This window comes from Gemmobacter serpentinus (assembly GCF_008973825.1).
GTDB classification, from domain to species: Bacteria; Pseudomonadota; Alphaproteobacteria; order Rhodobacterales; family Rhodobacteraceae; genus Gemmobacter; species Gemmobacter serpentinus.
The window spans coordinates 55,624-106,005 of sequence record NZ_WCHR01000002.1 but is presented as its reverse complement, the minus strand read 5'-3'; the positions used below and the strand labels follow the sequence as shown (position 1 = coordinate 106,005).

The following is a 50,382-nucleotide window of genomic DNA, read 5'->3' as shown; positions in this document are numbered from 1 at the left end:
AACGCTTCGGATCAACGCTTCGGATCAACGCTTCGGATCAACGCTTCGGATCAACGCTTCGGATCAACGCTTCGGATCAACGCTTCGGATCAACGCAAAACGGGCGGAACCTGCGGCCCGCCCGTTTTGCTGTTTCAGATGCGACGCGCTCAGTCGCGGCGACGCAGGCGCAGATAGGTCATCATGCCCATCGGCGGCAGGCCATCTTCCTCGACCAGTTCCAGCCGTGCATCGCCCAGAATGCGGGCGCGCGAGAAATCGCTGTGCCAGCCCAGCAAATCGGACAGGGGGGCCGCCGCGCGTTCCAGCCGCGCCATGAAACCCTTCCCTTCGGCGGCGAAGTGATTGACCACCAGCACATGACCGCCGGGTTTGCAGACCCGCGCCATTTCGGTCATCACCCGTTCGGGCTCGGGCACCACCGACAGGATATGCATCGCGCAGACGCTGTCGAAACTGGCGTCCGGGAAATCCAGTTCGCGCGCATCCATCTGGCGCAATTCCTTGACATGGCCCAGCTTCTGCGCGGCCACCTTTTCCTGCGCCTTGGCCAGCATGTCTTCAGAAAAATCGATCCCCGTCACCTTCATATGGGCCGCATAGAAGGGCAGCGCGAGGCCGGTGCCCACACCCACCTCCAGCACCGTTCCCCCCACCGCATTGGCAAAGCCCGTGGCACGCCGCCGTCCGGCATGGGTCACCGCACCGAAGGTCCGGTCATACACCGGGGCCCAGCGGGCATAAGATTTGGCGACGGCTTCAAGCTCCATCCTTGGGGTCCTTTTGCGACTTGGGGGCGCGCCGGACGAGGCTCACCGCGATAATGCAGAGATAAATCAGATCCATCGCCACCAAGGTGGCCCATGGATAGGCCAGAAGCGCCGCCAGAAGGGCTGCGAAGGCCACGACGACATAGCGCACATATTGCGCCTCGAAGGTCAGCTTCTTGAAAGAAGGGGTCTGGAAGCGCCCGATCATCATCGCCCCGACCAGCGCCATCCAGATCGCGACCAGCCCGCCATGCAATGGCTCGGCCCCGGTGGCGAAGGCCGCAAACATCGGCAGAAAGCACAAAAGCGCCCCAGCGGGCGAGGGCACGCCCTGAAAGCCCGTCTTTTCTGCGGTGGAATCAATCGCACGATGACCGATGTTGAAGCGTGCCAGACGCAAGAGACAGGAGACGACATAGATCAGCACCGCGATCCAGCCCGCCGCCCGCATGTCCTGCAAGGCCCAAAGCCAGACGATCAGCCCGGGTGCCACGCCGAAATTCACGAAATCGCACAGGCTGTCGAGTTCGGCCCCGATCTGGCTTTCGCTGCGCAACAGCCGCGCCAGCCGCCCGTCCAGCCCATCCATGATGGCTGCCAGAAAGATCAGGATCAGCGCGGCAGCAAAGCGCCCCTCGATGGCAAAGCGGATCGCAGTGACCCCGGCGCAAAGCGCGCCGACCGTCAGCATATTGGGCAAAAGCCCCAGAATGGACATCCGGCGCGGGCGCGGCGCTTGCATCTGGTCAGACCATCTTTGCAAAGCGTTGCGGCAGATCGCGGCCCAGTTCGGCAATCACGGTCTCGCCTGCGACGCAGTTCTGGCCCAGCGCCACCAGCGGCACCACCCCTTCGGGCAGATAGACATCGACCCGGCTGCCAAAGCGGATCAGGCCGAAGCGCTGCCCGGTTTTCAGGCTCTCCCCTTCGGACACGAAGGGCAGGATGCGGCGGGCCACCAGCCCCGCGATCTGCACCACGGCAATCTGGCGACCATCGGCCAATTCCAGGCACAGGCTGTTGCGCTCATTGTCGCTGGAGGCCTTGTCGAGCGAAGCATTGAAGAACTTGCCGGGACGGTAGGCCATTTTCACCAGCCGCCCCGCGATGGGCGCGCGATTCACATGGCAATTGAACACCGACATGAAGACCGACACCCGCAGAAGCGGCGCGTGGCCCATGCCCAGTTCCGGCGGCGGGGCCGCGCGTTCGATCAGCGACACGATGCCATCTGCGGGCGAGACCATCAGCCCTTCGCCCTGCGGCACGGCGCGCTTGGGATCGCGGAAGAAATAATAGCACCAGACCGTCAGCCCGGTGCCGATCCAGCCCAGCGGCGTCCAGATCCAGAACAGGACCAGCGTGATGACGGCAAAGATGCCGACAAACTTGAAGCCCTCGGGGTGCATCGGCTTGATGAAGGTGTCGAGCATCGACAGATGGGCGTCGGTCGGCTTTGTCATGTCACTGTCCTTGATCCGTTTGCGCCCTTGGTAATGACAGCAGCCCCAAGGATCAACGCCCGCAAGCCATGCTTTGCCACCGCACCGCCGCCCCATTGCTGCACCGCCGCATCGCGGCAGGAATACGACGCTTTGGACAGGAAAAGCGACGCAAAGTAAAGCCCCTCCAAAGTCACATTTGCAATGCAGGGCTGCAACGCGGCGAAACCCGCCCATGGCGCGACCAGGACGACAACCAGACCGCCAAAGGAAAAAGGGGCGGCATGGGGCCGCCCCTTTCTGAACTTCGGTGTGCATCTTCGCGGATGAGCCGTCAGACAATCGCCCGCCCTGCGAAGAAGGGCGGCTGAGGGATAGGGGCGGGGCGATAACCGCTCCGCGCGCCTGGCATGTGGGCAACCCGGTCGGGGTCACGCGGTCGGTGCGGAATTGCTCCGCGCATCTGGCGTGATACCCGTGACGTCAGGGGGGCCTGCGCCGGACAGCGCCCGCGCCCCATGCGCTTGGCGCAAGGCTTGGATGCGGGTCCGTAGCACAAATCCCCGGTGCAGCAACCCGACTGCAAAGCCGTGGCGCGGCAGGTTCAGGCGCTGGCCAACATCCCCTTGCCGCGCGCCAGTTCCTGCATCCGATTCTGCAGCTTTTCAAACGCACGCACTTCGATCTGGCGAATCCGCTCACGCGAGACGCCATAGCTTTCGGACAGATCCTCCAGCGTGACGGGCTCATCCGACAGGCGGCGCTGAACCAGAATATCGCGCTCGCGTTCATTCAGCACGGCCATCGCCTGCGCCAGCAACGCCCGGCGCGCATCCATCTCGTCGCGCTCGGCATATTCGCCAGCCTGATCGCTGTCTTCATCCTCCAGCCAGTCCTGCCATTGACTGCTGCCTTCACCATCGCCGCCGATCGTGGCATTGAGCGAGGCATCCGACCCCGCCAGACGGCGGTTCATGTCAATGACTTCGGTCTCGGTCACCGAAAGGGCCTGAGCGATGGCGGCAACGTTTTCGGGGCGCAGATCGCCCTCTTCCAATGCGCCGACCTTGGCCTTGGCCTTGCGCAGATTGAAGAACAGTTTCTTCTGCGCCGAGGTGGTGCCCAGCTTCACCAGGCTCCAGGACCGCAGGATATATTCCTGGATCGAGGCGCGGATCCACCACATCGCATAGGTCGCCAGACGGAAGCCCTTTTCAGGATCGAAACGCTTCACCGCCTGCATCAGTCCGACATTGGCCTCCGAGATGACCTCGGCTTGCGGCAGACCATAGCCACGATAGCCCATGGCGATCTTGGCGGCCAGACGCAGGTGGCTGGTCACCAGACGATGGGCCGCGTTGGAATCCTGACGATCCACCCAGGCCTTGGCCAGCATGTATTCCTCTTCCGGTTCCAGAAGCGGAAATTTACGGATTTCCTGCAAATAGCGGTTCAGCCCCTGTTCGGGACTGGGGGCGGGCAGATTGGCATAGCTTGACATGTGCGACTCTCCCTCATGACCCGGCGGATGTGCCCCCGCCAGCGGCCAGAAACAAATTTGACCGTTCAAGACCTTGCCCTGACAACGCAGGTCAGGTCCATTCGGTTTCACGTCAGATTTGGGATGATCCGTCGCAATTACGAGGAATGTGTCACCATCTCACGCAACCGTGTGTTTGCGTTAACGGGCGGCCGTTTCACCCCGCCGTCACCTTCTCAATCGACCGTCACCACGACCTTGCCGCTGGACCGGCGGCTGCGCAGCAGTTCCAGCGCCTCGGCCGCCTGATCCAAAGGCAGGCGTGCCCCGATATGGGGATGCAGATCCCCCGCCGCAATCCAGCCCGCAAGCGCGGCAAGGCTGGCGGTCAAGACCTCGGGCCGGAAGGCCAGATAGCCGCCCCAGTAAAGGCCCATCACCGAAAGATTTTTCACCAGCAGCAGGTTTGCAGGCACCTGCGGCACCTCGCCCCCGGCAAAGCCGATGGCCAAGAGCCGCCCCTCGGGTCTTGTCGCCCGCAAGGCCTCGTGAAAACCCGGGCCACCGATGGTGTCGTAGACCACATCCACCCCGCCAAGCGCCTTCAGTTGGCCGCGCAGATCCTCGCTATCGCTGTCGATCAGATGATCGGCCCCGGCGAGGCGCGCGATCTCCAGCTTCTCCGCCCCCCGCGCCGATGCGATCACGCGCGCGCCCATGCGCTTGCCGATCTCCACCGCGGTCAGCCCCACCCCGCCTGTTGCACCAGTGACGAACAAGGTTTCGCCCGGCAGCAAACGCGCCTTGTGATCCAGCGCCAGATGCGAGGTGCCATAGGCGATCTGAAACGCGGCACCCGTCGCAAAATCCATCGCATCTGGCAGGCGCAGGCAGCGTGCGGCAGCGACATTGGCCTCGGTCGCAAGACCCCCCTGCCCGGCAAACCCCGCGACCCGATCGCCCAAGGCAAAACCTGCAACGCCCGGCCCGATCGCGGTCACCACCCCCGCAAGTTCCATGCCCAGGGTGAAGGGCGGCTGAAGACGTTCCTGATAACGGCCCTCGATCATCAACAGATCGGCGAAATTCAACCCGCAGGCTTTGACAGCGACTCGCAGCTCGCCCGCGGCGGGTTCCGGCAGGGTCACCTGCTGAAATTGTGGGGCCCGACCGAGGGTGGTGACCTGAAACGCACGCATCGAATGTCCTCCGATCACATAGGCAAGTGATTCTATGTCAAAATGCCGATGACCTAAGGCATTTTGACCATGCGCCTTGATCTAACCCACCATTGCCAAAAAAAGAACGTGCAATTTCCACAAAAGGGAATAAGGAAAATATGGTGTATTTCCCGCCTGTTATCCATTTGTATAGAAACTTGCCCCACAATTTTCACAATTGGCGTATCAGGAAGTGGAAAACAGGGGAAAGTCGGATTAGCCTTACACCCTGAGGCTGCGTTGGCCTGACCGGCTTTGACCGGGATAGTATGAGAGGGAACCTTAGTTATGAAGCACCCGGTAGATGCCCATGTTGGGAAGCGAATCCGCCATCGTCGTTGGATGGTTGGTATGACGCAGCAACAGCTGGCGGATAGTGTGGGCATCAAGTTCCAGCAGATTCAGAAATATGAGACCGGGATGAACCGCGTCTCCGCCTCCCGCCTTTGGGACATTGCTGAAACGCTGGGCGTCAATATCGGGTTCTTCTTCGAAGGCATCGACGAGGCGCGCGAGACACCGACCTCGGTCGAGGGCGACATCCTCGCCGACAAAGAGGCGCTGGAACTGGTGCGCTCCTACTACGCGATCCCGGAGGCACAGCGCCGCCGTCTGTTCGATCTGGCCCGCGTTCTCAGCGACGCGGCCTGATCGGCGGAAACGTCCACGCCCTGTCCATCGGGCAGCGGCCGCATGAGACCCGTCACAACCGCCCGGAGCCTTTGCCCCGGGCGGTTTATTTATGGCCTCGTCCCTTTCCGATCCGCTGTCGCGCAATTGACCCGGCGCACCAGCACGGCTAGCCCTTGGTCAGACAGCAGCAGCGGGAGGTTGGGCAATGGCAAGCGAAGCAAATGACGGGGTGCGCCTTGATGCAGGCCTGCAGGCCGAACTGATCGCCGTGGCCCATGCGCTGGCGGATGCGGCGCGGGCGGCAACCCTGTCGCATTTCCGCAGCGCAGACCTGACCGCCGACAACAAGGAAGCAGACCGCTTCGATCCCGTCACCGTGGCCGACCGCCTGTCGGAACAGAAGATGCGCGAGATTTTGGCCGCTCGCCGCCCGCAGGACGGCATTCTGGGCGAGGAAATGGGCACCACGACCGGCACATCCGGTCTGACCTGGGTGCTGGATCCGATCGACGGCACACGCTCTTACCTCAGCGGCACGCCGACCTGGGGGGTGCTGATCTCGGTCGCGGATGAAGGCGGCCCGATCTACGGGCTGATCGACCAGCCCTATATCGGCGAGCGGTTCGAGGGGGGCTTTGGCCGCGCCGAAATGACCGGCCCGCATTGGACGCGGGGCCTGCGCACCCGCGCGCCGCGCGCCTTGAAGGATTGCCTCATCATGTCGACCTTCCCCGAGGTGGGCACGCCCGAGGAAGGGGCGGCCTTCCATCGGCTGGCCAGCCAATGCCGGCTGACCCGCTATGGCACCGATTGCTACGCCTATGCATTGCTGGCTGCAGGCCATATAGATCTTGTGGTCGAGGCCGGGCTGCAACCCTATGATGTGCAAGCACCCATCGCGGTGATCGAGGCGGCGGGCGGCAGGATGACCGGCTGGGATGGACGCCCCGCGCATCAGGGTGGACGCGTCCTTGCGGCCTCTTCCCCCGAGGTTCACGCCGCCGCCATGGCCGTGCTGAACGGCTGACAGCAAGGCGGCCTTGCGCCGCGCCCCGGCCTCGGGCATCAGGGGCGAAAATGGAGGCCAGGATGAGCCACGATTACAAAGCGCAGAAAGCCGAAACCTTCGACAGTTTCGAGGCCTTCGCCAAGGACGCTCCCAAACTCGCGACCATCACCTATCAATTCTACCCCGAGGATGTGGATGCGAAATGGGATGCGGTGCAGAAGGCGCTGGAGGCGCGCGGCTTCCGCACCCATCGCGATGACGAGGATGAATTGCTCGATGCCGAGATCGGCCCGCTGAAGATCAGCGCCGAAACCATCTGGCAACATGAGCAGATCGCGACCGAAATTGCGCTGAAATACGATTTCACCCCCGATGGCTGGGGTCTGCTGGAGGAATAGCCCCCCTCAGGTCCCGCGCAGGAAGGCGGTCAGGTTCGCGCCCAGGCTGGGTTGCAGATAGCCGCCCTCCTGCACCACGACCAGCGGCAGGCCAAGGCCCGCAATCGCGGCCGCGATCCGGGTGAAGCCTTCGGTGGTCACGCGCAAGCCCTTGAACGGGTCATCCTCATGCGCATCCAGCCCCAAAGCCACCACGATGACATCGGCCCCAAAGGCCCGGATCCGCGTCAGGGCAACCGCCAGTGCCTCCTGATAGCCCGCATCATCGGTGCCGCGCGCCAGCGGCAGGTTCAGGTTGAAGCCCATCCCCTCCCCCTCGCCGCGCTCTTGCGCGGCCCCCCAGAAAAACGGGTAAAAGCGGTCCGGGTCGGCATGAAGGCTGACGGTCAGCACATCGCGGCGATGGTAGAACATCCCCTGCGTGCCATTGCCGTGATGCACATCGACATCAAGGATCGCGGGCCGCAGCCCCTGTGACAGCAGCCATTCGGCGGCAATGCCGGAATTGTTCAGAAAGCAAAAGCCGCCCGCCAGATCGGCAAAGGCGTGATGTCCCGGCGGGCGCGACAGAGCATAGGCCGCCTGTTCGCCCCCCGCCACCGCCGCCGCGGCCGTTAGCGCGGTCTGGGCCGACCAATAGGCCGCCTCCCAGGTGCCCGCCGCAATCGGGCAGGCCGTATCGGCCTGATGATAGCCCGCCTGCCCCAGCACCGATTTTGGATAATTCGCCCCGCGCCGGTCGGGATGGATATTGGGAATCACCTCATCTGCGGCCCCTTCGATGCGCGACCAGCGGGCATGGACGGTCTGCAGGAAGGCCAGATATTCGGCGCTATGCACGGCCGCCAGCGGCCCCATGCCGAAATCGCGCGGGGTATCAAACACCGCCCCCGCAGCCTCGGCCCCGGCATGGAGGACCTTGATCCGCTCCGGCTTTTCCGGGTTGGGCTGGCGCATTCCATTGGCCATGAACATCTGCGGATCGTGCAGAGCCTGCCTTGCGTCGAGATAGGCTTTCATAACGCCTCCAATGCCGCGCCTTCCAGCGTCAGCCAATGATCTTGCGGATTCTCTGAAAAGCCCAGCCTTGCATAAAAGGCGTGGGCGCGCGGATTGTTGGCATAGACGCCAAGGCGCAGGAAAACCGGGCCGAACTCTGCCGCTGCCTGATCGCGCACCGATGCCAGCAAGCCCCGCCCGATACCACCCGACCGCGCGCCCTGATCAACCCATAGATCGGTGACAAAAGCCCCTGTCGCGCCACGCAAGGTCGACAGGAATGGCGACCAAAGCGCCATGCCCTGCACATGCTGCCCAGAACAGGCCAGCATCGCCCGGGCTGCGCCCTTCGCCAAGGCGAGGTCCAGCTGGCCCGGGTCCAGATGGAAGGGATCACCCATCGCATCCGCAAGACCGCGCAGCCCGGCCATCACCACCGCGGCATCCGCAGACTGCGCCGCCCGATAGATCACCGCCGTCATGCGAAGACCTGCCTGCCCTTCAGGCCCAGCATGGCGCGCGCCTCATCGGGCGTTGCGACCTCACGACCCAAGGCCTCGACAATACCCCGAACCTTTTCCACCTGCTCGGCGTTGGAACGCGCCAGCACCCCGCGCCCGAGGTAAAGATTATCCTCCAGCCCGACGCGGACATGGCCGCCCATCGCTGCGGCAATGGCCGCGAACTCCATCTGACGCCGCCCTGCCGCCAGAACCGACCAGTGATGATCTGGAAACAATTTCTGCGCGGTCTGGTGCAGATGGACCAGATGCTCCGGCTCGGCCGCGATGCCGCCCAGCACGCCCATCACGAATTGCAGGAAGGGTGCCCCTTCGATCAAACCGCGATCCATGAAATGGCGCAGCATATAAAGATGGCTGATATCATAGCATTCAAATTCAAACCGCGCGCCCTTGGCCCCCATCCGCGTCAGCACCGCCTCGATGTCACGCGGGGTATTCTTGAACACAAGATCATCGCTGCCGCGCAGGAAGGGTTCTTCCCAGTCAAAGCGCCAGTCGCGCGGCCTCATCGCCATAGGATACAGCGCGAAGTTCATCGTGCCCATATTCAGGCTGCACATCTCGGGGGCGAACACCTCTGGCGCGGCCAGCCGCTGTTCGAGCGTCATCACCGCCGACCCGCCGGTGGTCATATTGATAACGGCATCGCTTTGCCTTGAAATATCAGGCAAAAATCCCCGCCAATGCGCGGGATCGGCTGAGGGGCGACCGTTTTCCGGGTCGCGGGCATGAAGATGCAGGATCGCAGCCCCCGCCTGGGCTGCCCCCACCGCCTGCGCTGCAATATCCGCGCCTGTAAAGGGCAGATGCGGCGACATGCTGGGCGTATGGATCGAGCCGGTGATCGCGCAGGAAATGATGATCTTCATGGCAATTGCCCTGCATGGGCACTGGCAAATCCGTCAAGGGCGCGGGTCAGTTTCTCCATGATCTCGTCGACCTGTGGCGCGGTGGTGATCATCGGCGGGCAGACCAGGAAATGATCGCCCTCATAGCCGCCGCGCGTGCGGCGTGAATAGATGATCAGCCCCTCGGCATAGGCACGTTCCACCAGATCGTCATAGGCATTCATCGTGCGCGGCAGCGGCGCTTTTGTTTCCCGATCAGCAACAAACTCAAAGGCCAACAGCAGCCCTTCGCCGCGCACATCGCCAATGAATCCATAGCGCTGCATCAGGTTCTTCAGACGGGTTTTCAACAGCGCGCCAATGTCGCGGGCATTGCGCAGCAGGTCCTGTCGCTCGATCTCCTCCAGCACGGCAAGGCCCGCCGCACAGGCCAGCGGGTTACCGGCATAGGTATGGCCATGCAGGAACCCCCCCCTTTCCTGCACCGCATCCACGATTCGGGCCCGCGCCACCATCGCGCCCAGCGGCACATAGCCCGCGCCAAAGCCTTTGGAGATCGCGACGATATCGGGCGTAATCCCCCAAAGATCACCGCCCAGAAACTGCCCCACCCGGCCACCGCCGCTCATCACCTCGTCATGGATCAGCAGGATGCCGTATTTGTCGCAGATCGCGCGCACCGCCTGCATGTAGCCCGCAGGCGGCACCAGCGCCCCGGTCGAGGCACCGCCGACCGGCTCTTGGATGAAGGCCAGCACGGTCTCGGGGCCTTCAGCCAGGATCTTTGCCTCCAGCATTGCCGCGTAATGCGCGCCGGTCGCCGGGTCATCTGGGTCCAGCCCGTCAAGCCAGGCGCGTGGCGCCGGGATCTTGGGCATCTCCACCATCATCGGGCGGAACGGATCGGTCAGCGGGTCATAGCCGGTGACCGACAGCGCCCCCAGCGTCGAACCATGGTAGCAGGGAAAGCGCGAGATCACCTTCCACCGGCTGGCTTGGCCCGTTGCCACCGCCCATTGCCGGGCCAGTTTCATCGCCGATTCCACCGCCTCCGACCCGCCGGAGACGAAGAAGACCTTCTCCATCCCCGCGGGGCTGAGGGCGGCCAGTTTCGCGGCCAGCCTCTCGCTCGGTTCGGTCTCGAAATGCAGGCGATAGCCGAAGGTCGACCGATCCATCTGCGCCCGCATCGCGGCCAGAACATTGGGGTTGGAATGGCCGATATTGCTGACCATCGCGCCGGATGACCCATCGATAAAGCGCCGCCCCGACCTATCCCACATATAGATCCCCTCGGCGCGGTCGAGCACCGGCCGCGCGGCAGAAGACAGGTAAAACAGATGGCTCATCGCGATCTCCAGACGGCGGGATTTGCCCCATATTGGCGCGGGAAAGGACATAGGCAAAATAGATAGTTGAAATCGCACTTATTGGATTTATCAATAAGGCCATGCGCCTGACACCCGCCGAAAAACTCGCTCGTGATCTGGACTGGAGCCTGCTGCGCGTCTTTCTGGCGCTGGCCGAGGCCGGATCGGTCACCGCCGCTGCCGACCGTCTGGGGCTGAAGCAACCTTCGGTCAGTCAGGCCCTGAAACGGCTTGAGGATCGCTGTGGTCATCGGCTGATCGAGCGTGGTCCGGGGCTGTTTTCCCTGACCCCGCAAGGGCTTGCCCTGCTGCCAGAGGCCGAGACCGTGCGCGCCGCCATCCTGCGTGCCGCACAGGCCATGGCCGAGGCTGCGGGCGAGGTCGCGGGCGAGGTGACGCTGGCACTGGCCTCACATGTGGTCTCGCCGCTGCTGGATGAAGGCCTGCGCCGCTTCCACAGCCGCTATCCCAGGGCCACGCTCTCCATCGATGTGCTGCCCTCGCGCGAGGCATTGGCGCGCACCGCGCAGGGCCGGGCCAGCCTTGCGATCTGCCTGCTGTCGGACCCGGCGCCCCCCTTGCAAACCGTGCTGTTCTACCGCGAATTTTTCGGGTTGTTCTGCGGCCCCGGCCATCGGCTCTTCGGACACACAGACCTGCGGCTTGCCGATCTGGCGGGTCATGCTGCCGTCAGCTTCCAGACAGACCGCATGGGGGATGCGCTCTCAGCGGTAACCGAGTTGCGCCAGCAAGCGGGCCTGACCGGCCCGGTTGGCCAATCCACCCATCTGGAAGAGGTGCGGCGTATGATCGTGGCAGGCCTTGGCATCGGCCCCCTTCCGCTGCATGTGGTTGAGGACGATCTGCAACACCGCAGGCTCTGGCGCCTGCCGCCCTTCAAATCCCCGCCCGCCATTGACGTGCATCTGGCCTTTGACCCAAAGGCGCGTGCCAACCGCGCCGAAGCCGCCTTTCTGGCCATCCTGCAAGACATCCTGACCGAAGTGCCGCCCCAGGCCCGGATCTACGGCCCCTGAGGTCCATTTTCTGTCTAAAATATCCTAGGGGGTGAGGCGCGGGACGCGCCGAGGGGGGGCTGGCCCCCTACCTTGCGGCCCGCAGCCGTGCGCGTTCCCGTTGCAACCACAGAACCGAGATCAGCAGCGGCGCATTGTTGACTTCGCCGCGCGCGACCAGATCCATAAGATCCGCGAATTCCACCAGATGGCCGCGAATATCCTCAGCCTCGCCCTCGACGCCGAAGACACCCGTGATCCCGTCGGGCAGATCGCACAGCGCGACATAGGAATAGAGATATTCGCTTTTCGCGCCCGGCGTCGGATAATAGCCCGCGACTGGTTCCAGCGCGCCAAGGGTCAGGCCTGCCTCCTCCACCGCCTCCCGGCGGGCAGCCTGTTCGGGGGTTTCATCGGCATCGACCCGTCCGGCAATCGCCTCCAGCAACCAGGGTTGCGGATCGCTGCGCCCCATCGGCCCGGCGCGAAATTGCTCGATCAGCAGCACGCGGTCACGCATTGGATCGTAAGGCAGCACCGTCACCGCATCCCCCGACACAAAGACCGCGCGATTGATCCGTGCGCTCATTGTGCCATCAAAACGGCGATAGCGCAGATCAAACTCCTCAACCGCAAAGAAATTGGCATAGGGTTGGCTGTAGCGATCGATCACCAGATCATCAGGGGTCGCATGATGGCGCAGCGTTGTGGATGCCGCACCCTGCGCCCGCAGCCGGCTTGCGCCCTGCACCAGCATCTGGGAATAACGCCGCACCACCTCGGCGGCGGGGCGCTGTCCCATCAGCGCCATCACATCGCCTGCGGTCGCAACCGCCACCGGCCCCCAGTCGCGCACCCAATCGGCCAGAACCCACGGACCTGCCACCGCTGCCCCGTCGGGGGGCAGATAGACCAGCGCAGGATCGCCTTGCGCCAAAGGCAGCGCATGGGTTTCATAGCCAAAGCCGCCCTCGTAATAATCCAGCCGCGCCAGATCCTCGGCACTGGCATCGCGCAGCAGCACCCCTTGTGCGATCGCGCCCGCAGTCGGGCGGAGCACCGGCCACGCGCCATCCGCCGACCAGAGAACCTGATATCCCGGCAGCTCTGCCGCCGTCACCTCCGCCTCACGGCCCAGAACGGCAGCACGCAGGGCGGCGTGACACAATGTGCCATAAAAGAACAGATCGCTCACGGCCAGCGCCGCCCGATCATACCCGCCAACACCCCGCAGGCGATGCCGCCCACCACCATCGTGGCGCCAAAGGCCGGAGTCGCCAGCATCATGGCGTAGTCGCCCGCGATATCGAAGGCCCCAATCAGCCCTTCGATCGGGCCGCGATAGATATGGTTCATCGACCGGATCAGCATCTCGCGCATGGCAAAGAACAACAGCGCCAGCACGACGATGAAGACCACAGTCAGCACACCCGAACTTGGCGCATCGCGCGCGGGGGCCTCGGCCCGGCTGCCCATGACACGCCAGCCGCAGCCCGCGCCGATCAAGCTACAGATCACAAAGAACATATCCGGCACTTGCGACAGCCCGGATTGGCGGAACGCCATCAGCGACAGCAGATAGGCGAGGGCTGTAAAGAAGATCGCCCCTGCGAGTTTTCCGGCTGTCGGCATTCTGTCCAATCCTTGCGCGCGGGCCTTAGGCGGGCCGCGTCACGGTCACCTGCGTTACGTCGCAGTTTCCGCCCTGAAAGGCACCCGCGCAAGAGGTCAGGTAGAAATTCCACATCCGGCGAAAGCGATCATCAAATCCCAAGGCCCGCACCTCCGGCCAATGGGCATTGAAACCGGCATACCAGCGCCGCAGGGTCTGGCTGTAGCTTTCACCAAATTCCAGCGACCCGGCAAGGCGCAAGCCCGCCTGCGCCACCTCGTGCTGCAAGGCGCGCGGCGAGGGCAGCATCCCGCCCGGAAAGATGTATTTCTGAATGAAATCAACGCCACGTCGATAGGTCTCGAACCGATGATCGGGCACGGTGATGATTTGCAGCACCGCATTGCGGCCGGGCTTCAGGCAGTCGCGCAGCGTGGCGAAATAGGCCGGCCAATATTGTTCACCCACCGCCTCGAACATCTCGATCGAGGCGATACCGTCATATTGCCCCTGCTCGTCGCGATAATCCTGCATCCGGATCTGCACCCGGTCCGACAGGCCCGCCCGCTGCATTCGCGCTTGCGCGTAATCATGTTGTTCCTGCGAGATGGTCAGGCAGGTCAGCCGCAGCCCGCGCTGTCCCGCCGCATATTCGGCAAATCCGCCCCATCCACAGCCGATCTCCAGCAGGTGATCGCCGGGCTGCGCCCCGATCCGGTCCACCATCGAGGCATATTTGGCGATCTGCGCAGCTTCCAGACTTTCGCGCGGATCGCGAAACAGCGCCGAGGAATAGGTCATCGTCCGGTCCAGCCAGAGCGCGTAAAAGTCATTGCCCAGATCGTAATGGAACGAGATATTCTTGCGCGCCTGACGGCGGGAATTGCCGCGCATCCAATGCCGCATCCGCTCATAAGCCCGGATCAGACCCATGCCGGGAAAGCCGTCATTCACCGCATTATTCGCCGGCTGCTGCACCAGATCCATGAAGGCCTGCAGATCGGGTGTATCCCATTCGCCCTCAACATAGGCGTCGCTGAAGCCCAGATCGCCCTCGCGGATCAGCCGCGCGAAGACATCGGGATTGCGCACGATGATTTCGGCCTGCGGGCCGGGCGCAGAGCCTTCTGCGCGAAAACGACGCCCGTCGGGCAGCACGAAATCAAGCCGCCCTGCCTGCAGTCGTTCCAGCACCCGCAGAACCTGCGCAAAATAGCGGGGCAGATCCGCCTGCCCCTGCGCCGTCGTCAGCACCGTCATGCACACCTCCGCCCGCGCACTTGTCTGCCCACGCAATTTGTCTGGCGTCTCGAAGGCAGATGATTCCGCAAGCCCGGCGCTTTCTCAAGCCTTTCCTTGCGGAAAGCAGGATCAGGCGCGAAAGCCGGCGACCATGCGCCCGCCCGTGCGCCCCTCAAGAAGCGTAAAGTCAGGCGCGGTCGCGATAGAACCGCAGCACCGCCAGCCGGATCGCGGTGGCAAGACCGCTGTCACCGCCGCGCATCTCGTCGATTTCCACCGCCAACTCGTTCAACCCCATGCCACGCGCGGCGGCAAGCGCACGGAAACCGTCCCAAAACTCCGCCTCCAGCGAGACGCTGGTGCGGTGGCCGCGCAGGGTCAGCGAGTGTTTCTGGGGACGCGTGGGCATCAAGATATGCTCCGGCGGTAAAGCCTTGATCGGCTTTGGCATTGGCGGGGGCGGCCGAATTTGCCCGGACGAGAACCGCGACGAAAATGGTGGCGGGCACCGGCAAAGAAACAGCGATGAAGATCCGCACAGTCGAAGGCCCGCTTCAACCGATCACTCGGCCTCGCTGTCGCGCTTCTTGCCGTCCAATTCGGATTTCGCGCGGGCGGCATCCGCCGCCTCGCGCGCTTTTTGTGCCTTGGTGCGTCCGAACTTCACCGCATTCGCATCCGCCTCGGCGCGGGCTTCTTGCCGCGCCTTGGCCTTACGGATCTGGTTCAGATTGACGACCTCGGCCATGGGAGATCAGCCTTTCGGGCCGATCATGTCTTCGGGACGCACCACGCGGTCAAAGGTTTCGGCATCCACCAGACCAAGCGCAATCGCCTCTTCCTTCAGCGTCGTGCCGTTCTTGTGGGCAGTCTTGGCCACTTTGGTCGCGTTATCATAGCCGATGGTCGGTGCCAGCGCCGTCACCAGCATCAGCGATTCCTTCATCAGCTTGTCGATACGGGCCACATTGGCCTGGGTGCCAACCACCATATTGTCGGTGAACGACCCCGCCGCATCGCCCAGAAGCTGCATGGATTGCAGCACGTTATAGGACATCATCGGGTTGTAGACGTTCAGTTCGAAATGGCCCTGGCTGCCGGCGAATCCCACCGCCGCGTCATTGCCCATGACATGGGCGCAGACCATGGTCAGCGCCTCGGCCTGGGTCGGGTTGACCTTGCCCGGCATGATCGACGAGCCCGGCTCATTCTCCGGCAGGATCAGCTCGCCCAGACCCGAACGCGGGCCCGAACCCAGCAGACGCAGGTCATTGGCGATCTTGAACAGCGATGCCGCCACGGTTTTCAGCGCGCCCGAGAACATCACCATCGCATCATGCGCGGCCAGGGCCTCGAACTTGTTCGGGGCGGTGACGAAAGGCAGGCCGGTGATCTCGGCGATCTGCGCGGCGACGCGGGTATCCCAACCCACGCGGGTATTCAGCCCGGTGCCGACAGCGGTGCCGCCCTGCGCCAGTTCATAGATATCGGGCAGGCAGGCCTTCACGCGAGCAATGCCCTTCTCGACCTGCTTGGCATAGCCGCCAAATTCCTGACCCAAGGTCAGCGGCGTCGCATCCTGGGTATGGGTGCGGCCGATCTTGATGATATCCTTGAATTCTTCGGATTTCGCGACCAGCGCCTTATGCAGCTTTTCCAGGCCCGGGATCAGCACATCGCGCGCCATCATGCCGATGGCCACATGCATCGCGGTCGGGAAAGTGTCATTCGACGACTGGCCCATATTCACATGATCATTCGGATGGACCGGCTTTTTGGAGCCCATCACCCCGCCCAGCATCTCGATCGCGCGGTTCGAGATGACCTCGTTCGCGTTCATGTTGGACTGGGTGCCCGAGCCGGTCTGCCAGACCACCAGCGGGAAGTTGTCGTCAAACTTGCCCTCGATCACCTCGGTCGCGGCGGCGGCAATCGCCTCGCCCAATTCCTTGGAGATATCGCCTTGCCCGATATTGACCAGCGCACAGGCTTTCTTGATGACGCCCAGCGCGCGGATGATCGCGACGGGCTGACGCTCCCAACCGATGGGGAAGTTCATGATGGAACGCTGCGTCTGCGCGCCCCAATACTTGTCGGCGGGAACCTCAAGCGGGCCAAAGCTGTCGGTTTCGGTGCGGGTGGCGGTCATGCGCAAGCCTCCGGGAAAAATTCATGCCCCTTCTAGGCGCGGCCCCGTCAGAAATCAATCAGCATACGAATGTATACCGCTAACATGCTAGATGAGATCCCGGATAGGATGATGGGCCCTGCCCCGATTTTTCGCCGAAAAATCGCCATCCTCCCCTGGACCGCGCCCCAGCGACGGCCGACCCGTGATTTTTCGATGCAAGATCGTTTATTTGCGGAACTTGTCCAGGCTGACTACCTCGGCCTCATGAGGGCGGGCCGGGCTGTCGTCGGCCTCGGCCGCGTCGGCTTCGTCATCCTCTTCCTCGTCGTCATCTTCATCCGCATGGGTCTCGAACCGCAGGCCGAATTCGACGGAAGGATCGACAAAGGTGCGCACCGCATCGAAGGGAATCACCAGCGGCTCCGGGCTGTTGCCGAAGTTCAGCGTGACCGAGAACCCGTCGTCGGTAACCTCCAGATTGTCGAACCAATGCTGGATCACCACCGTCATTTCCTCGGGGTAGCGCGCGCGCAGCCAGTCGGCGATGGCAACATCGGGATGCTGGGTGTCGAAGGTGATGAAGAAGTGATGCGCGCCCGGCAAACCGTTCTGCGCCACATCCTCCAGCACGGATTGGATAAGCCCGCGCATCGCGCGATGCATCAGGTTGCCATAGTCGATCGTGCGGGCCATGAAGCACCTCTTGCAATTCCCCCTCACCATAAGGGGCGGGCGGGGTGATGGAAAGAGTGTTTCCCCACAGCCGGACGCAGCACGAAGGTCACAGCACGGAAAACCGGCAAGCCCCGGTCAGGTGGACCTGAAGGCCCCTTGTCTATCGACGCAAGTCCGCGCGCGCCCGACGGCAAGGGCGCGCACGGCAATCCTCATGGCGTTCAGGCCTGCAGCACCTTGTCCAGCGCGGTCATCAACTGATGGACCTCGGCCTGCGAGGTGTAATGCACGAAGCTCAGCCGCAGCACGCCCTTCTCGCGATCGACGCCCAAGCCCTCCAGCGGGCGCACGGCATAGAAATCACCGCCCCCCGCCATGATGCCATGATCGGCCAGCGCAGTTGCCACCGGCAGCGCCGCACGATCCAGCGCAACCGCCACCGTCGGTGCCCGCCCCTCGGCCCGGCGCGGCCCGATCAGTCGCAGGTCGTTGCGCGCAGCCAGCATGTCAAGCAGCGGCTGCAACAGCGCCACTTCATGCGCCCGCATCAGATCATGTACCGCATTGTTGCGCGCAGCAGGCGTGGCATTTGCACCGCCGAAATGATGGGCGTAAAGCGCATCGACATAATCGGCCATACCCGCGCTTGCCGCGACCTGCGCATGATCCGGGCCCGCCGGGGTGAAGCGCTTGTAAAGCACCCCGCCATTGAAGAAATGCGCCTGATTGGGCAGCACATCGCCAAAGCCCTGACGGATCACCATGATCCCTTGATGCGGGCCATAGGTTTTATAGGCCGAGAACAGATAGACATCGGCCCCCAGCGCCTGCATGTCGGGGAAGCCATGCGGGGCGTAGCTCACGCCATCGACGCAGGTAAAGGCACCCGCCGCCTTGGCCATGGCGCAGATCTCGGCCACCGGATTGATCTCGGCCACCACATTTGAACAATGCGGGAAGCAGACGAGCTTGACCGCGCTATCTTCCAGTAATTTCGCCAGATCGGCCGGATCCAGATGGCCGGTCTCGGGGTCAATGCGCCATTCGCGGATCTCGATCCCCTCATCGGCCAGACGACGCCAGACGCCGGAATTGGCCTCGTGATCCTGGTTGGTCACCACGATGGCGGCCTTTTGCCCCTTCAGCCATTGCCGCACCGCATTGGCCAGAACAAAGGTATTGGCGCTGCTGGAGGGCCCGAAAGACACTTCCTCGGTTGCAACCCCCATCAACGCGGCCAAACGCGCCCGCGCCTCGTCCATTTCTTCGCCACCCAGCGTGCTGGCCTGATAGGGCGCATAGGGCTGCACCTTTCGCTCATGATAAAAACGAAACAGGCGGTCGATCACCGGCTTGCAGGTATAGGACCCGCCTGCATTTTCAAAGAAGGCCTGGCCTTGCAGGGCTGCGGTCTCAAAGGCCGGGAACTGGCTGCGGACGAAATCAAGATCGAGGCCGATCCCGGCGGTGGCATTGGTCATCATGTGAACTCCCTGTTGCGGGCGATCCTGCAATGCCCCCGCCGCAGCTTCAACCCGGCTGCGTCACCCACCATGTCGCCTTTGTGCATATTTTGATCAAACGCGGCGATTTTGCGCCATCGCCATGCAGCGGGCAGAATTTTGCCTTGAGCCGTCACCGGCCCTCGCTTAGCGTTTCACCATTCGCGGGGCGATCGCCCTGATGCAACCTTTTTCACCCTTCAGGCAAGGAGCCTCCATGACCATTCGCACGACCCTGTTGACCGGAGCCGCGCTGGCCGTCGCCCTGCCCGCTTTCGCGGCCGATTCCGAAATGACGGTGCTGGACTGGGCCGGATGGGAGATTGACGGCGTCCTGACCGGCTATGTCGAAAAGAACGGCCAGAAGCCGACCTATTCCTTCTTTGCCGATGATGACGAGGCCTTCCAGAAAGTGTCCTCGGGCTTCAAGACCGATGTCGCCCACCCCTGTGCCGCCCATGTCGGGCGCTATCGTGAGGCCGGCCTGATCGAGCCCTGGGATATCAGCAAGATCCCGGAATTCGGCAATATCCCGAAGCGGATGCTCGAATCCAAGATTTTCACCGATGACGAGGGCACCTGGTTCATCCCGACCGATTACGCCTATACCGCCATTGCCTATAACACCAAGGACGTGCCGGAGGCCGATGTGGCCTCGTTGCAGGTCTTTGCCGATCCGAAATATGCAGGCCGCATCTCGCTGCCCGATTCGACCGATGATGTCTGGTCGCTGGCCTTCCTTGCCACCGGGCTGACCTCCTGGGACAATGTGACGGATGAGCAGTTCCAGGCCGCCGCCGACTGGCTGCGCGCAGTTCACCCCAATGTCCGGGCCTATTGGTCCGACCCGGCCGAAATGGCTCAGCTGATGGCCACCGGCGAGGTTCTGATCGCCTGGTCCTGGAATGACGGTGTCGCCACGCTGAAGGGCGAGAATTTCCCCGTCGGCTTCAACCGCAGCCCGACCGAAGGGGCCACGACCTGGTTCTGCGGCTATGTGAACCTGAAGGATGGCCCCGGCAAGGAAGACAAGGCCTATGACTTCATCAACAGCCTGCTCGCGCCCACATCGGCCGCGCCGCTGCTTGAGGTGCTGGGCTATGCGCTGGCCAATGACGCCGCGATGAAAACGGTGCCGGAAGAAGAGCTGAAGGCCGCCTATGTCGACCCGGTCACCACCACGCTGCTGCCGCAGACCCCGGTGCCGACCGAATTCCGCACCAAGATGATCGAGGAGTTCGAGGCGATCAAAGCCGGGTTCTGATCCCTGCCTCATGACGATCCCGAAAGGCCCGCGCCTGGATGCGCGGGCCTTTGCATTTTTCTCGCACCGTCACGATGCCGACGCCCGCACGATGCGCAGATCTTCTTGGTGTCGACATCTTCTGGGTTCCGGCGCCTGCTCTGAGCCTGAACCTAACTTCGCTTTGTCCACAGCCCCGCATTACCCGTGCCTTGGGCTTTCCCCCCATCTTCGCCCTGCCAACACATCTGCGCACCTAGCCGACCAAACGCCGCCCCACAGCCCCCAATGACCGCCAGAAGGCTTGCGAAGCATCCCGGAGCCGCCTATATCCAAGCTGTTCGGGTTCGCCCGGACTATGGCGATAAACGCACCTGTAATACGCGGATCGGACCCGGGGGCGGTACCCGGCGGCTCCACCAATACTCGCTCGTTGGGCGCGGAGGGGGCCGAAACAGGATCGACGAACGTCTAAAGAGGCCAGCTTTCGCTCGGTGAGGTACCACCGTTATCGGTCCAAAAGTACAGTTGCCAACGACAACCGTGCTCCGGTGGCTCTGGCTGCGTAAGCAGCTCGGGTAACCGAAACTTAAGCCCTTGCGCTTAGCCGCGTAAGGCGGGGCCCCCAGGAGCCTGGCAACAGAATCCTGGACCTTCCCCCCTTGCCATCCGCTCTCTCGCCTGTGTCTTTGCTGGTCCGTTCTTTTCGCGGCCCTGCTCTGCAGTGACACACGCGAGCCGTGTCGGCACGCTCTGGCGGGTCAGTCGCACCGTGGCGTCAGGCGCAGCCAGATACCGTCCTTGGCACGCACCGTCAGATGCGCCACGGGTTCGGGGATGCGGCCCTCGACCGGCTCCACCCGATAGGCCCGCAGCAGTTGCGCCAGCAGCAGCGGCCCTTCCACCATGGCAAAGCCCGCACCGGGGCAGACGCGCGGCCCTGCGGAGAACGGGATAAACGCCTGACGCAGCCCCTGTTTGCCATTCTCGGTCTCGAACCGCGCGGGGTCAAACTCATCGGGCGCATCCCAGATCCGTTCATGGCGATGCAGATGCCAGGGACTGAGCACGATCTGTGCGCCTTTGGGGGCCTTGCGGTCACGCAGATGCACCGGGCAGCGGGTCTCACGCACCATCATCGGCACGGGCGGGTAAAGCCGCAGCGCCTCGCGGAACACCGCGCGGGCGATTTTCAACCGGCCAAGCTGGCCGAAATCATCGGGGCCGGTCAGGTTCGCCACCGCCTCTTCCGCCACGCGATCCTGCCATTCGGGATGGGTCGCCAGCAGATACAGCGCCCATGCCAGGGCCGAGGCCGAGGTCTCATGCCCGGCCAGAAAGAAGATCGCCACCTGATCGACCATCTCGGCAGTGTCGAACCGCTGGCCGGTCTTGGGATCGGGCAGCGACATGATCTTGGTCGCCAGATCATCAGGCGCGGTGCCCGCCGCCAGTTCTGCGGCGCGGTCCGTGGTCAATTGCGTGATCAGCGCCCGGATCTTCGCCGCCGTGCGCCTGGTCTCGCGCTTGTGAAAGCGCGGGAACCAGCCGGGCAGCGGCAGGAAGGCCCCCAGATTGACCACCGGCTGGGTCTTCTGATGGGCGCGGAATTCGTGGAACACCGCCGCCGCGATCTCGTTCTCGATCGGGATGGAGAACAGCGTGCGAAAGATCACATCCGCCGCCGCATGGCTGGTTTCCAGCTCCATCTCATGCGCGCCACCATCGGCCTTGAGCGCAAGACGCGACACCATCGCAGCCCCGGCAGCCCAGATCGCCGGAAATGTGTCGCGCAAGCGCCCGCCCTCGAAGGCCGGGTCAATGATGCGGCGCTGATGTTCCCATGTCTCGCCATTGGTGACGAAGACCGAATTGCCCAGCAGCGGCGTCAACCCCTCACGGATGCGGTCGGATTTCGGGAAATCAGCCGGACAATCCTTTAGCACCAGATCGACCAGCGCCGGGTCATTGCACATATAGCTGCGGAAGAACGGCGTGCGAAATTCGGCCATCCAGGCCCGATACAGCCGCGCGGGTTGCGCCGACAGGATATCCTGCCGGAACAGTTGCAGATACCGCCAGAGCGAGACCTTGTCGGGGCGAGAGGCGGGTTTGGGCGGGGTCATGCCACTGTGGTATAGCGGTTCACCGCCCGGTCAATGCGGCTTTTCGACTGCGGCCGGTCGCCAAAGCGCTGATGCAGCGTCAAAGGCCCCGCCGTCACGCGGAAATAATCATAATCCGCGATGCCGCCGGGCAGGTTGTCAAAGGCGCAAAGATACTGGAAATGCAGCCGGAAATAGCGCCGGCGCAGGGTGTTCCATGTCTCGGGGCGCAGGGTCTGGCTGAAGGCCGCCGAAAAGATCAGCGGCCAGATCTGACCTTGCGGGGCAACGCCCGACACAGCAACAGGATCACACAGCGCGAAGGCGCAGCCATCGCCGGGGGCGGTGACATCGACCCATGTCAGTTCATCCCGGGTGGACAGATAGGCCAGATCACCGCGCAGACGCCGCGCCTCGGGCAGAAAGCTGACCATGGGCACCACCTGCCCCAGCGACAAGAAGGACAGCGCAGGCCTGCCCTCCGGCATCCCTTCGCGGATCAGATCGGCAAGGATCGACACCGCCAGATGCGCGCCCGAGGAATGGCCGACCACCAGCACCTCGTCATAGGGGCCTTGCAGCGCCGCCGCGATCTCCATCCGGAAGGCCGCCATCCGCGCCTCCAGGGGCACCGGATTGGCCCCCTTGGCCTGCGCCGAATAGGCGTAATCATGCATCAGGTAATAGGCAAAGATCCGGTTATCGTGCCGCTTGAACCAGCGCAGGATCAGATAGCCGACGGTCAGCCCGGTGCCGGTGCCGATCATATGGCCCGGCGGCCCCGGCAGCAGCCAGACCCCGCCGCGCCACAGCCCGATGCCCACCAGAACCGCAAGCAGAAGCTGCAACAGCAACGCAAAGATCGGGTAAAGGGCGGCAATGATCGGCCCCTGCCGCAGCCGCATCAGCCGGAACAGCGCGCCCGAGCCGATATAGGCCCAGGCCGTGCGGATCAGTTGCAGATATGTGGCAGGGATCGACGCCCCCATGGAATCGCGCACGATATCCGACCAGACCAGCACCTCGATATCGGTCTCGACCGCGCGGCCCTCCATCTCGGTGCGGATCTGCCAGCCATAGGGGCCGGGCACCCGCTTGGGGCGTAGCTCCAGCGCAAAGCCCGAAAGCGCGGCCTGCGCCGCGCCTTCCTTGCGATACAGCTCACGGTAGCGCCGGGGATGAATCGGATCATAGCCGGGAATGTAGAAGACCCGACGCCGGAACGCGCTTTCCCTTTCGCCTGCCTGCGGCATCACCACTCCCTGCCCACTCAAACCCGGATTACTGTCACAATCGGGCTAAAATAGGGTGAATGCCGCCCCGGTTTCAACCAATGGCCCCCAGCGAGGGGAAGGTATCCAGCAGGAAGAACGAAAAGGCCGATAGCGCCCCGGTGAACAGCGCAAGGCCGACAAGGATCAGCAGGGCACCCATCACCCGCTCGATGAGCCGCATATGCGGCTTCAGCCGGTTCATCAGTCCTATCGCGCGTTCGATGAACAGGGCCGCCAGCAGGAAGGGCACACCCAGACCCACCGCATAGACCGCAAGCAGCGTGGTCCCGCGCGAGATGCTGCCTTCACTGGCCGCAAGCGACAGGATCGCGCTCAGCTGCGGTCCAATGCAAGGCGTCCAGCCAAAGGCGAAGGCAAGGCCCAGAAGATAGGCCCCAAAGGCGCTGCCTCCCCTGTCGCCCGCATCCAGCCGCGCCTCACGATCCAGCAGCGGAATGCGGAAAACGCCCAGAAAATGCAGGCCCAGAACGATGACGAAAACGCCAGAGGCTTTGGCCAGAATCTCCTGATATTGCAGGAAAAACACGCCGAAGGCCGAGGCCGCGAAGCCAAGGATCAGAAAGACCGTCGAAAGGCCGAGCACGAAGAACAAGGCGGGCAGCAGCAGTTGCAGCCGCCCCTTCTGCCCGCCGCCCTCGCGTAGTTCGGTCATCGACAATCCGCTCATATAGGCCAGATAGGGTGGCACGATGGGCAGCACGCAGGGGCTTGCGAAGGAGACGATCCCCGCAAGCAGCGCCATCAGCATCGAAGGCGCAAGCCCCGCCGCAAAGAAATCAAATTCGATCATGCCCAGTGCTTAGGTCTCTTGACGGTTGTTTTCCCCTCATAGCGCAAGCACCCTGCCCCGTCACCGGGACGTTCTGTCACTTCCCCGTGGGCGGGAATGGGCGTATCAGGGCGCATGGATTATGATGTGGATCTGGATTGCGAGGGGCTTTTGTGCCCGCTGCCGGTCTTGCGCGCGCGCAAACGGTTGATCGCCATGGCCCCCGGTCAGGTGCTGCGGCTGCGGGCAACCGATGCCATGGCCGCGATCGATCTGCCGCATTTCTGCGCCCAGACCGGGCATGACTATCTGGGGGCAAAGGCCTTTGACGGCACCACCGCGCATTTCCTGCGCCGCGGCGCAAGGCTGGATGTGGAAGATCAAGCGGCAAGTTGAGGCCTGGCCCGACGGTTCGCCAGATCAGATGAGGCAGAACAAAAACGCCGGGCAAATCGCCCGGCGTTTTTCATGTCTCTGGCAGGTGTCAGCGTCTTAGCGCGACCACCACCCCTTGCGGCGCTCTTTCGGGGCGGCGTCCTCGGCAGGATCCGGGCGGACCGTCTCGGCCACCGGCGTCAGGCCCGGATCGGCTTGCAGCACCGGCTGTTCGGCCACAGGTGCAGCTTCCGTCACAACGGCATCAACCGGCGCTTCAGGCACATCGGCGACAGGTTCGGCGGTCGCGGGTCCCGTCGCGGCAGGCGCGGCCGCCGCAGGCTTGGCCTTGGCGCGGGACGAAGATTTGGCCGGGGCCTTGATCTTGGCCCCCTCGGGCTTATCCCCTTCGGCCTTGGCTTTGCCCGCTGCGGTCTTGGCGCTGCTGCTGCGCGCGCGACTGGATTTCGGCTTTTCTGCCGTCCCCTCTTCGCCATCCGCAGCCCCACCTGTTGTGGCATCGGCCTCAGCCGTCCCGGCCTCGGCAGCTTTCGCCTTGCTGGCCGCAGATTTCGACGCAGCGCCGGACTTGCTGCGGCTGGAGCCGGACTTGGCCTTGGCAGGCTTGGCCTCCGCTGCGGCCTCGGGGCCAGCATCTGCCGCCGCCTCGACCGCGACCTCGGTGACTTGGGCCACAATGGCAACCTCGGTCACAGCGGTTTCGGCCAGCGGCGCAGCCGCGTCAGCGGCCCCTTCGGCATCGTCAGGGACACCTTCGCCCTCATCGTCCGAGCTGCCATTCTCGCCGAATTCCTTCGACTTGCCACCCCGACGGCGCGGACGGCGACGGCGCTTTTTCTTGCTGCCATTGCCATTGCCCGAACCGGCCTCGCCGCCCTCAGACTCCTCGCCCTCATCCTCGGCATCTTCTTCGGTGTCGAGTTCGGCCTCGATCAGATCGTCTTCGTCTTCCTCGATCTCGGCGCCCATGAACGCGGCCGAGCCGGAAATCGCAGCCGTCGGTTCCGGCACCACGCGGATCGCGGTCTTGAACTTCTCGATGCTGTAATCGGGCGAGACCAGATGCGCATCGGCCTCCATCCGCACGGCCATGCCGTAACGTGCCTCGATCAGCGCGATATGCTCGCGCTTGTGGTTGATCAGATAGTTGATCACCGCGACCGGCGCCTTCAGCAGCACTTCCTTGCTGCGCTTGCGGGTGCCCTCTTCTTCCAGCGCGCGCAGGATGGTCAGCGCAAGACTGTCATCCGAACGGATCAAGCCGGTGCCATGGCAATGGGCGCAGGGCTGCGTGGTGGATTCGAGCATCCCCGGGCGCAGACGCTGGCGCGACATCTCCATCAGGCCAAAGCCCGAGATACGGCCGACCTGAATGCGCGCGCGGTCGGTTTTCAGCTTATCTTTCAGACGCTTCTCGACAGCGGCGTTGTTGCGACGCTCTTCCATGTCGATGAAGTCGATGACGATCAGACCGGCGAGGTCGCGCAGACGCAGCTGGCGAGCCACTTCCTCGGCGGCCTCCAGGTTGGTTTTGAGCGCGGTATCCTCGATCGAGCCTTCCTTGGTGGCCCGGCCAGAGTTCACGTCGATCGCCACCAGCGCCTCGGTGACACCGATCACGATATAGCCGCCCGATTTCAGCTGCACGGTCGGGTTGAACATGCCCGAGAGGTAGCTTTCCACCTGATGGCGGGCAAAGAGCGGCGTATCGCCATTGTAGCGCTGCACGACACGCGATTGCGTCGGCATGATCATGCGCATGAAATCCTTGGCGGTGCGGTAGCCCGCCTCGCCTTCCACAAGGATCTCGTCGATCTCGCGGTTGTGCAGGTCGCGGATCGCGCGCTTGATCAGGTTGCCCTCTTCATAGATCGGCGCAGGCGCGATGGATTTCAGCGTGAGTTCGCGGATCTCTTCCCAGAGCCGCATGAGGTATTCGTAATCGCGCTGGATCTCTTGCTTGGTGCGTTTGGCACCTGCCGTGCGGATGATGAGGCCCGCGCCTTCCGGCACCTCCATTTCGCCCGCGATCTCTTTCAGCTTCTTGCGATCCGCAGCCTGGGTGATCTTGCGCGAAATGCCGCCACCGCGCGCGGTGTTGGGCATCAGCACGCAGTAGCGGCCCGCCAGCGACAGATAGGTGGTCAGCGCCGCCCCCTTGTTGCCGCGCTCTTCCTTCACCACCTGCACCAGCATGATCTGGCGCACCTTCACCACTTCCTGGATCTTGTAGCGGCGGGCACGCGGCTTGCGCGGGGCGCGGATCTCTTCGGCGACGTCCTCTTCCGCAATCGATTCGATTTCCTCATCGATATCGGCGGCATGATCGAGCGCCTTGTAAGGCCGGGCCTCCGCACGGTCTTCGGTGCTGCGGTCATCATGGGCGGCTGCAACGGCGGGCGCTGCTGCGATATCCGCCACCGCCTCAACCTCGGCATCGTCGCTCAGGTCGATGACATCCATGCCACCAATGCGCGACACCGGATCAACCGGCATGGCCTCGACCGACGCTGCCGTCTCGACAGCCGATATCTCGACAGCCGATGAGGCCGCATCTTCGGCCACCACATCAGATGCGGGCGCGTCACCGACGATCACCGCATCCTCGATCTTCGCGGGCTGTGCCGGGCGCGGGCCACGGTCATTGCGCGGCCCATTGCGACGGGGGCGGTTCTCTTCCTCTTCCTCGGCGCGCGCCAAGGCACGCTCTTCTTCCAGCAGCGCCTTACGGTCCGCGACCGGGATCTGGTAATAATCGGGATGGATTTCCGCGAAGGCGAGGAAGCCGTGGCGATTGCCGCCGTAATCCACAAAGGCCGCCTGCAGCGACGGCTCTACCCGCGTGACTTTCGCGAGGTAGATATTTCCCTGCAATTGCCGCTTGTTTACTGTCTCAAAGTCGAATTCCTCGACCTTGTTGCCGTCCACCACAACGACCCGTGTCTCTTCCGGGTGGGTGGCGTCGATGAGCATTTTCTTTGCCATGATGTTCCATTGCGCCATGGCCCGCCCCTCCTCCCGGTGAGGCTGTCGGGACAAGTCCCGGCGGAGCCTCCGCAGAGGATGGATCGGACGGATGGCGGCTTGTTTGGGCGTGATGGCGCGATGCACAAGGGGCGAGGCGGCCCATGGGCACCCCGTTCTTCCTCAGGTCATCTCTCGCACGCATCATCGCGTTTCTTGTTCCCGGGCGCTTGCGCACCACTATTCACGGGTGCTTGCGCACCGCTTTCGATATGGCACCCCGGCACAGACCAAACTGGCACAGGCCGGGGCGGCAAAATTCTGGCCTTTCGGCCTGTCGATCTGCGCGGAAAGCCGCTTTCGGACCTGTGGCCCGAACCGCGAAACCCGCAGCGAAATTGAGGACGTGGCCCGATTTATGTCAGGAAAACCCACGTTCCATGACAATAAGGGCAGCCCGCGCCAAAACACAATGGCAAATTTTCGCGGACCCCATGCAACCCTTGCGGGCATGTCGGGGGCTTAGCGCAGCGCCTCGGAGCAGTTGTAGTCCAGCGCCCCATCCAGTGATGCCGGGCAGATTGCGCGCGCCGCGCGATCCCACATTTCCTCGGGCATGGTGTTATCGGCTGATTGCCAGTTCCCTGCGGCCAGCGGCAATCCAAGCGCCTGCCCCGCGGCCCAAAGATCCAGGATGTCAAAACGCAGATCGCGCAGCGAAAGCTGCCCCGGCGTGGCGAGTGGGGCAAGGCCCAGCTTGACCACGGTGCCGCCTCCAATCCCCGACAGCGACGGATTGTCCCGCAAGGCGGCCTCTACCACGCCGGGTTCGGACAGGTAATAGGGGGCGGCCGCAATCACCAGATAATCCACAGTGGTAACCTCTGCGCGCTCCGCCTGCGTCAGCAACTTTTGCACCATTTCGCTGGAGGGGTTGGCTTGCGGATGCCACCAACGTTCCAACGGCAATTGGCGCAGATCCAGCGATTCTGTCAGATCCAAGCCCGAAAGCGCGTCTGCGGGCAGCACCAGCGCACCCGCCTCCCAGGCCCCGCGCAGCACCGCCTCGCAGGCGTGATAGCTGCAATTGCGCGGCGCGATCATCAGCACCTTGCGGCTGTCCAGCGCGGGCGGCGTGCCCGTCACCTCATGCCGCTCCATCCGCCACAGCTGCACCGCCTGCCAGCCCTGCGACAGCAAGGGCACACCGACCGCCAGAACCAGCACAACCAGCAGCATCCGGCCAAGAACCCGCCATTTGCGCAGGATCGCCAGCACGATCACCACAAGCAACAAGGCACCGTAAGCCGCAAGCGACAGCAGCGCCCAGATCAGCCCGTCATAACAGCCCTGCCCCAGACATTCCGCCCGCGCCGCCTGCGGCAGCAGGCCGATGCCAAGCGCGATCAGGCCAAGGGCGGCAAGGCTGCGCATCCGGCCGCGCTCAGGTATAATCGCCGCGCGACAAGCCGTATTTCGCCATTTTCTCGTTCAGGGTGCGCCGCGGCAGGCACAATTCTTCCATCACCGCGACGATACTGCCCTTGTGGCGGCGCATCGTATTGTCGATCAGCATCCGCTCGAACGCGTCGACATAATCCTTCAGCGGCTTGCCCTCGGTGGTCAGTGCCGGCCCCGAGGCCTCGTTATCCGCCATCAGCAGCGACGCGATGGAGCCCGACCCCCGGCGGTTTTGCAACACAGCGCGTTCGGCAATATTCACCAGCTGGCGCACATTGCCCGGCCACGGCGCTTGCAACAGCTGCGCCGCCTCCTGCGCGGTCAGCGCCGGCGCATCGCAGCCATATTCCTCGGCGAACTGTTCCGACAGCCGGGTGAACAGCGTCAGGATATCCTCGCCGCGCAGCCGCAAGGGCGGCAGCACGATGGTCATGGCACCAAGGCGATAATAGAGATCCGAGCGCAGGATATCTTCCAGCGTCTTGTCGGGCGCATGTTCGTTGCAGATCGCGATGATCCGCGTCTCGGGCGGGGTGCCCTGCTCGTTGATCACGGTCAGCAGCCGCGATTGCAGCGGATGGCTCAGCGCCTCGATATCCTCAAGGCACAGCGTGCCACCACGCGCTTCCTCGATCAGCGGCACACCATCTTCCGACGGGCCGAACAGCTTGGCCGCCAACTGATCCTCGGACCAGGCCGCGCAGGATACCGTCACGAACTTCTTCGATGCCCGCGGCCCCACGGCGTGCAAGGCATGGGCCACCAGCGTCTTGCCGGTGCCGGTCTCACCATCGATCAGCACATGGCTGTCGGCCTGCCCCAGATCAAGGATATCCTCACGCAGCCGCTCCATCGCGGGGCTCGCGCCGATCAGCTTTTTCATGATGGTGGAGCCATCCGACAGCTCCTTGCGTAGCGCCCGGTTGTCGAGCGTCATGCGGCGGTTCTGCGTCGCGCGCTTGGCCAGTTCGGTCATGCGATCGGGGTTGAACGGCTTTTCCAGAAAATCAAAGGCCCCCAGCCGCATCGCCTCTACCGCCATCGGCACATCGCCGTGGCCGGTGATCATGATGACGGGCAGCGAGCTGTCCATGCCCATCAGCCGCTTCAGGAAGGCCATGCCATCCATGCCCGGCATCCGGATATCGCTGACAATGGCACCCGGGAAATCCGGGCCAATGGCCCCAAGCGCCTCTTCGGCGCTGCCATAGGTTTCGGTGTCAAATCCCGAAAGGGCCAGCCACTGGCTGATCGATTGCCGCATATCGGCCTCGTCATCGACGATGGCGACTTTCATAGCTCGGGCCATATGGTCCTCATTCTGCTGCCTTGGCTTGCCCGTCCAATATGGGGAGCTGGACCTCGAATACAGCCCCCCCGCCTTCCGCGTTGCGCGCGGTCAGCCGGCCGCCAAGATCGGTGACGATCCCCGATGAAATGGCAAGGCCAAGGCCCACCCCCTCACCGGGTTTCTTTGTGGTGTAGAACGGCTCGAACACGTTTTCGAGCTCGCGGATGCCGTGGCCATTGTCGCGCACGGTCAGCGTCGCGGTTTCGCCCGCCGACAGCATCAGGTCGATCTGCGGCGCACGGCTGTCCTTGGTGGCATCCAGCGCATTGCGCAGCAGGTTGATGATCACCTGCTCCAGCCGGATGCGATCGGCCATGACCATGACCGGCTGGCGCGGCACGCTGCGGATGATGCGCACGACGCGCGCCTTCAGCTGCGGCTCCATCATCGCCAGCGCATTGGAGACCGAGGCGCGCATATCCACCTGCTCGAAGGCCTCGCCGCCCTTGCGGGCATAGGATTTCAACTGCCTTGTGATCGCGCCCATCCGGTCGATCAGATCGTCGATGCGCTGGAAGGACGACAGGGCCTCATCCGGGCGCTTGCGCTGCAACAAGAGGCGCGCCCCCGCCAGATAGGTCTTCATCGCGGCGAGGGGCTGGTTCAGCTCATGGCTGACCGCCGCCGACATCTCGCCCAAAGCGGCCAGTTTCGACGATTGCGCCAGTGTCAGCTCGGCCACTTCAAGGTTCTTCTGCACCTTTTCGCGCTCGGCAATCTCGCGTTGCAGCCGCGCGTTCAGCATCCGCAGCTCGGCGCTTTCGCGCTGGAATGTCACGCTTTGCGACCAGGCCCTGCGCGACAGCATGTAGAAGGTCACCGCCAGCAAGATGGCAAAGCCCATGATCTCCAGCGCCAGAACGCCATTCACCTTCTCGCGCACCGAATCATAGGCGGTGAAGGTCATCATGCGCCAACCGCGAAAGGCCACGCGGGTATCGGTTTTCATCACCGCTTCGCCCGCGACATAGGCATCCGGCGGCTCCTGCGCCCAGTCGGCCGCCCCCTGCAAGGCGCGCCGGATGGCCGATGGCACGTCGCGGGCCTGAAGCGCCTGATCCAGCGGCAGGCCGCGCCAGCGCGGCTCGGTCGCAAGCAGCACCACCCCCTCGCTGTCAGTGACCAGAACCGCATCCTGCAATCCGGCCCAGGCGCGCTCATATTTCACCAGATCGACCGCGACGACGATGACACCGACCACCTGATTGTCAGAGCGGATCGCGCGGGAATAGGTGAAATCGAACCCGAAAGCCTCACGCGGGGCCACGGTAAAGATGGTGTCATTCACCCGCTGCGCATCGATGAATTGCGGGGCCCCGCGCAGCGATTCGCCAAGCTGGTGACGATTGGTCGCCCCCACCACCCGGCCCTCGCGGTCCAGCAGCACGATCGAGGCCGCACCGATCTCGGCCTGGAACGAGATCAGCCGCGCCGAGGTGGTGGAATATTCCTTGCGCTCCAACGCGCCGATCAGTTCAGGGTCGCGCGCCAACAACAAGGGCACGACCGAGGTCCGCTGCAATTCCGAGATCATATTGCCGGAATAAAGCGCCAGCCGCAGCTCGGCCCGGTTGCGCGTCACCTCGGTAAAGCGCTCCGACAGCCAGCGATTGGTGCCCAGCACCACCGCAACGGCCAGAACGATCAGCAGCACCACGACCAGCTTGACGCGCCAGGTGATGCCCGGCGCGCGACTGTCCTTGTCCTGCGTGTTCATGCTGTCCAACATTGCGCCCACATTAGGCGCGCAGCCATAGGGGCCTCAAGGCCCGGCAAGATCAGGCCAGCGCCATCTTGCCGATCAGCGCCTTGAACAAGGTCGCACCATCGGCACCGCCTTGCAGATCCTCGACCACACGCTCCGGGTGCGGCATCATCCCCAGCACGCGGCGGTTCTCGGACAGGAGGCCCGCAATATCGGCCATGGAGCCGTTGGGATTTGCGGCATAACGGAAGGCCACGCGATCCTCACCCTCGATCCGCGCCAGGGTCTCGGCATCGACGGTATAGTTGCCGTCATGATGCGCAACCGGCACACGGATGCGATGGCCCTGGGTGAAGCCCGCGGTGAAATCGGATGCGGTGGTTGCCACGTCCAGCTCCACCACCTTGCAGATGAACTTGAGGCCGGCATTGCGCATCAGCGCACCCGGCAGCAGCCGCATCTCGGTCAGAACCTGAAAGCCGTTGCAGATGCCGATGACATAGCCGCCACGATCGGCATGGGCCTTGACCGCAGCCGCAATCGGCGACTGCGCCGCAATCGCCCCACAGCGCAGATAGTCGCCAAAGGAAAAGCCGCCCGGCACGCCCACGATATCGACGCCCGCAGGCAATGCGCTGTCCTTGTGCCAGACCCGCACGACCTCGGCCCCGGCCTTCTCGAAGGCCACAGCCAGATCACGGTCGCAGTTGGAGCCGGGGAAGGTGACGACGGCGGCTTTCATGCAGGCATCCTTTCAGGCTGTCCGGGCGGGCACACACAAGCAGGGCCTGCGGCCGGTTTGCGCCAGCCCATACCGCAAAGGGCCCCGCGCATCCAGACCCTTCCGCGCAGGCGCCCCGCCTTTTCCCAGCTCCCGCCTTTTCCCAGCTCCCGCCTTTTCATTGCAGCTACCGCTTCATGCCCGCAGCCGCCGCCGGTGCCGCCCGCCCCGCCTTTCCCAAACTCCCCGCGCCCATCAAAACCACCGACATTCTCCACCCGCTCGCCCACGCCTCACCTCCCGCAAGCCCCGCCGCCATCTCCCGCTCAAAGCGCAACGCCCTCCCCTTTGCTGCTTGCCCAAATACTCAATCCTTCGCCCGAGGGCTTCCGGCAAAGCCGGAAGCCCGAGACAAGACCTTGCGCGCGCAAGCGCGCTCCGCCCAAGAAGCCCACGCAGCGCCAGAAGCCCCGCAAACGCAAAAGGGCCGCCGGATCGCCCCGGCGGCCCTTCATCACAGTCGATCCGACAATCTTACAGGATCTCGACCGAATATTTCTCGATCACGGTATTGGCCAACAGCTTTTCGCACATGGCTTTCACCTCGGCCTCGGCCGCCGCCTTGTCGGTCGCCGCCAGATCCAGCTCGATCACCTTGCCTTGCCGCACGGCCTCGACCCCTTCAAAGCCCAGCGTGCCAAGCGCGCGGCGCACGGCCTCGCCCTGCACGTCCAGAACTCCGGTTTTCAGCATCACGGTGACACGCGCTTTCATGGGTCGGCCTCTCAGTTGATCAGGGTCGGCTTCGGGGTATGGGTGACATTGGACGGCAGCACACCAAGGCGCCGCGCCAGTTCGGAATAAACATCGGCCAAGGGCCCCGCCTCGCGCGGCTGGCCCTCGCGGTCGGGCGTATCCAGCCCGCGCAGATCCCACAGCCGGCAGGTATCGGGGCTGATCTCGTCGGCCACGATCAGGCGCATGTAATCGCCTTCCCAGATCCGGCCCAGTTCCAGCCGGAAATCCATCAAGCGCACGCCCACACCCAGCGTGACGCCCGACAGGAAATCGTTCACCCGCAGCGCCAGCGCGATCATGTCGTCCAGATCCTGCTGGTTGGCCCAACCAAATGCGATGATATGCTCTTCCGAGACCAGCGGATTACCCAGCTTTTCGTCCTTGTAGTAATATTCGACGATCGGGCGCGGCAGGCCCATGCCCTCGGGGATGCCAAGGCGCTGCGACAGGCCACCCGCCGCGAAATTGCGCACCACCACCTCAAGCGGCAGGATCTCGGCCATGCGCACCAATTGCTCGCGCATGTTCAGGCGGCGGATGAAATGTGTCGGCACGCCGATGCCATTCAGGCCCGACATGAAAAACTCGCTGAGGCGGTTGTTCAGCACGCCCTTGCCGTCCACGGCAGGCTGGGCCTGCTCGTTCGAGGGGGCGGCATCGTCCTTGAAGTACTGGATCAGGGTGCCCGGTTCCGGCCCTTCGTAAAGGATCTTCGCCTTGCCCTCGTAAACCTTCTTGCGACGTGCCATGAATTTTCCCGAATCGCGTCAGGGACGCAACCCCTCGGGGCCCGTCCTTTCCGCTGCCTATAGTCGAGGCCCCGGCTGCCCGCAAGGTTTGCGGCCCCCCCGGCATGGCCTCTGCCATCGCCCCACCATTCTGCCGCGCCATTTGGCCTGCCATATCCGCGCCTCCGGTGTGACGCAGCCCCTGACCGCTTGACCCTTGCGATAGCGGCGCGGCGCGGGCATATGAAAGGGGAACCCATGACTTTGTTCCGACCTTTTTCAGAGGGCCCGACCATGACCACTTTCAACGACCGCGAAGCCGCGTTCGAGAACAAGTTCGCCCATGACGCCGAGATGCAGTTCAAGGCCGAAGCGCGCCGCAACAAGCTGGTCGGCCTCTGGGCCGCTGAATTGCTTGGCAAATCGGGCGAAGCGGCCAATGACTATGCGCTTTCCGTCGTGATGGCCGATCTCGAAGAGGCCGGCACCGAAGATGTGGTGCGCAAGGTCGCAGCCGATCTGGATGGCAAGGCGAGTGCCGATGACGTGCGCGCCAAACTGACAGAGCTGCTGCCGGTCGCCAAGGCACAGCTGATGTCGGAAATCTGATTTCGAAGCGCGGATTTGGGTGCCCGCCTGCGGCACCGATCCAAAGACAAAAGGGCCGCCCCTCGGGACGGCCCTTTTGCATGAGATGAATATTGGGGGGCGTCCTCAGCCCTTCAGCGCCTTCAGGCACTCCCCCGCCGCGCCATTGGCGGCCGTGATCAGCGCGGTCATGGCGGCATCATCGCCGGCATTGGCCTTTGCCTGATCCTCGGCGGTCACGCCCTGCGCCACAGCAGCGGTGACGCAAGCCGAGAATTGCTGCTTTTGATCTGCGGTCGCATTCGGCACCTGCGCCAAGGCGGCGGCAATATTGGCCTCACGCACCGTATCGACGGTCGACATCGGCGGCAGATCCCGCATCGCGGCGAAATCATCCGAACAGCCATAGGGCTTGCGCAGCGAATTGTTGCCGCCCATCGCCTCGGTTTCACGCTTCAGCAAGGTGTCACAGGCCCAGACCCGGGCGAAATCCGGCATCCGGGTGTTCAGATCGATCCAGATTTCCAGCCCTTCCATGCCATAGACGCCACGCTTGGGATCCACCGGCTCAATTGCCGTGGTGTGATACCACTTGCCGCCCACAACACCCGCCACCGCAACGACCGCCACCACAGCAAAGCCAGCGATCTTGCCAAACACGCCCATGATCTCACCTTTTGTTTACGCAATGCCCGTTTCTTAGGCCAAGCCCTCGGTGAAGTCGACCCACCGCCTTGTGCAAACAAGGCGCGAGCCGCAAGCGCCAGGTTCGCGGACCAGGATCTATCACCGGGATCGGCGATTGCGCCGCCGCGCCCCGCATGGCAAGGGGATAGGCAGGCATTGTTTCCAGGTTCGACAGAATGAGCGATATTCTTTCCAGACTGCTCGAGCAGAACGGCTGGCTGATGGCCGATGGTGCGACCGGAACCACCTTGTTCAACATGGGGCTTCGCGCAGGCACCGCGCCGGAGACATGGAACCTCGACCGCCCCGAGGCGGTGCGCCAGTTGCATAGCGATGCGGTGGCGGCAGGTGCCGATATCTTCCTGACCAACAGTTATGGTGGCAATGCCGCAAGGCTGCGCCAGAGCGGGGCCGAGGCGCCCCTGCGCGATCTGAACCGCGCCGCTGCGGCACTTGGTCGCGACGTGGCCGACGCCGCCGGCCGTCCGGTCGTGGTGGCGGGGTCGATGGGCCCAACCGGCGAGATCATGGCACCGATGGGCCAGATGACCATGGCCCGCGCGACCGAGATCTTTCATGAACAGGCTGCGGCGCTGAAGGAAGGTGGCGTCGATCTGCTCTGGATCGAGACCATCGCCTCATTGGAAGAGTTCCGCGCCGCCGCCGCCGCCGCCGCCCTGGTCGACATGCCCTGGTGCGGGATGATGAGCTTTGACACCGCCGGACGCACCATGATGGGGGTGACGCCCTCTGACCTTGCCGCAGCGGTCGAACGCCTGCCCAATCCGCCACTGGCTTACGGCGCGAATTGCGGCCTTGGCATGTCGGATCTGCTGCGTAGCGTGCTGGGGTTCTTTGCCCAAGGATCTGAACGGCCGGTGATTGCCAAGGGCAATGCCGGGATCCCCCGCTATCAGCATGGCGCGATCCATTACGATGGCACGCCTGAACAGATGGCCGATTATGCCGTGCTGGCCCGCGATGCGGGGGTGCGCATCATCGGCGGCTGCTGCGGGACCGAACCCGCCCATCTGCGGGCAATGCGGGCGGCACTGGAGACCCGCCCCAAGGGGCCGCGCCCGACGCTGGAGGGCATCGTGGCCCGGCTTGGCCCGTTTTCGCCTGCGGCCTGACCGCTGGCTCAGAACAGTGCCAGTTGATCCCCCGGGCGGGCGGGGCGCGCGAACAGATCGCAGCGCAAGCGGGGTTGCGGCACGGTCAAGCCTTCACGCGTGCAGGCCATGGCAAAGCGGCGCGCGATCAGCTCCGACCAGATCCCCTCGCCCCGCATCCTTCGGCCCCATTGCGCATCATATTCCTTGCCGCCATGCACATCACGCAGCCGCGCCAGCACCTTTTCGGCCCGCCCCGGCACGCGGGCCTGCAACCATTCCCGCATCAAGGGTGCCACCTCCATCGGCAGGCGCAGCATGATCCAGCTGGCCGCAACCGCCCCCGCCGCACGGGCCGCGGCCAAGATTGTCTCCATCTCGTGATCGGTCAGGCCCGGGATCACGGGTGACACCATCACCCGCACCGGCACCCCCGCCTCGGACAGTCGCCGGATCGCCTGCAGGCGACGCGCGGGCGACGGACAGCGCGGTTCCAGACTGCGGGCCAGATCCGCATCCAGCGTGGTGATGGAAATGCCGACGCGGGCAAGCCCCTGCGCCGCCATCGGCATCAGCAGATCCAGATCGCGCTCCACCATTGCGCCCTTGGTGGTGATCGCCAGCGGATGGTTCCAGCGCGCCAACACCTCCAGCACCTCGCGCATCACGCGATGCTCGGCCTCGCAGGGTTGATAAGGGTCGGTATTGGTGCCAAGCGCCACCGGGGCGACCTGATAGGATTTCCGCCCGATCTCGGTTTCCAGCACCGCGCCGATGCCGGGGCGAGCGATCAACCGCGTCTCGAAATCCAGACCCGGCGACAGGTTGAGATAGGCATGCGTCGGGCGGGCAAAACAATAGACGCAGCCATGTTCACAGCCGCGATAGGGGTTCACGCTGCGGTCAAAGGGCAGATCTGGCGATTTGTTATAGCTCAAGGCCGAACGCGGGCGTTCAATCCGCACCTCTGTGCGCAACAGCCGCTCCTCTTCAGGCAGATCCCAGCCGTCATCGACCACGATCCGCGTCTCGCGCTCAAATCGGCCTGTCTGGTTGTCCAGCGCCCCGCGCGCCTTGACGCGCAATTCCGGGCGCAAGCTCGGCGGCTTGTCCATGGCGCGAAACTAGAACATTCAAGGAACACCATGCAAGCCTCTTTCCGTGACCGCGCGAGCAGGCTACAGATTTGGTCAGAAAACATGAGCAGTTCAGGAGGATCGGATGCGTCAGACCACGACAGAAGCCTTTGCGGCGCTTGCCGACCTTCTGGGTGACCGCTTCACCACCGCACAGGCGATCCGTGACCAACATGCGCAAAGCGAAAGCCATGTGATCTCTGGCCCGCCCGATGCGGTGGCCTTCCCGCGCAGCACCGAAGAAGTGTCGATCCTGCTGCGCATCGCGCATGAGCATCACATCCCGGTCGTGGGCTGGGGCGCGGGCAGCTCGCTGGAAGGGCACGCCCTGGCGGCTCATGGCGGCATCACCGTCAATTTCAGCCAGATGGCGCAACTGCTGGAGGTGCGGCCCGAGGATATGCTGGTGCGCGTGCAGCCCGGCATCACGCGCGAGGCGTTGAACACCGAATTGCGCGCGACAGGCCTGTTCTTCCCCGTTGATCCCGGTGCCAATGCCAGCCTTGGCGGCATGGCGGCCACCCGCGCTTCGGGCACCACCGCCGTGCGTTACGGCACGATGCGTGACGCAGTGCTGGCGCTTGAGGTGGTGCTGGCCGATGGCACGGTGATCCGCACCGGGACGGCCGCGCCGAAATCGTCAGCGGGCTATGACCTGACTGCACTGATCGTCGGGTCGGAAGGCACGCTGGCGCTGATCACCGAGCTGACGCTGCGCCTGCAAGGCCAGCCCGAGGCGGTCTCGGCCGCCGTCTGCGCCTTTCCCGATATGACCTCTGCGGTCGATTGCGTGATCGAGACCATTCAAAGCGGCGTGCCGATGGCACGGATCGAATTCCTTGATCCAGCGGCCGTTGCGGCCTGCAACGCCTATTCGGGGCAGGCCCTGCCCGCCGCGCCGCATCTGCTGGTGGAATTTCATGGCAGCGCCGCAGGGGTCGCGGAACAGGCCGAACGCTTTGGCGAGATTGCCGCCGATCAGGGCTGCAGCGGCTTTCAATGGGCCGAACGCGCCGAAGACCGCGCGGCGCTGTGGAAGATGCGGCACAACGCCTATCCGGCCTGCCTTGCCTCACGCCCCAATGCGACCTCGGTCATCACCGATGTCTGCGTGCCGATCTCGCGTCTGGCCGAGGCGGTGGAAGAAACCGCCGCCGATATCGCCGCAAGCCCGATCAGCGGACCAATCCTTGGCCATGTCGGGGACGGCAATTTCCATGCCATCCTGCTGGTTGAAAAGGGCAATGCGGCAGAAGAGCACGAGGCGATGCGCCTTGCCGGCCGCATGGCCGAGCGCGCCCTGCGCCTTGGCGGCACCGTCACCGGCGAACATGGCATCGGCATGGGCAAGCTCGGCTATATGGAGGCCGAACATGGCGCAGGCTGGGCGGTGATGGGCGCGGTGAAACGCGCGCTTGATCCGCGTGGCATCCTCAACCCCGGCAAATTGCTGCCGCCGGTGCAGTAACGGGTCTGCGCCAGATTGCGGGCTCAAGTGCGCCCGCATCGATATGGCGCAGATTACGTCCCGTAACTGCCGAAGCGAGTTCCAGCATTGCAGGCCGCGCCACCGCTGGTATCGCCCTTTTCAGGCGCGACGCGGGGAAACGACCACATCGCGCCGATCATGCGTCCCGCAGGGGCCATGGGCTGATCGTCCCCCTTCAGGCGAAGTCCAGCAGACGCGGGCCCAGTCGCGCCCGCCATTCTCTATGCAGGGCTGCCTGAGGGGCAAGGCGACAGGTTCAATAGAACCCGCCCAGGGCGCGGCGGAACAGGCCGTTGTCAATCTGGCGCTGACGGAACTCCAGATCATAGCGATCCTCGGCACCTTTCAGATAGTCGTTCTCCAGATCTGCGACAGGCACGCGCAACATGGTGCGCAGGACATCGATGACTTTCAACATGGCAAACCTCTTGGCGGTTGGCCTCCCCTGCCCTTGTAATTAGGGCAGGACGCCGCGAAAACCATTGCCCGTTATGCATGGCGGCCCGGCGCGTGCTGCAACGCGGCATCAACCGCCCGACTCAGGCTTCCAGCAGCGCCCTTGCGGCGGCTCGGGCGGCATCCGAGACGGTATCCCCGGCCAACATGCGCCCGATCTCCTCCACCCGGTCGGGGGCCGAAAGCGGGATCACGGTCGATGTGGTCATGCCATCCGCCACACGCTTTTCCACCCGCCAGTGATGCGCGCCAAGGGCCGCGACCTGCGGGCTATGGGTCACAACCAGAACCTGCGCCTGATCCGACAATGCCTTGAGCCTGCGCCCCACCGCATCTGCCGTGGCACCGCCCACCCCGCGATCGATCTCATCAAAGATCAGGGTGATACCGGGCGTGTCCCCCGTCAGACAGACCTTCAACGCCAGCAGAAAGCGGCTGAGTTCGCCACCCGACGCAATCTTGTTCAGCGGCCCCGCAGGGGCACCGGGGTTGGTGGCCACGGTAAAGGCCACGGCATCCACGCCTTCCGGCCCGGCATCGCCCGGCGTCACCTGCGTCTCGAAACTCGCGCGTTCCATCTTCAGGGGCGCAAGCTCGGCCGCCATCGCCGCATCCAGCCGCAGCGCCGCCGCCTTGCGCAGATCGGTCAGCCTTGCAGCCTCCGCCCCATAGGCATCTTCCGCGAGGTTCAGCGCCCGGCGCAGGCTGGCCAGGTTTTTCTCGCCGCCATCCAGCGCCTCAAGCCGCTTGCGCAATCCGGCGGCAAAGCCGCCGAGATCATCGGGCAGCACCGAATGCTTGCGCGCAAGCGCCCGGATGGCAAACAGCCGCTCCTCCAGCGCCTCGAGCTCGGAGGGGTTGAAATCCAGCGCCTCAAGGCAGGCCTCGACGCCGGAATGCGCGTCGCCCAATTCCATCAGCGCCCGGTTCAACGCGGCAATCGGTGCCTCCAGCGCGCCCCCGGCCTGATCCGCCACGCCCTCCAGGCGCCGCAGCGCCTCCAGCAGCATGGCCTCGGCCCCCTGCTCCGACAGAGCGGCATGGGCGCGGGCGACATCGGCGCGGATCTTCTCGGACCCCTGCATGGTGCGGCGACGCATATCCAGCGTGGCCTCTTCGCCCGGTTCGGGGTTCAGCTTGTCCAGCTCTGCCACGGCATGGCGCAGGAAATCTTCCTCGGCGCGCACGGCCTGCAACGCAGCCTCGGCCTCGGCCAGCGCCTTGCGGGCCGCGCCAAGCGCAGACCATGCCGCCCGCGCGGGGGCCAGATCCAGGCCCGCAAAGGCATCCAGCATCTGCCGATGCCCACGCGGGTTCAAAAGCCCACGATCATCATGCTGACCATGCAGTTCAACCAGCGTTTCAGACAGCGCGCGCAGCACCTCACCCGAGACGCGGCGATCATTGGCCCAGGCGGTCTTGCGGCCATCGGCATGATTGACCCGGCGCAGGATCAATTCATCCTCTGCCTCGATCTCGTATTCCGCCAGCACGGCCCGCGCGGCATGGCCCGGCGGCAGGTCGAAACTGGCCACCACCTCGCCCTTCTCGGCCCCGCTGCGCACCAGCTCGGCCCGGCCGCGCCAACCCAGCACGAAGCCCAGAGAATCAAGCAGGATGGATTTGCCCGCCCCGGTTTCCCCGGTCAGCACATTCAGCCCGGGTTGAAAGGCCAGCGACAGCCGATCGATGATCAGCATGTCGCGGATATCCAGCGTGCGCAGCATCTCAGCCCCGATCCGGCCGTTACAGCCACTCGCCCCGGATCACCTGACGGTAAACCTTGGCCAGCCAGCTGTCGCCCGAAGCCTTGGGTTCAAGCCCGCGTGCCGTCAGCAGCTTGTAGCTGTCCTGATAGAACGGGCTGGACTGGTAGTTATGGCCCAGAATCGCCGCAGCCGTCTGTGCCTCAGCATTGAAGCCAAGCGCCAGATAGGATTCGACCAGCCGGTGCAGCGCCTCCGCCGTGTGGGTAGAGGTCTGGAAATCCTGCACCACGACGCGGAAACGGTTGATGGCGGCGGTATAATTGCCACGCTTCAGGTAATAGCGCCCGATCTCCATCTCTTTTGCGGCAAGATGGTCGAAAGCCAGGTCGAACTTCATGATCGACGAACGGGCATATTCGCTATTGGGATATTCCTCGATCACTTCGCGCAACGCCTGCAGCGCCTGGAAGGTCAGGCCCTGATCGCGACCGACCTCGTCGATCTGATCGTAATAAGACAAGGCCAGCAGATATTTCGCATAGGCCGCGTCCTCATCCCCCGGATAATAGTCGAGGAAACGTTGCGAGGCCTGACGGGCATCCTCGTATTCCTTGGCCTTGTGATAGGTGAAGGCCTGCATGATCAGGGCGCGCCGCGCCCAATCGGAATAGGGGTAAAGGCGCTCGATCTCGGCGAAGTAGCGGATGGCATCGTCCGGGCGGTTCTCTTCCTCAAGGGTGTATTCGCCCCGTTTGAAGATCTGTTCCGCACTCAACGTATCCAGCGCCGGTTCTTTCGCCGCGCCACCGCCGCAGCCTGCCAGAAAGGCCGTCAGCAGCAAGCCGCTCAGGATGCCCGCGCCCGAAGTTCCGCCACTGATCTTTCGCACGTCTGCCTCGTCAATTCCTGCCTGCGCCGCCCGGCATAAAAGGGGCGGAAGCACTTCCCACGACAGAGGCCGCAGGGTGTTCGGCTTGTCCTAGCACAGAAAAATCGGCTGCGCAAAACGCCTTTCGGCTTGGGGCGACCTTCGCGCCGCCCTCAATGCCGGATCGGCAAATCCCCGCGATGCACGCCCATGCCCGGCAGCTTACGCTCCGTCGTGCCACCGACATCGACAAAGCGGTAAGCGGTCGGATCGGCAAACAATGCGCGCAGCAGACGGTTGGTCATCGCATGACCGGCGCGGATGCCCGTGTAGCGGCCCAGAATCGGTCCACCTGCCAGCGACAGATCGCCAAGCGCATCCAGCATCTTGTGGCGCACCGGCTCATCATTGTGGCGCAGGCCACCCGGGCTCAGCACTTCGCCATCCTCAAAGACGACCGCGTTTTCCAGGGTGCCGCCAAGCGCCAGACCATTGGCGCGCATCCGGTCCACATCCGCTTGCAGACAGAAGGTGCGGCTGTCGCAAAGTTCACGCACGAAGGCGCCATTGGCCATCGACAGGTGCTTTTCCTGACGGCCAATGCCTGCTTCGGCAAAGTCGATGCGGAAATCGATCTCAAGATTCTCTGACGGTTCCAGACGGGCCACGGCATCGCCATCGCGCACCTCGACGGCTTTCAGCACGCGGATCGCGCGCACCGGGGCGTCCTGACGCACCAGACCGATTTCAAGGAATTTCTGCACGAAAGGCTCCGACGAGCCATCAAGGATCGGCACTTCCGGCCCGTCGATCTCGATCAGGGCGTTGTGGATGGCCATCCCCGCAAGGGCCGCCATGATATGTTCGATGGTGGAAACCGAAGCCCCCGCCGGATTGGCGACAAGGGTGCACAGCTTGGATTGCACGACCGCATCCCAGCGGGCCGGGATCAGCGCGTCAGAGCCGGACAGATCGGCACGGCGGAACCAGACCCCGGTGTCAACCGGCGCCGGATGCACGACCATGCGCACCGCTTCCCCGGAATGCAGCCCCAGTCCGGTAAAGACCGCAGGTGATTTCAAGGTGTTCTGCACGTTCAGCCCCCAAAGTTGGCCAGATCCACGACCCCATCCGCCAGGCACATTCCTGTCAGACATAGCCGCGAAGTTTAGGTAGTCCGGGGGGGCAAAATGAACAACTCACTCTTTGTAACCGGTTGTAACACTGGAACGAATGCGATGCGACAATCCGCCAATAGCCCCACAACACATTGATCCACAAAAGAAAAAGGCCCGGACACCCGGGCCATTCTCCTGATTAATGTTACCTTAACGTCAGGGAAATCAATTGGCCTGACGACGCAGGAAGGCCGGGATTTCGATACGTTCCTGATCGGCCGACAGCTCCGGCTCGTCATCGTAGGACGACACCTGCGGCTGCTGGCGAGGTGCGGGGCGCTCCGCCGCGGGCTCGGTTGCGTGACCCGCCATGCGGTTGATGAGCGACCCGATACCAAAGCGCGGCTTCTCGGCCGCCGCGCGCGGTTGCTGCACCGGGGCCTGGGCCATCGGGCGCTGCGCGGTCGGCTGCGGACGCACGGCCTGCTGCCCGCTCGGGGTCTTGTTCACGGCTGCCTGCAGACGCGCCAAGGCCTCGGGCGAGGGTTGACCTGCCGGACGCGGACGCGGGGCGACGAAAGCCGCCGCATCATCGTCATGGGCGCTGAAGCTGCGGGCCTGCGGGGCCGGCTGCGGGGCGGGGGCCGGACGATAGGCCGGCGGCGGCACATCCCCCATCACCTCTTCGGCCTCATGCATCGGCTGGAAACCTGCGTGCTGCGCCGGGGCATCGAACAGGGTCGGGGCCGGCTGCGGTGCCGGTTGCAGCGTCATCGGCTGCTGCTGCGCCACCGGCTGCGAAACCTGCACGGTCACGGTGGGCGCTGCGGGCTGACGCGCGGCCATCGGCTGGTGAACCGGCTGTTGCACAGGTTGCTGGACCGGCTCGGGCGCAAAGCCCGGCGCGGCCGAGCCCATGGGGCGGCGCACCGGCGTTTCGGCACGATTGGAAGCCGAGGCATCGATGCCGGTCGCCACGACCGACACGCGCAGCGTGCCATCCATCGACGGATCCAGCGTGGAACCCACGATGATATTGGCGTCGGGATCGACCTTTTCGCGGATGATATTCGCGGCCTCGTCCAGCTCGAACAGGGTCAGGTCATAACCGCCGGTGATGTTGATCAGCACGCCCTTGGCACCGTTCAGGCTGATCTCATCCAGCAGCGGGTTGGCAATGGCCTTCTCGGCCGCCTGCACCGCACGCTCCTCGCCGGTGGCCTCGCCCGTGCCCATCATCGCCTTGCCCATCTCGTCCATGACAGAGCGCACATCGGCGAAATCGAGGTTGATCAGGCCCGGCTTGACCATCAGATCGGTCACGCCCTTGACGCCCTGATACAGCACATCATCGGCCATGGCGAAGGCCTCGGTGAAGGTCGTGCGCTCATTGGCGAGACGGAACAGGTTCTGGTTCGGGATGATGATCAGGGTATCGACGACCTTTTGCAGCGCCTCGATGCCCTCTTCGGCCTGACGCATCCGCTTGTTGCCCTCGAACTGGAAGGGCTTGGTCACCACACCCACTGTCAGCACACCCAATTCGCGCGCGGCCTGCGCGATGATCGGGGCAGCGCCGGTGCCGGTGCCGCCGCCCATACCGGCGGTGATGAAGCACATATGCGCACCGGCCAGATGGTCAACGATGGCCTCGATCGTTTCTTCGGCGGCGGCGGCCCCCACCTGCGGACGCGCACCCGCGCCCAGACCCTCGGTCACTTTCGGCCCCATCTGGATGCGGGCCCCGGCCTTCGACTGCTGCAGCGCCTGCGCGTCGGTATTGGCCACGACGAACTCCACACCCTCCAGCTGCTGCTCGATCATGTTGTTGACAGCATTGCCACCTGCACCACCCACACCAAACACGGTAATGCGGGGCTTCAGATCCTGCTGCTGGGAGGTCATCATGAGATTCAAGGTCATCGCCAATCCGCCTGCTTATACTTGTGAGCCGCCAGTTTTTCGTTCATTTCGCGAGTAAGCCACACCTGTCCCGGGCGCGGACTCTCCGAATTATCCTCAATTCTATCCACAGTGACTGGCGGCGTCACGAAAAAAACGCGATTCCGCCCACAAAATATGGGGGATAAACCCCGCCATATCGGCGGGATTTCGCCTTCTGCGCGAGATATTGCGGTTTACCAGTTGTCCTTGAACCATTTGAAGGCCCGCTTCAGCGACCGCGCCGGATATTTCTCGGTCGGGATGTCGAAGTCCCACCATTCATCCTGCGGACTGGTCGCAAAGAGGCACAGCCCCACCGAAGACGAGAATGCCGGCCCCGTCACCGCCTGCGGCAATCCCTGGATGCGCAGCGGGCGCCCCAGACGGACGCGCTGGCCCAGGATGCGCGCGGCCAGCATGTCCAGACCGGGGATCTGGCTTGCGCCCCCCGTCAGCACGATCTGCTGGCTGGGCAGATGGTCAAAGCCCGCCGCATCCAACCGGGCGCGCGCTTCCTCAAGGATTTCCTCGACGCGCGGCCGCATGATGCCGATCAGTTCGGTCCGGCTGACGCGGCGGCGGTCCTTTTCCCAGTCGCCGCTATCGCCGCCCATCTCGATCATCTCGCGGTCATCCATGCTGGTGGCGTGAACGCCGCCATGCTTGGTCTTCATCCGCTCGGCCACGGCCATCGGCACTTGCAGACCCTTGGCAATGTCGAGCGTGATGTGATCGCCCCCCATGCGCACGGAATCCGAATAGATCATGTGCTTCTTGATGAAGATCGAGATGCCGGTGGCACCGCCGCCCATGTCGATGCAGGCGGCCCCAAGCTCCTGCTCGTCTTCCACAAGGCTGGAAATGCCGGAAACATAGGCCGAGGACGCAATGCCCGCCAGTTCCAGATCGCAGCGCTTGATGCAGTAAAGCAGATTTTGCACCACCGATGCCTCGACCGACAGCAGGTGCATGTCGCAGGCCAGACGGTTGCCGATCTGCCCACGCGGATCGCCAAGCCCCGATCGATGATCCAGCGCGAAGTTCACCGGCTGTGCGTGCAACACCTCGCGGCCCTGCCCGATATCGGGCATGTCACAGGCGGCCAGCACCCGTGCCACATCCTGCTCGGTCACCACGCTGTCTTGCAGTTCGATATCGCCCGCAAGGCCATAGCTGCGGGGCTCTGCACCCGAGAAGCAGGCGATGACGTGATCGACCCGCACATTGGCCATTTTCTGCGCGGCCTGCACGGCGGTGCGGATCGCGCTTTCGGTCTCGGTCATCACATGGATCTCGCCGAAGCGGACCCCGCGCGAGCGCGTGGTCGCCGCACCGATGATACGGAACTGCGATTGCCCCGCCATGGAACCCACACCATCGCTTTCGCGGCGGCGTTCGGGGCCATCAAAGCGCAGCACGAGGCAGGCAATCTTGGACGACCCGATATCAAGGATCGCGACCACGCCCCGCTGCATGGCAGCCCGGCGCATGTTCCGCATCGCCCGTTGGGATTGATAGAGATCGGTCACAGGTCGTTCTCCACTGTCACGAGGCCCATGGAGCGGCGCATTTCACGCAATGCCGCCGGGGCCAGTCGAAGGGTCGGACGCTGCTGGTTGCGCAGGTCCATGGTCAGGACGTCACGGTTCATAAGGTCTTCCGCCTTGTCGAGCGCCAGCAGGCGTTCCAGCGCGCGAACGGGGTCTTGCGCAGGCAGGAGGATGCGCTGGCCACGGTCCAGCACCAGATCCCAGCGGCGTTCGCTGATGCGGACAAGGCCACGCAGACGCGGCAGGATCGGACCTGCGGCCGCCACCAGCATCAGCGCCTCATCGGCGGCAAGGCTCGCGCCCTCGCCCGCCACCAGCGGCAGATCGGGACGATCGGCGCGGCTCAGGATGCGGGCGACGCGGCGGCCCTTGCCATCCAGCAGGTCCAACTCCTCGCCGCGACGCAGGATCAGCGCCGGGATCCGCTCGGTGATCGTCACTTCCAGCGCGCCGGAGCCGCCGACCTTGACCAGCACATTCTCCACCGCGTCCAGCGTGGCGATCTTGGCACGCGCGGCCTCCAGGTCCAGATCGAAGCTGGAGACCGGCAACTTCAGCGCCAGCATATCGCGGATCGCGGCATCCAGCGACGGCGAGGCCCCGGTGATTTCCAGCACATTGACACGAAACTCAGGCCGGTTCTCGACCGCTTCGCGCATCTCGTCGACCCGGGCCAGCATGGCGGCACGACGCTCGTCATTGCCAAGCCACAGCAGGGTCACCAGCGCGATGACAAAGCCCGGAATGCCCACGCGCACCAGCACGCGAAACAGCGGCGTCAGCCAAAGACGCTGCATCCGGTAAGCCATGCGGGTCGGCGCCGGATCACGGCGCACCTGCGGCTGCGCCGGGGCGGATGGCTGTTGCGGCTGCGCCTGATAGGCCTGCCCCGTGCTGGGGGCTGTACCGGGGGCCGCATATCTGCGCTCTGCCACTAGCGGTCGCATGAGGCATCCTCCACGATCCAGCGGCACAGCGTCGGAAAATCCATCCCCATCAGCGCGGCCTGTTCCGGCGCGAGCGAGGTCGGTGTCATCCCCGGTTGGGTATTGGTCTCCAGCAGGATCAGCCCGTCCAGACCGCGCGCCGCGTCCCAGCGGAAATCGCTGCGGCTGAGGCCACGGCAGCCAAGCGCGTTATGGGCGCGAAGGGCGTAATCCTTGCACGCTTCGGTGATCTCGACCGGGATATTGGCCGGCACCTCATGACGCGAGCCACCAGCCTTGTATTTTGCGTCGTAATCATACCAGCCAGAGGTGATGATATCGGTCACCGCCAGCGCCCGGTCGCCCAGCACCGCACAGGTCAGCTCGTGCCCCGGCGCATAGGTTTCCACCATCACCCGGTCGGGCATGGTAGCGGCCAGTTTCGGCGGGCTGTTTGCGCCCTCGGCCACGATATAGACCCCGACGGAAGACCCCTCATTATAGGGTTTCACCACATAGGGCGGCGGCAGGACGTGGCGGGAGGATGCCTCCTCCCGCGCGACAATCACGCTTTCCAGAACCGGCAGGCCTGCAGCACGATAGACCGCCTTGCTATGCTGCTTGTCCATGGCAAGGGCGGATGCCAGCACGCCGGAATGGGTATAGGGAATGCGCAGCCATTCCAGAATGCCCTGCACGCAGCCATCTTCGCCCCAGCGGCCATGCAGGGCGTTGAACACGCAATCGGGTTTGATCTCTTGCAGGCGCGCGACAAGGTCGGGGCCCGCATCGACCTCGATCACCTCGTAACCCGCCACCCGCAACGCATTGGCGCATTCACGCCCCGACGACAAGGAAACCTCCCGCTCAGCGGAACGTCCACCCATCAAAACTGCTATGCGGAGGCCCGTCTTGCCCGACTTGCCCGCCATTTACTGCCTCTTCAGGGTCTAACGCCCCGATATTTTTTGTTATTTTGCCGCCGGTTCACCAACGCGCATGATTTCCCATTCTAGCGTGATCCCGCTGTTTTGGAAAACCCTTTTTCGCACATCCTCGCCCAGATTTTCCAGATCTGCGGCAGAGGCACCACCCGCATTGATCAGGAAGTTGGAATGTTTCTCGCTCATTTGCGCGCCCCCGATGCGCGCGCCGCGCATCCCGGCATCGTCAATGACCTTCCAGGCCTTCAACTCATGCGTGTCGTCGGCCAGCCCGGTGGAGCTGCGCCCCAGCGGATTGCGAAAGGTGGACCCGGCGCTGCGCTCCTTGGTGGGCTGCGAGGCATCGCGCCTGGCAAGCTGATCCTCCATCCGTGCGGCCAGTGCCGCGGGATCCCCCGCCCCGGTGCGGAAGGTGGCGCTGATGACCACCGCGCCTTCCGGCAGATCGGATTGGCGGTAGCGCAGGTTCAGCGACGCCGCAGACAAGGTCTGGATCTGGCCGTCGCGGGTGACAATGCGGACCTCTTCCAGAAAATCCGCAACGTAATGGCCGTAGCAGCCCGCATTCATCCGCACCGCCCCGCCGATGGAGCCGGGAATGGTACGCAGGAAGGTGATATCGCGCCCGGCCTCGGCCGCCTTGCGCGCGACATGGGCATCCAATGCCGCAGCCCCGGCGATCACCCGGTCGCCCTCGATCGTGATGGCGTTGAAGCCGCGCCCGAGCCGGATCACCACCGCCCGGATGCCACCATCGCGCACGATCAGGTTCGACCCCACTCCCATCGGGAAAACCGCGATATCGGCGGGCAAGCCCGCCAGAAACGCCGCCAGATCTTCCTCATCTGCGGGTTGGAACAACCAGTCCGCCGGGCCGCCGACGCGCAGCCAGGTCAGATCGGCAAGGGGACGGTCCGGCGTCAGCACGCCGCGCGGTGTGGGGAAATCGCTCATGGCAAGGGTTTTGCCGAAGGCGCGCGGGCGACGCAAGGGCGGCACAGGATTTTCGTCGAAAATCCTGATCCCCCTGCCCCGAACGGGCACCTTTCCGGCTCAGGCGAGCTTGGCAGGCAGCGCATTGGCCCAGGCGCTGATCGTGCCAGCCCCCAGACAGACGAAGATATCGCCGGGGCGCGCCTGTTCACGGCAAAGCCGCGCCAGATCATCCTCGTTCAGCACCGCGCGGGCATGGCGATGGCCATGCGCGATCAGGCCCGCCACCAGATCATCGCGGCTGGCACCCGGGATCGGATCCTCACCCGCCGCATAGACATCGGCGATGCCCACCACATCGGCCTCGTTGAAACAGGTGCAGAATTCCTCGAACAGCGAGGACAGGCGGCTATAGCGATGCGGCTGATGCACCGCGATCACCCGCGCGCCGTCGCGCCCCGCAATCGCCTGCCGTGCGGCCTTCAGCACAGCTGCGATCTCGACCGGGTGGTGGC

At 64.0% G+C, this 50,382-nt stretch carries 48 protein-coding genes and 1 other RNA gene (1 of these 49 only partly in view); 10 read left to right on the top strand and 39 right to left on the bottom strand.

Features of this window, described 5'->3' with window-relative positions:
* Positions 1 to 149: 149 nt before the first annotated feature.
* From GBJ34_RS00540 to GBJ34_RS00520, 5 genes are all read right to left on the bottom strand, one after another.
* On the bottom strand, positions 150 to 770 hold the full coding sequence (locus GBJ34_RS00540) for a class I SAM-dependent methyltransferase (protein WP_151717297.1): 621 nt from the start codon (positions 768 to 770) through the stop codon (positions 150 to 152).
* Entirely contained in the window at positions 760 to 1,512 is a 753-nt protein-coding gene (locus tag GBJ34_RS00535) for a CDP-alcohol phosphatidyltransferase family protein (RefSeq protein WP_151717296.1), read from the bottom strand. The genes GBJ34_RS00540 and GBJ34_RS00535 overlap by 11 nt, the downstream gene beginning before the upstream one ends.
* A 4-nt stretch (positions 1,513 to 1,516) precedes the next feature.
* Positions 1,517 to 2,233 (bottom strand): phosphatidylserine decarboxylase, encoded by a 717-nt coding sequence (locus GBJ34_RS00530; RefSeq protein ID WP_151717295.1) that lies wholly within the window; start codon positions 2,231 to 2,233, stop codon positions 1,517 to 1,519.
* Between the two features lie 583 nt (positions 2,234 to 2,816).
* Positions 2,817 to 3,713, bottom strand: coding sequence for an RNA polymerase sigma factor RpoH (rpoH, locus tag GBJ34_RS00525; protein ID WP_151717294.1), 897 nt, complete (start codon positions 3,711 to 3,713; stop codon positions 2,817 to 2,819).
* A gap of 215 nt (positions 3,714 to 3,928) precedes the next feature.
* Complete coding sequence (locus tag GBJ34_RS00520) at positions 3,929 to 4,891, bottom strand: NADPH:quinone oxidoreductase family protein (RefSeq protein WP_151717293.1); 963 nt, start codon at positions 4,889 to 4,891, stop codon at positions 3,929 to 3,931.
* A 309-nt stretch (positions 4,892 to 5,200) separates the two neighbouring features.
* Here GBJ34_RS00520 and GBJ34_RS00515 point away from each other — a divergent pair, with 309 nt between their 5' ends.
* The 3 genes from GBJ34_RS00515 to GBJ34_RS00505 all read left to right on the top strand — a co-directional run bounded on the left by GBJ34_RS00515 (position 5,201) and on the right by GBJ34_RS00505 (position 6,952).
* Positions 5,201 to 5,563, top strand: coding sequence for a helix-turn-helix domain-containing protein (locus tag GBJ34_RS00515; protein ID WP_151717292.1), 363 nt, complete (start codon positions 5,201 to 5,203; stop codon positions 5,561 to 5,563).
* A gap of 187 nt (positions 5,564 to 5,750) precedes the next feature.
* Positions 5,751 to 6,572: a histidinol-phosphatase gene (gene hisN / locus GBJ34_RS00510; RefSeq protein WP_151717291.1), complete on the top strand. Its 822-nt coding sequence runs from the start codon at positions 5,751 to 5,753 to the stop codon at positions 6,570 to 6,572.
* A 62-nt stretch (positions 6,573 to 6,634) separates the two neighbouring features.
* Entirely contained in the window at positions 6,635 to 6,952 is a 318-nt protein-coding gene (locus GBJ34_RS00505; protein WP_192931064.1) for a ribonuclease E inhibitor RraB, read from the top strand.
* 6 nt (positions 6,953 to 6,958) lie between these two features.
* Here GBJ34_RS00505 and GBJ34_RS00500 read toward each other — a convergent pair whose 3' ends face one another.
* From GBJ34_RS00500 to GBJ34_RS00485, 4 genes are read right to left on the bottom strand one after another with little or no spacing between them, the layout of a single operon-like run.
* Positions 6,959 to 7,972, bottom strand: coding sequence for a histone deacetylase family protein (locus GBJ34_RS00500; RefSeq protein WP_151717289.1), 1,014 nt, complete (start codon positions 7,970 to 7,972; stop codon positions 6,959 to 6,961).
* Positions 7,969 to 8,433, bottom strand: a complete 465-nt coding sequence (locus GBJ34_RS00495) for a GNAT family N-acetyltransferase (RefSeq protein ID WP_151717288.1) — start codon at positions 8,431 to 8,433, stop codon at positions 7,969 to 7,971. The genes GBJ34_RS00500 and GBJ34_RS00495 overlap by 4 nt, the downstream gene beginning before the upstream one ends.
* Positions 8,430 to 9,344 (bottom strand): BKACE family enzyme, encoded by a 915-nt coding sequence (locus GBJ34_RS00490; protein ID WP_151717287.1) that lies wholly within the window; start codon positions 9,342 to 9,344, stop codon positions 8,430 to 8,432. Before GBJ34_RS00490 ends, GBJ34_RS00495 begins: the two co-directional genes overlap by 4 nt.
* On the bottom strand, positions 9,341 to 10,672 hold the full coding sequence (locus GBJ34_RS00485) for an aminotransferase family protein (protein ID WP_151717286.1): 1,332 nt from the start codon (positions 10,670 to 10,672) through the stop codon (positions 9,341 to 9,343). Before GBJ34_RS00485 ends, GBJ34_RS00490 begins: the two co-directional genes overlap by 4 nt.
* 101 nt (positions 10,673 to 10,773) lie before the next feature.
* On the opposite strand from GBJ34_RS00485, the gene GBJ34_RS00480 reads away from it, so the two are divergent.
* Positions 10,774 to 11,730 (top strand): LysR family transcriptional regulator, encoded by a 957-nt coding sequence (locus tag GBJ34_RS00480; protein ID WP_151717285.1) that lies wholly within the window; start codon positions 10,774 to 10,776, stop codon positions 11,728 to 11,730.
* Between the two features lie 67 nt (positions 11,731 to 11,797).
* Here the strand turns inward: GBJ34_RS00480 and GBJ34_RS00475 are convergent, their stop codons facing one another.
* The 8 genes from GBJ34_RS00475 to GBJ34_RS00440 form a co-directional block, all read right to left on the bottom strand.
* Complete coding sequence (locus GBJ34_RS00475; protein ID WP_226340995.1) at positions 11,798 to 12,904, bottom strand: NUDIX domain-containing protein; 1,107 nt, start codon at positions 12,902 to 12,904, stop codon at positions 11,798 to 11,800.
* Positions 12,901 to 13,341, bottom strand: coding sequence for a TrgA family protein (locus tag GBJ34_RS00470; protein WP_151717284.1), 441 nt, complete (start codon positions 13,339 to 13,341; stop codon positions 12,901 to 12,903). The genes GBJ34_RS00475 and GBJ34_RS00470 overlap by 4 nt, the downstream gene beginning before the upstream one ends.
* 25 nt (positions 13,342 to 13,366) lie before the next feature.
* The gene (locus tag GBJ34_RS00465; RefSeq protein ID WP_151717283.1) at positions 13,367 to 14,581 is read right to left on the bottom strand and encodes an SAM-dependent methyltransferase; all 1,215 of its coding nucleotides are present in this window, start codon (positions 14,579 to 14,581) and stop codon (positions 13,367 to 13,369) included.
* 169 nt (positions 14,582 to 14,750) lie between these two features.
* Positions 14,751 to 14,972: a ribbon-helix-helix domain-containing protein gene (locus tag GBJ34_RS00460; RefSeq protein WP_151717282.1), complete on the bottom strand. Its 222-nt coding sequence runs from the start codon at positions 14,970 to 14,972 to the stop codon at positions 14,751 to 14,753.
* Positions 14,973 to 15,125: 153 nt separating this feature from the next.
* Positions 15,126 to 15,311, bottom strand: a complete 186-nt coding sequence (locus GBJ34_RS00455) for a DUF4169 family protein (protein ID WP_151717281.1) — start codon at positions 15,309 to 15,311, stop codon at positions 15,126 to 15,128.
* 6 nt (positions 15,312 to 15,317) lie between these two features.
* On the bottom strand, positions 15,318 to 16,712 hold the full coding sequence (gene fumC / locus GBJ34_RS00450; protein ID WP_151717280.1) for a class II fumarate hydratase: 1,395 nt from the start codon (positions 16,710 to 16,712) through the stop codon (positions 15,318 to 15,320).
* Between the two features lie 207 nt (positions 16,713 to 16,919).
* Entirely contained in the window at positions 16,920 to 17,387 is a 468-nt protein-coding gene (locus GBJ34_RS00445; protein WP_151717279.1) for an SspB family protein, read from the bottom strand.
* A 203-nt stretch (positions 17,388 to 17,590) separates the two neighbouring features.
* Positions 17,591 to 18,853, bottom strand: coding sequence for an aminotransferase class V-fold PLP-dependent enzyme (locus GBJ34_RS00440; protein WP_226340994.1), 1,263 nt, complete (start codon positions 18,851 to 18,853; stop codon positions 17,591 to 17,593).
* 235 nt (positions 18,854 to 19,088) lie between these two features.
* Here GBJ34_RS00440 and GBJ34_RS00435 point away from each other — a divergent pair, with 235 nt between their 5' ends.
* On the top strand, positions 19,089 to 20,135 hold the full coding sequence (locus tag GBJ34_RS00435) for an ABC transporter substrate-binding protein (RefSeq protein ID WP_151717278.1): 1,047 nt from the start codon (positions 19,089 to 19,091) through the stop codon (positions 20,133 to 20,135).
* Positions 20,136 to 20,414: 279 nt separating this feature from the next.
* Positions 20,415 to 20,768: a transfer-messenger RNA gene (gene ssrA / locus GBJ34_RS00430) on the top strand.
* Positions 20,769 to 20,875: 107 nt separating this feature from the next.
* Here ssrA and GBJ34_RS00425 read toward each other — a convergent pair.
* From GBJ34_RS00425 to GBJ34_RS00415, 3 genes are all read right to left on the bottom strand, one after another.
* A complete protein-coding gene (locus GBJ34_RS00425; RefSeq protein WP_151717277.1) occupies positions 20,876 to 22,240 on the bottom strand; it encodes a cytochrome P450 in 1,365 nt (454 codons plus the stop codon).
* A complete protein-coding gene (locus GBJ34_RS00420; protein WP_151717276.1) occupies positions 22,237 to 23,472 on the bottom strand; it encodes a hypothetical protein in 1,236 nt (411 codons plus the stop codon). The genes GBJ34_RS00425 and GBJ34_RS00420 overlap by 4 nt, the downstream gene beginning before the upstream one ends.
* 73 nt (positions 23,473 to 23,545) lie before the next feature.
* Positions 23,546 to 24,304, bottom strand: coding sequence for a cytochrome c biogenesis CcdA family protein (locus GBJ34_RS00415; RefSeq protein ID WP_151717275.1), 759 nt, complete (start codon positions 24,302 to 24,304; stop codon positions 23,546 to 23,548).
* Positions 24,305 to 24,418: 114 nt separating this feature from the next.
* On the opposite strand from GBJ34_RS00415, the gene GBJ34_RS00410 reads away from it, so the two are divergent.
* Complete coding sequence (locus tag GBJ34_RS00410; protein WP_151717274.1) at positions 24,419 to 24,679, top strand: sulfurtransferase TusA family protein; 261 nt, start codon at positions 24,419 to 24,421, stop codon at positions 24,677 to 24,679.
* Between the two features lie 96 nt (positions 24,680 to 24,775).
* Here the strand turns inward: GBJ34_RS00410 and GBJ34_RS00405 are convergent, their stop codons facing one another.
* The 7 genes from GBJ34_RS00405 to GBJ34_RS00375 form a co-directional block, all read right to left on the bottom strand.
* Entirely contained in the window at positions 24,776 to 27,664 is a 2,889-nt protein-coding gene (locus tag GBJ34_RS00405) for an Rne/Rng family ribonuclease (protein ID WP_151717302.1), read from the bottom strand.
* Positions 27,665 to 28,165: 501 nt separating this feature from the next.
* A complete protein-coding gene (locus GBJ34_RS00400) occupies positions 28,166 to 29,077 on the bottom strand; it encodes a hypothetical protein (RefSeq protein ID WP_151717273.1) in 912 nt (303 codons plus the stop codon).
* 10 nt (positions 29,078 to 29,087) lie between these two features.
* On the bottom strand, positions 29,088 to 30,413 hold the full coding sequence (locus GBJ34_RS00395) for a sigma-54-dependent transcriptional regulator (RefSeq protein WP_151717272.1): 1,326 nt from the start codon (positions 30,411 to 30,413) through the stop codon (positions 29,088 to 29,090).
* A gap of 7 nt (positions 30,414 to 30,420) precedes the next feature.
* The gene (locus tag GBJ34_RS00390) at positions 30,421 to 32,184 is read right to left on the bottom strand and encodes a sensor histidine kinase (RefSeq protein ID WP_151717271.1); all 1,764 of its coding nucleotides are present in this window, start codon (positions 32,182 to 32,184) and stop codon (positions 30,421 to 30,423) included.
* Positions 32,185 to 32,233: 49 nt separating this feature from the next.
* Complete coding sequence (gene purQ / locus GBJ34_RS00385; RefSeq protein WP_151717270.1) at positions 32,234 to 32,902, bottom strand: phosphoribosylformylglycinamidine synthase subunit PurQ; 669 nt, start codon at positions 32,900 to 32,902, stop codon at positions 32,234 to 32,236.
* A 513-nt stretch (positions 32,903 to 33,415) separates the two neighbouring features.
* The gene (gene purS / locus GBJ34_RS00380; protein ID WP_151717269.1) at positions 33,416 to 33,655 is read right to left on the bottom strand and encodes a phosphoribosylformylglycinamidine synthase subunit PurS; all 240 of its coding nucleotides are present in this window, start codon (positions 33,653 to 33,655) and stop codon (positions 33,416 to 33,418) included.
* A gap of 11 nt (positions 33,656 to 33,666) precedes the next feature.
* Positions 33,667 to 34,428 carry a phosphoribosylaminoimidazolesuccinocarboxamide synthase gene (locus GBJ34_RS00375; RefSeq protein WP_151717268.1) on the bottom strand — a complete coding sequence of 254 codons (762 nt, stop codon included), beginning with the start codon at positions 34,426 to 34,428 and terminating at the stop codon, positions 33,667 to 33,669.
* A 273-nt stretch (positions 34,429 to 34,701) separates the two neighbouring features.
* Between GBJ34_RS00375 and GBJ34_RS00370 the strand changes: the two genes are divergently transcribed.
* Positions 34,702 to 35,016 carry a DUF1476 domain-containing protein gene (locus GBJ34_RS00370; RefSeq protein WP_151717267.1) on the top strand — a complete coding sequence of 105 codons (315 nt, stop codon included), beginning with the start codon at positions 34,702 to 34,704 and terminating at the stop codon, positions 35,014 to 35,016.
* Positions 35,017 to 35,121: 105 nt separating this feature from the next.
* Here the strand turns inward: GBJ34_RS00370 and GBJ34_RS00365 are convergent, their stop codons facing one another.
* Entirely contained in the window at positions 35,122 to 35,661 is a 540-nt protein-coding gene (locus GBJ34_RS00365) for a hypothetical protein (RefSeq protein ID WP_151717266.1), read from the bottom strand.
* 197 nt (positions 35,662 to 35,858) lie between these two features.
* On the opposite strand from GBJ34_RS00365, the gene bmt reads away from it, so the two are divergent.
* Positions 35,859 to 36,815 carry a betaine--homocysteine S-methyltransferase gene (bmt, locus tag GBJ34_RS00360; RefSeq protein ID WP_151717265.1) on the top strand — a complete coding sequence of 319 codons (957 nt, stop codon included), beginning with the start codon at positions 35,859 to 35,861 and terminating at the stop codon, positions 36,813 to 36,815.
* Between the two features lie 8 nt (positions 36,816 to 36,823).
* Here bmt and GBJ34_RS00355 read toward each other — a convergent pair whose 3' ends face one another.
* Entirely contained in the window at positions 36,824 to 37,909 is a 1,086-nt protein-coding gene (locus GBJ34_RS00355; protein WP_151717264.1) for a PA0069 family radical SAM protein, read from the bottom strand.
* 106 nt (positions 37,910 to 38,015) lie between these two features.
* Between GBJ34_RS00355 and GBJ34_RS00350 the strand changes: the two genes are divergently transcribed.
* Entirely contained in the window at positions 38,016 to 39,398 is a 1,383-nt protein-coding gene (locus GBJ34_RS00350; RefSeq protein WP_151717263.1) for an FAD-binding oxidoreductase, read from the top strand.
* Positions 39,399 to 39,675: 277 nt separating this feature from the next.
* Here GBJ34_RS00350 and GBJ34_RS00345 read toward each other — a convergent pair whose 3' ends face one another.
* The 10 genes from GBJ34_RS00345 to murC all read right to left on the bottom strand — a co-directional run.
* Entirely contained in the window at positions 39,676 to 39,837 is a 162-nt protein-coding gene (locus GBJ34_RS00345; protein WP_151717262.1) for a DUF3563 domain-containing protein, read from the bottom strand.
* Positions 39,838 to 39,958: 121 nt separating this feature from the next.
* The gene (recN, locus tag GBJ34_RS00340) at positions 39,959 to 41,602 is read right to left on the bottom strand and encodes a DNA repair protein RecN (protein ID WP_151717261.1); all 1,644 of its coding nucleotides are present in this window, start codon (positions 41,600 to 41,602) and stop codon (positions 39,959 to 39,961) included.
* A 19-nt stretch (positions 41,603 to 41,621) separates the two neighbouring features.
* Entirely contained in the window at positions 41,622 to 42,464 is an 843-nt protein-coding gene (locus GBJ34_RS00335) for an outer membrane protein assembly factor BamD (protein ID WP_151717301.1), read from the bottom strand.
* A 161-nt stretch (positions 42,465 to 42,625) separates the two neighbouring features.
* Positions 42,626 to 43,546 carry a UDP-3-O-acyl-N-acetylglucosamine deacetylase gene (gene lpxC / locus GBJ34_RS00330; protein ID WP_151717260.1) on the bottom strand — a complete coding sequence of 307 codons (921 nt, stop codon included), beginning with the start codon at positions 43,544 to 43,546 and terminating at the stop codon, positions 42,626 to 42,628.
* Between the two features lie 249 nt (positions 43,547 to 43,795).
* Positions 43,796 to 45,493: a cell division protein FtsZ gene (gene ftsZ, locus GBJ34_RS00325; RefSeq protein WP_151717259.1), complete on the bottom strand. Its 1,698-nt coding sequence runs from the start codon at positions 45,491 to 45,493 to the stop codon at positions 43,796 to 43,798.
* A gap of 215 nt (positions 45,494 to 45,708) precedes the next feature.
* Positions 45,709 to 47,043: a cell division protein FtsA gene (gene ftsA, locus GBJ34_RS00320; protein WP_151717258.1), complete on the bottom strand. Its 1,335-nt coding sequence runs from the start codon at positions 47,041 to 47,043 to the stop codon at positions 45,709 to 45,711.
* Positions 47,040 to 48,011, bottom strand: coding sequence for a cell division protein FtsQ/DivIB (locus tag GBJ34_RS00315; protein WP_151717257.1), 972 nt, complete (start codon positions 48,009 to 48,011; stop codon positions 47,040 to 47,042). Before GBJ34_RS00315 ends, ftsA begins: the two co-directional genes overlap by 4 nt.
* On the bottom strand, positions 47,999 to 48,922 hold the full coding sequence (locus GBJ34_RS00310; protein ID WP_192931063.1) for a D-alanine--D-alanine ligase: 924 nt from the start codon (positions 48,920 to 48,922) through the stop codon (positions 47,999 to 48,001). Before GBJ34_RS00310 ends, GBJ34_RS00315 begins: the two co-directional genes overlap by 13 nt.
* Positions 48,923 to 48,961: 39 nt before the next feature.
* The gene (gene murB / locus GBJ34_RS00305; RefSeq protein WP_151717256.1) at positions 48,962 to 49,888 is read right to left on the bottom strand and encodes a UDP-N-acetylmuramate dehydrogenase; all 927 of its coding nucleotides are present in this window, start codon (positions 49,886 to 49,888) and stop codon (positions 48,962 to 48,964) included.
* 99 nt (positions 49,889 to 49,987) lie between these two features.
* On the bottom strand, positions 49,988 to 50,382 hold the 3' end of the coding sequence (gene murC, locus GBJ34_RS00300; protein ID WP_151717255.1) for a UDP-N-acetylmuramate--L-alanine ligase. Its footprint extends 1,018 nt past the window's final position; the window shows 395 of its 1,413 coding nt (coding positions 1,019-1,413); the start codon falls outside the window, past its right edge — the gene reads right to left on this strand; the stop codon is at positions 49,988 to 49,990.

Bases quoted from the DNA above. Each gene is read 5' to 3' on its own strand.
- GBJ34_RS00375 (WP_151717268.1), bottom strand. From the start codon at position 34,428: ATGGCACGTCGCAAGAAGGTTTACGAGGGCAAGGCGAAGATCCTTTAC.
- GBJ34_RS00515 (WP_151717292.1), top strand. From the start codon at position 5,201: ATGAAGCACCCGGTAGATGCCCATGTTGGGAAGCGAATCCGCCATCGT.
- GBJ34_RS00460 (WP_151717282.1), bottom strand. From the start codon at position 14,972: ATGCCCACGCGTCCCCAGAAACACTCGCTGACCCTGCGCGGCCACCGC.
- GBJ34_RS00470 (WP_151717284.1), bottom strand. From the start codon at position 13,341: ATGCCGACAGCCGGAAAACTCGCAGGGGCGATCTTCTTTACAGCCCTC.
- GBJ34_RS00490 (WP_151717287.1), bottom strand. From the start codon at position 9,344: ATGAAGATCATCATTTCCTGCGCGATCACCGGCTCGATCCATACGCCC.
- GBJ34_RS00495 (WP_151717288.1), bottom strand. From the start codon at position 8,433: ATGACGGCGGTGATCTATCGGGCGGCGCAGTCTGCGGATGCCGCGGTG.
- GBJ34_RS00440 (WP_226340994.1), bottom strand. From the start codon at position 18,853: ATGATGACCAATGCCACCGCCGGGATCGGCCTCGATCTTGATTTCGTC.
- GBJ34_RS00405 (WP_151717302.1), bottom strand. From the start codon at position 27,664: ATGGCAAAGAAAATGCTCATCGACGCCACCCACCCGGAAGAGACACGG.
- hisN (WP_151717291.1), top strand. From the start codon at position 5,751: ATGGCAAGCGAAGCAAATGACGGGGTGCGCCTTGATGCAGGCCTGCAG.
- GBJ34_RS00315 (WP_151717257.1), bottom strand. From the start codon at position 48,011: ATGCGACCGCTAGTGGCAGAGCGCAGATATGCGGCCCCCGGTACAGCC.
- GBJ34_RS00350 (WP_151717263.1), top strand. From the start codon at position 38,016: ATGCGTCAGACCACGACAGAAGCCTTTGCGGCGCTTGCCGACCTTCTG.
- GBJ34_RS00420 (WP_151717276.1), bottom strand. From the start codon at position 23,472: ATGCCGCAGGCAGGCGAAAGGGAAAGCGCGTTCCGGCGTCGGGTCTTC.
- GBJ34_RS00395 (WP_151717272.1), bottom strand. From the start codon at position 30,413: ATGGCCCGAGCTATGAAAGTCGCCATCGTCGATGACGAGGCCGATATG.
- recN (WP_151717261.1), bottom strand. From the start codon at position 41,602: ATGCTGCGCACGCTGGATATCCGCGACATGCTGATCATCGATCGGCTG.
- purQ (WP_151717270.1), bottom strand. From the start codon at position 32,902: ATGAAAGCCGCCGTCGTCACCTTCCCCGGCTCCAACTGCGACCGTGAT.
- GBJ34_RS00345 (WP_151717262.1), bottom strand. From the start codon at position 39,837: ATGTTGAAAGTCATCGATGTCCTGCGCACCATGTTGCGCGTGCCTGTC.
- GBJ34_RS00435 (WP_151717278.1), top strand. From the start codon at position 19,089: ATGACCATTCGCACGACCCTGTTGACCGGAGCCGCGCTGGCCGTCGCC.
- GBJ34_RS00400 (WP_151717273.1), bottom strand. From the start codon at position 29,077: ATGCGCAGCCTTGCCGCCCTTGGCCTGATCGCGCTTGGCATCGGCCTG.
- GBJ34_RS00410 (WP_151717274.1), top strand. From the start codon at position 24,419: ATGGATTATGATGTGGATCTGGATTGCGAGGGGCTTTTGTGCCCGCTG.
- GBJ34_RS00485 (WP_151717286.1), bottom strand. From the start codon at position 10,672: ATGAGCCATCTGTTTTACCTGTCTTCTGCCGCGCGGCCGGTGCTCGAC.
- GBJ34_RS00415 (WP_151717275.1), bottom strand. From the start codon at position 24,304: ATGATCGAATTTGATTTCTTTGCGGCGGGGCTTGCGCCTTCGATGCTG.
- GBJ34_RS00500 (WP_151717289.1), bottom strand. From the start codon at position 7,972: ATGAAAGCCTATCTCGACGCAAGGCAGGCTCTGCACGATCCGCAGATG.
- GBJ34_RS00455 (WP_151717281.1), bottom strand. From the start codon at position 15,311: ATGGCCGAGGTCGTCAATCTGAACCAGATCCGTAAGGCCAAGGCGCGG.
- GBJ34_RS00425 (WP_151717277.1), bottom strand. From the start codon at position 22,240: ATGACCCCGCCCAAACCCGCCTCTCGCCCCGACAAGGTCTCGCTCTGG.
- GBJ34_RS00370 (WP_151717267.1), top strand. From the start codon at position 34,702: ATGACCACTTTCAACGACCGCGAAGCCGCGTTCGAGAACAAGTTCGCC.
- GBJ34_RS00505 (WP_192931064.1), top strand. From the start codon at position 6,635: ATGAGCCACGATTACAAAGCGCAGAAAGCCGAAACCTTCGACAGTTTC.
- bmt (WP_151717265.1), top strand. From the start codon at position 35,859: ATGAGCGATATTCTTTCCAGACTGCTCGAGCAGAACGGCTGGCTGATG.
- GBJ34_RS00480 (WP_151717285.1), top strand. From the start codon at position 10,774: ATGCGCCTGACACCCGCCGAAAAACTCGCTCGTGATCTGGACTGGAGC.
- GBJ34_RS00540 (WP_151717297.1), bottom strand. From the start codon at position 770: ATGGAGCTTGAAGCCGTCGCCAAATCTTATGCCCGCTGGGCCCCGGTG.
- murB (WP_151717256.1), bottom strand. From the start codon at position 49,888: ATGAGCGATTTCCCCACACCGCGCGGCGTGCTGACGCCGGACCGTCCC.
- GBJ34_RS00465 (WP_151717283.1), bottom strand. From the start codon at position 14,581: ATGACGGTGCTGACGACGGCGCAGGGGCAGGCGGATCTGCCCCGCTAT.
- fumC (WP_151717280.1), bottom strand. From the start codon at position 16,712: ATGACCGCCACCCGCACCGAAACCGACAGCTTTGGCCCGCTTGAGGTT.
- GBJ34_RS00530 (WP_151717295.1), bottom strand. From the start codon at position 2,233: ATGACAAAGCCGACCGACGCCCATCTGTCGATGCTCGACACCTTCATC.
- GBJ34_RS00535 (WP_151717296.1), bottom strand. From the start codon at position 1,512: ATGCAAGCGCCGCGCCCGCGCCGGATGTCCATTCTGGGGCTTTTGCCC.
- rpoH (WP_151717294.1), bottom strand. From the start codon at position 3,713: ATGTCAAGCTATGCCAATCTGCCCGCCCCCAGTCCCGAACAGGGGCTG.
- GBJ34_RS00445 (WP_151717279.1), bottom strand. From the start codon at position 17,387: ATGGCCCGCACGATCGACTATGGCAACCTGATGCATCGCGCGATGCGC.
- GBJ34_RS00365 (WP_151717266.1), bottom strand. From the start codon at position 35,661: ATGGGCGTGTTTGGCAAGATCGCTGGCTTTGCTGTGGTGGCGGTCGTT.
- GBJ34_RS00390 (WP_151717271.1), bottom strand. From the start codon at position 32,184: ATGTTGGACAGCATGAACACGCAGGACAAGGACAGTCGCGCGCCGGGC.
- GBJ34_RS00520 (WP_151717293.1), bottom strand. From the start codon at position 4,891: ATGCGTGCGTTTCAGGTCACCACCCTCGGTCGGGCCCCACAATTTCAG.
- ftsZ (WP_151717259.1), bottom strand. From the start codon at position 45,493: ATGACCTTGAATCTCATGATGACCTCCCAGCAGCAGGATCTGAAGCCC.
- purS (WP_151717269.1), bottom strand. From the start codon at position 33,655: ATGAAAGCGCGTGTCACCGTGATGCTGAAAACCGGAGTTCTGGACGTG.
- GBJ34_RS00310 (WP_192931063.1), bottom strand. From the start codon at position 48,922: ATGGCGGGCAAGTCGGGCAAGACGGGCCTCCGCATAGCAGTTTTGATG.
- GBJ34_RS00355 (WP_151717264.1), bottom strand. From the start codon at position 37,909: ATGGACAAGCCGCCGAGCTTGCGCCCGGAATTGCGCGTCAAGGCGCGC.